At 53.8% G+C, this 56,452-nt stretch carries 55 protein-coding genes and 6 pseudogenes (1 of these 61 cut by a window edge); 27 read left to right on the top strand and 34 right to left on the bottom strand.

Annotated elements, in window-relative coordinates:
* Positions 1-173 carry the end of an integrase core domain-containing protein gene (locus JMJ16_RS49285; protein WP_201393583.1) on the top strand. The gene continues 274 nt to the left of window position 1, outside the view, so only the last 173 of its 447 coding nucleotides appear in the window; the start codon falls outside the window, past its left edge; it ends in the stop codon at positions 171-173.
* Positions 174-426: 253 nt separating this feature from the next.
* Here JMJ16_RS49285 and JMJ16_RS49280 read toward each other — a convergent pair whose 3' ends face one another.
* The 4 genes from JMJ16_RS49280 to JMJ16_RS49270 all read right to left on the bottom strand — a co-directional run bounded on the left by JMJ16_RS49280 (position 427) and on the right by JMJ16_RS49270 (position 3,129).
* A complete protein-coding gene (locus tag JMJ16_RS49280; protein ID WP_201393581.1) occupies positions 427-1,254 on the bottom strand; it encodes an SMP-30/gluconolactonase/LRE family protein in 828 nt (275 codons plus the stop codon).
* Positions 1,255-1,455: 201 nt separating this feature from the next.
* Entirely contained in the window at positions 1,456-1,785 is a 330-nt protein-coding gene (locus JMJ16_RS55445; RefSeq protein WP_236602090.1) for a dihydrofolate reductase family protein, read from the bottom strand.
* A 30-nt stretch (positions 1,786-1,815) separates the two neighbouring features.
* On the bottom strand, positions 1,816-1,995 hold the full coding sequence (locus JMJ16_RS55440; RefSeq protein WP_236602077.1) for a hypothetical protein: 180 nt from the start codon (positions 1,993-1,995) through the stop codon (positions 1,816-1,818).
* Between the two features lie 186 nt (positions 1,996-2,181).
* Positions 2,182-3,129 (bottom strand): LLM class F420-dependent oxidoreductase, encoded by a 948-nt coding sequence (locus tag JMJ16_RS49270; protein ID WP_201393579.1) that lies wholly within the window; start codon positions 3,127-3,129, stop codon positions 2,182-2,184.
* 349 nt (positions 3,130-3,478) lie between these two features.
* Between JMJ16_RS49270 and JMJ16_RS49265 the strand changes: the two genes are divergently transcribed.
* On the top strand, positions 3,479-4,093 hold the full coding sequence (locus tag JMJ16_RS49265; RefSeq protein ID WP_201393576.1) for a TetR/AcrR family transcriptional regulator: 615 nt from the start codon (positions 3,479-3,481) through the stop codon (positions 4,091-4,093).
* Positions 4,094-4,281: 188 nt separating this feature from the next.
* On the opposite strand, the pseudogene JMJ16_RS49260 reads toward JMJ16_RS49265, so the two are convergent.
* Positions 4,282-5,102, bottom strand: a pseudogene (locus tag JMJ16_RS49260) (IS6 family transposase).
* Between the two features lie 495 nt (positions 5,103-5,597).
* On the opposite strand from JMJ16_RS49260, the gene JMJ16_RS49255 reads away from it, so the two are divergent.
* Positions 5,598-5,759, top strand: coding sequence for a hypothetical protein (locus JMJ16_RS49255; protein ID WP_201393574.1), 162 nt, complete (start codon positions 5,598-5,600; stop codon positions 5,757-5,759).
* 232 nt (positions 5,760-5,991) lie between these two features.
* Here JMJ16_RS49255 and JMJ16_RS49250 read toward each other — a convergent pair whose 3' ends face one another.
* Positions 5,992-6,855, bottom strand: coding sequence for a helix-turn-helix transcriptional regulator (locus JMJ16_RS49250; RefSeq protein WP_201393572.1), 864 nt, complete (start codon positions 6,853-6,855; stop codon positions 5,992-5,994).
* A 146-nt stretch (positions 6,856-7,001) separates the two neighbouring features.
* On the opposite strand from JMJ16_RS49250, the gene JMJ16_RS49245 reads away from it, so the two are divergent.
* The 4 genes and pseudogenes from JMJ16_RS49245 to JMJ16_RS55435 all read left to right on the top strand — a co-directional run.
* On the top strand, positions 7,002-8,159 hold the full coding sequence (locus JMJ16_RS49245) for a zinc-binding alcohol dehydrogenase family protein (protein WP_201393570.1): 1,158 nt from the start codon (positions 7,002-7,004) through the stop codon (positions 8,157-8,159).
* A 492-nt stretch (positions 8,160-8,651) separates the two neighbouring features.
* Positions 8,652-9,359 carry an IS6 family transposase gene (locus tag JMJ16_RS49240; RefSeq protein WP_201393568.1) on the top strand — a complete coding sequence of 236 codons (708 nt, stop codon included), beginning with the start codon at positions 8,652-8,654 and terminating at the stop codon, positions 9,357-9,359.
* A gap of 42 nt (positions 9,360-9,401) precedes the next feature.
* Positions 9,402-10,604 (top strand): ISAs1 family transposase, encoded by a 1,203-nt coding sequence (locus JMJ16_RS49235; RefSeq protein WP_236601193.1) that lies wholly within the window; start codon positions 9,402-9,404, stop codon positions 10,602-10,604.
* A 9-nt stretch (positions 10,605-10,613) separates the two neighbouring features.
* A pseudogene (locus tag JMJ16_RS55435) lies at positions 10,614-10,787 on the top strand (IS6 family transposase); the annotation flags it as partial.
* Positions 10,788-11,111: 324 nt separating this feature from the next.
* Here the strand turns inward: JMJ16_RS55435 and JMJ16_RS49230 are convergent.
* From JMJ16_RS49230 to JMJ16_RS49215, 4 genes are all read right to left on the bottom strand, one after another.
* Positions 11,112-11,786 carry a DUF998 domain-containing protein gene (locus JMJ16_RS49230; RefSeq protein ID WP_201393566.1) on the bottom strand — a complete coding sequence of 225 codons (675 nt, stop codon included), beginning with the start codon at positions 11,784-11,786 and terminating at the stop codon, positions 11,112-11,114.
* Positions 11,787-11,854: 68 nt separating this feature from the next.
* Positions 11,855-12,427 carry a dihydrofolate reductase family protein gene (locus JMJ16_RS49225; RefSeq protein WP_201393564.1) on the bottom strand — a complete coding sequence of 191 codons (573 nt, stop codon included), beginning with the start codon at positions 12,425-12,427 and terminating at the stop codon, positions 11,855-11,857.
* Between the two features lie 68 nt (positions 12,428-12,495).
* The gene (locus JMJ16_RS49220) at positions 12,496-13,284 is read right to left on the bottom strand and encodes an alpha/beta fold hydrolase (protein WP_201393562.1); all 789 of its coding nucleotides are present in this window, start codon (positions 13,282-13,284) and stop codon (positions 12,496-12,498) included.
* Between the two features lie 52 nt (positions 13,285-13,336).
* On the bottom strand, positions 13,337-13,552 hold the full coding sequence (locus JMJ16_RS49215) for a hypothetical protein (protein ID WP_201393560.1): 216 nt from the start codon (positions 13,550-13,552) through the stop codon (positions 13,337-13,339).
* A gap of 4 nt (positions 13,553-13,556) precedes the next feature.
* On the opposite strand from JMJ16_RS49215, the gene JMJ16_RS49210 reads away from it, so the two are divergent.
* Positions 13,557-13,757 (top strand): hypothetical protein, encoded by a 201-nt coding sequence (locus tag JMJ16_RS49210; protein ID WP_201393558.1) that lies wholly within the window; start codon positions 13,557-13,559, stop codon positions 13,755-13,757.
* On the opposite strand, the gene JMJ16_RS49205 is transcribed toward JMJ16_RS49210, so the two are convergent.
* Positions 13,743-16,964 carry a LuxR C-terminal-related transcriptional regulator gene (locus JMJ16_RS49205; protein ID WP_201393556.1) on the bottom strand — a complete coding sequence of 1,074 codons (3,222 nt, stop codon included), beginning with the start codon at positions 16,962-16,964 and terminating at the stop codon, positions 13,743-13,745. The genes JMJ16_RS49210 and JMJ16_RS49205 overlap by 15 nt on opposite strands.
* A 350-nt stretch (positions 16,965-17,314) precedes the next feature.
* On the opposite strand from JMJ16_RS49205, the gene JMJ16_RS49200 reads away from it, so the two are divergent.
* Positions 17,315-17,803 carry a DUF4158 domain-containing protein gene (locus JMJ16_RS49200; protein ID WP_201393554.1) on the top strand — a complete coding sequence of 163 codons (489 nt, stop codon included), beginning with the start codon at positions 17,315-17,317 and terminating at the stop codon, positions 17,801-17,803.
* Here JMJ16_RS49200 and JMJ16_RS49195 read toward each other — a convergent pair.
* On the bottom strand, positions 17,788-19,362 hold the full coding sequence (locus JMJ16_RS49195) for an IS1182 family transposase (protein ID WP_201377468.1): 1,575 nt from the start codon (positions 19,360-19,362) through the stop codon (positions 17,788-17,790). The two genes, JMJ16_RS49200 and JMJ16_RS49195, sit on opposite strands and share 16 nt — an antisense overlap.
* 184 nt (positions 19,363-19,546) lie before the next feature.
* Complete coding sequence (locus tag JMJ16_RS49190) at positions 19,547-20,374, bottom strand: nucleotidyltransferase domain-containing protein (RefSeq protein ID WP_201377465.1); 828 nt, start codon at positions 20,372-20,374, stop codon at positions 19,547-19,549.
* 165 nt (positions 20,375-20,539) lie between these two features.
* Here JMJ16_RS49190 and JMJ16_RS49185 point away from each other — a divergent pair, with 165 nt between their 5' ends.
* Positions 20,540-23,182 (top strand): Tn3 family transposase, encoded by a 2,643-nt coding sequence (locus JMJ16_RS49185; RefSeq protein ID WP_201393552.1) that lies wholly within the window; start codon positions 20,540-20,542, stop codon positions 23,180-23,182.
* Positions 23,183-23,654: 472 nt separating this feature from the next.
* On the opposite strand, the gene JMJ16_RS49180 is transcribed toward JMJ16_RS49185, so the two are convergent.
* Positions 23,655-24,491 carry an alpha/beta fold hydrolase gene (locus JMJ16_RS49180; RefSeq protein WP_201393550.1) on the bottom strand — a complete coding sequence of 279 codons (837 nt, stop codon included), beginning with the start codon at positions 24,489-24,491 and terminating at the stop codon, positions 23,655-23,657.
* A 927-nt stretch (positions 24,492-25,418) separates the two neighbouring features.
* Here JMJ16_RS49180 and JMJ16_RS49175 point away from each other — a divergent pair.
* A complete protein-coding gene (locus JMJ16_RS49175) occupies positions 25,419-27,452 on the top strand; it encodes a WD40 repeat domain-containing protein (protein ID WP_201393548.1) in 2,034 nt (677 codons plus the stop codon).
* Between the two features lie 758 nt (positions 27,453-28,210).
* Here JMJ16_RS49175 and JMJ16_RS49170 read toward each other — a convergent pair.
* Entirely contained in the window at positions 28,211-29,062 is an 852-nt protein-coding gene (locus JMJ16_RS49170; protein WP_236602076.1) for a DUF899 family protein, read from the bottom strand.
* A 63-nt stretch (positions 29,063-29,125) separates the two neighbouring features.
* On the opposite strand from JMJ16_RS49170, the gene JMJ16_RS49165 reads away from it, so the two are divergent.
* Together JMJ16_RS49165 and JMJ16_RS49160 are read left to right on the top strand one after the other, a co-directional pair.
* The gene (locus tag JMJ16_RS49165) at positions 29,126-29,452 is read left to right on the top strand and encodes a hypothetical protein (RefSeq protein WP_201393546.1); all 327 of its coding nucleotides are present in this window, start codon (positions 29,126-29,128) and stop codon (positions 29,450-29,452) included.
* 23 nt (positions 29,453-29,475) lie between these two features.
* Complete coding sequence (locus tag JMJ16_RS49160) at positions 29,476-30,048, top strand: recombinase family protein (RefSeq protein WP_201393544.1); 573 nt, start codon at positions 29,476-29,478, stop codon at positions 30,046-30,048.
* A gap of 154 nt (positions 30,049-30,202) precedes the next feature.
* On the opposite strand, the gene JMJ16_RS49155 is transcribed toward JMJ16_RS49160, so the two are convergent.
* The 4 genes and pseudogenes from JMJ16_RS49155 to JMJ16_RS49140 form a co-directional block, all read right to left on the bottom strand.
* The gene (locus tag JMJ16_RS49155; RefSeq protein WP_201393542.1) at positions 30,203-31,222 is read right to left on the bottom strand and encodes a phosphotransferase family protein; all 1,020 of its coding nucleotides are present in this window, start codon (positions 31,220-31,222) and stop codon (positions 30,203-30,205) included.
* Between the two features lie 149 nt (positions 31,223-31,371).
* A complete protein-coding gene (locus JMJ16_RS49150; protein WP_201393540.1) occupies positions 31,372-32,112 on the bottom strand; it encodes a hypothetical protein in 741 nt (246 codons plus the stop codon).
* Positions 32,113-32,260: 148 nt separating this feature from the next.
* Positions 32,261-33,246, bottom strand: a pseudogene (locus tag JMJ16_RS49145) (IS3 family transposase).
* 2 nt (positions 33,247-33,248) lie between these two features.
* Entirely contained in the window at positions 33,249-33,617 is a 369-nt protein-coding gene (locus tag JMJ16_RS49140; protein ID WP_201393538.1) for a hypothetical protein, read from the bottom strand.
* A 50-nt stretch (positions 33,618-33,667) separates the two neighbouring features.
* Between JMJ16_RS49140 and JMJ16_RS49135 the strand changes: the two genes are divergently transcribed.
* Positions 33,668-33,934: a hypothetical protein gene (locus tag JMJ16_RS49135; RefSeq protein ID WP_201393536.1), complete on the top strand. Its 267-nt coding sequence runs from the start codon at positions 33,668-33,670 to the stop codon at positions 33,932-33,934.
* Between the two features lie 101 nt (positions 33,935-34,035).
* Here the strand turns inward: JMJ16_RS49135 and JMJ16_RS49130 are convergent, their stop codons facing one another.
* From JMJ16_RS49130 to JMJ16_RS49115, 4 genes and pseudogenes are all read right to left on the bottom strand, one after another.
* Positions 34,036-34,860 carry an IS6 family transposase gene (locus JMJ16_RS49130; protein WP_201393534.1) on the bottom strand — a complete coding sequence of 275 codons (825 nt, stop codon included), beginning with the start codon at positions 34,858-34,860 and terminating at the stop codon, positions 34,036-34,038.
* A 370-nt stretch (positions 34,861-35,230) separates the two neighbouring features.
* On the bottom strand, positions 35,231-35,611 hold the full coding sequence (locus tag JMJ16_RS49125) for a cupin domain-containing protein (RefSeq protein WP_201393532.1): 381 nt from the start codon (positions 35,609-35,611) through the stop codon (positions 35,231-35,233).
* Between the two features lie 567 nt (positions 35,612-36,178).
* Positions 36,179-36,631: pseudogene (locus tag JMJ16_RS49120) on the bottom strand (transposase); the annotation flags it as partial.
* Between the two features lie 692 nt (positions 36,632-37,323).
* Complete coding sequence (locus JMJ16_RS49115; protein WP_374229180.1) at positions 37,324-37,770, bottom strand: hypothetical protein; 447 nt, start codon at positions 37,768-37,770, stop codon at positions 37,324-37,326.
* Positions 37,771-37,905: 135 nt separating this feature from the next.
* On the opposite strand from JMJ16_RS49115, the gene JMJ16_RS49110 reads away from it, so the two are divergent.
* The 6 genes from JMJ16_RS49110 to JMJ16_RS49080 all read left to right on the top strand — a co-directional run bounded on the left by JMJ16_RS49110 (position 37,906) and on the right by JMJ16_RS49080 (position 42,893).
* Positions 37,906-38,364 carry a hypothetical protein gene (locus JMJ16_RS49110; protein ID WP_201393530.1) on the top strand — a complete coding sequence of 153 codons (459 nt, stop codon included), beginning with the start codon at positions 37,906-37,908 and terminating at the stop codon, positions 38,362-38,364.
* A gap of 1,008 nt (positions 38,365-39,372) precedes the next feature.
* The gene (locus tag JMJ16_RS49100; RefSeq protein ID WP_201393528.1) at positions 39,373-40,767 is read left to right on the top strand and encodes a mercuric reductase; all 1,395 of its coding nucleotides are present in this window, start codon (positions 39,373-39,375) and stop codon (positions 40,765-40,767) included.
* A gap of 53 nt (positions 40,768-40,820) precedes the next feature.
* On the top strand, positions 40,821-41,432 hold the full coding sequence (locus JMJ16_RS49095) for a sulfite oxidase-like oxidoreductase (RefSeq protein ID WP_201393526.1): 612 nt from the start codon (positions 40,821-40,823) through the stop codon (positions 41,430-41,432).
* Positions 41,402-42,160, top strand: a complete 759-nt coding sequence (locus JMJ16_RS49090; RefSeq protein WP_201393524.1) for a ferredoxin reductase — start codon at positions 41,402-41,404, stop codon at positions 42,158-42,160. The genes JMJ16_RS49095 and JMJ16_RS49090 overlap by 31 nt, the downstream gene beginning before the upstream one ends.
* Positions 42,157-42,423, top strand: coding sequence for a DUF6510 family protein (locus JMJ16_RS49085; protein WP_236602075.1), 267 nt, complete (start codon positions 42,157-42,159; stop codon positions 42,421-42,423). The genes JMJ16_RS49090 and JMJ16_RS49085 overlap by 4 nt, the downstream gene beginning before the upstream one ends.
* An 83-nt stretch (positions 42,424-42,506) precedes the next feature.
* Positions 42,507-42,893 (top strand): HAD hydrolase-like protein, encoded by a 387-nt coding sequence (locus tag JMJ16_RS49080; protein ID WP_201393522.1) that lies wholly within the window; start codon positions 42,507-42,509, stop codon positions 42,891-42,893.
* On the opposite strand, the gene JMJ16_RS49075 is transcribed toward JMJ16_RS49080, so the two are convergent.
* The 3 genes and pseudogenes from JMJ16_RS49075 to JMJ16_RS49065 all read right to left on the bottom strand — a co-directional run bounded on the left by JMJ16_RS49075 (position 42,890) and on the right by JMJ16_RS49065 (position 46,430).
* Complete coding sequence (locus JMJ16_RS49075) at positions 42,890-43,117, bottom strand: transposase (protein WP_201393520.1); 228 nt, start codon at positions 43,115-43,117, stop codon at positions 42,890-42,892. The two genes, JMJ16_RS49080 and JMJ16_RS49075, sit on opposite strands and share 4 nt — an antisense overlap.
* A gap of 27 nt (positions 43,118-43,144) precedes the next feature.
* Positions 43,145-43,856, bottom strand: a pseudogene (locus JMJ16_RS49070) (IS6 family transposase).
* A gap of 222 nt (positions 43,857-44,078) precedes the next feature.
* Positions 44,079-46,430, bottom strand: a complete 2,352-nt coding sequence (locus tag JMJ16_RS49065) for a glycoside hydrolase family 65 protein (RefSeq protein WP_201393518.1) — start codon at positions 46,428-46,430, stop codon at positions 44,079-44,081.
* A 236-nt stretch (positions 46,431-46,666) separates the two neighbouring features.
* Here JMJ16_RS49065 and JMJ16_RS49060 point away from each other — a divergent pair, with 236 nt between their 5' ends.
* The 3 genes from JMJ16_RS49060 to JMJ16_RS49055 all read left to right on the top strand — a co-directional run bounded on the left by JMJ16_RS49060 (position 46,667) and on the right by JMJ16_RS49055 (position 49,068).
* Positions 46,667-47,299, top strand: a complete 633-nt coding sequence (locus JMJ16_RS49060) for an MIP/aquaporin family protein (RefSeq protein ID WP_236602074.1) — start codon at positions 46,667-46,669, stop codon at positions 47,297-47,299.
* 12 nt (positions 47,300-47,311) lie between these two features.
* A complete protein-coding gene (locus JMJ16_RS55430; protein WP_236602073.1) occupies positions 47,312-47,500 on the top strand; it encodes a hypothetical protein in 189 nt (62 codons plus the stop codon).
* A 431-nt stretch (positions 47,501-47,931) separates the two neighbouring features.
* The gene (locus tag JMJ16_RS49055) at positions 47,932-49,068 is read left to right on the top strand and encodes an ISAs1 family transposase (protein ID WP_201380589.1); all 1,137 of its coding nucleotides are present in this window, start codon (positions 47,932-47,934) and stop codon (positions 49,066-49,068) included.
* A 115-nt stretch (positions 49,069-49,183) separates the two neighbouring features.
* Here JMJ16_RS49055 and JMJ16_RS55425 read toward each other — a convergent pair whose 3' ends face one another.
* From JMJ16_RS55425 to JMJ16_RS49045, 4 genes and pseudogenes are all read right to left on the bottom strand, one after another.
* On the bottom strand, positions 49,184-49,636 hold the full coding sequence (locus JMJ16_RS55425; RefSeq protein ID WP_236602072.1) for a transposase: 453 nt from the start codon (positions 49,634-49,636) through the stop codon (positions 49,184-49,186).
* A gap of 46 nt (positions 49,637-49,682) precedes the next feature.
* Positions 49,683-50,033, bottom strand: a complete 351-nt coding sequence (locus JMJ16_RS55420; RefSeq protein ID WP_236602071.1) for an IS110 family transposase — start codon at positions 50,031-50,033, stop codon at positions 49,683-49,685.
* A 24-nt stretch (positions 50,034-50,057) separates the two neighbouring features.
* Complete coding sequence (locus JMJ16_RS55415; RefSeq protein WP_236602070.1) at positions 50,058-50,435, bottom strand: IS110 family transposase; 378 nt, start codon at positions 50,433-50,435, stop codon at positions 50,058-50,060.
* Positions 50,436-50,717: 282 nt separating this feature from the next.
* Positions 50,718-51,381: pseudogene (locus JMJ16_RS49045) on the bottom strand (IS6 family transposase); the annotation flags it as partial.
* A gap of 50 nt (positions 51,382-51,431) precedes the next feature.
* Between JMJ16_RS49045 and JMJ16_RS49040 the strand changes: the two are divergent.
* A complete protein-coding gene (locus JMJ16_RS49040; protein ID WP_307813444.1) occupies positions 51,432-52,598 on the top strand; it encodes an IS4 family transposase in 1,167 nt (388 codons plus the stop codon).
* Positions 52,599-52,688: 90 nt separating this feature from the next.
* On the opposite strand, the gene JMJ16_RS49035 is transcribed toward JMJ16_RS49040, so the two are convergent.
* A complete protein-coding gene (locus JMJ16_RS49035; RefSeq protein WP_236602069.1) occupies positions 52,689-52,973 on the bottom strand; it encodes a hypothetical protein in 285 nt (94 codons plus the stop codon).
* Between the two features lie 494 nt (positions 52,974-53,467).
* On the opposite strand from JMJ16_RS49035, the gene JMJ16_RS49030 reads away from it, so the two are divergent.
* A complete protein-coding gene (locus tag JMJ16_RS49030) occupies positions 53,468-54,400 on the top strand; it encodes a manganese catalase family protein (RefSeq protein WP_201393511.1) in 933 nt (310 codons plus the stop codon).
* A 281-nt stretch (positions 54,401-54,681) separates the two neighbouring features.
* Here JMJ16_RS49030 and JMJ16_RS49025 read toward each other — a convergent pair whose 3' ends face one another.
* On the bottom strand, positions 54,682-55,050 hold the full coding sequence (locus JMJ16_RS49025; protein ID WP_201393509.1) for an SRPBCC family protein: 369 nt from the start codon (positions 55,048-55,050) through the stop codon (positions 54,682-54,684).
* A 72-nt stretch (positions 55,051-55,122) separates the two neighbouring features.
* On the bottom strand, positions 55,123-55,428 hold the full coding sequence (locus JMJ16_RS49020; protein WP_236602068.1) for a hypothetical protein: 306 nt from the start codon (positions 55,426-55,428) through the stop codon (positions 55,123-55,125).
* Positions 55,429-55,566: 138 nt separating this feature from the next.
* Here JMJ16_RS49020 and JMJ16_RS55410 point away from each other — a divergent pair, with 138 nt between their 5' ends.
* Positions 55,567-55,710 (top strand): hypothetical protein, encoded by a 144-nt coding sequence (locus tag JMJ16_RS55410; RefSeq protein WP_236600835.1) that lies wholly within the window; start codon positions 55,567-55,569, stop codon positions 55,708-55,710.
* Between the two features lie 2 nt (positions 55,711-55,712).
* On the top strand, positions 55,713-55,904 hold the full coding sequence (locus tag JMJ16_RS55405; RefSeq protein ID WP_236602067.1) for a hypothetical protein: 192 nt from the start codon (positions 55,713-55,715) through the stop codon (positions 55,902-55,904).
* 22 nt (positions 55,905-55,926) lie between these two features.
* Here the strand turns inward: JMJ16_RS55405 and trxA are convergent, their stop codons facing one another.
* Positions 55,927-56,280 carry a thioredoxin gene (trxA, locus tag JMJ16_RS49010; protein WP_201390268.1) on the bottom strand — a complete coding sequence of 118 codons (354 nt, stop codon included), beginning with the start codon at positions 56,278-56,280 and terminating at the stop codon, positions 55,927-55,929.
* Positions 56,281-56,452 lie beyond the last annotated feature (172 nt).

Here is a 56,452-nt window from a genome sequence, read left to right as displayed (position 1 = left end):
CCGTGGCTGAACGCTGCCGCTATCAGACCTTGGGAGAGTTTCTGCGGGCAGCCCAGGAGTGGGTCCAGTTCTACAATACCGTCCGGCCTCATGAGAGCCTGGAGTATCGTTCACCCGATCAATTCGCTCAGGAGCACGGTTTACCCGCTGTTCCTTCTATTACCCTGTTTTGATGTCTAGGATTTCAAGGACTTTACACTCACCATTACTTGTTGCGACAAAGCAACGGTGAGCATGGAGAAGCCACAGGTATGCCATATGCCAGAAAAATTCGTCGAAAGAGCTTCGATTAGGAAGAAAATGGTGTGTCCCCCCATGAGGCGGGCGGCTCTGTCCTCAACCAGCGAGAGGTCCACCCACCCTCTGCTCCCAAGGCCAGGCCGTTCTTTTCTCCAGAACCATCCAGCGTGCGTGCTGCTTCGCGTGCTACGGCCAGCCGACGCCTGGCGCTGGCGTACGGATGGTCAGCACCTGGCCGGTTCGTACTTCGTCTGCCATGTGTTCAAAACCACGCCACTGGGCAGCCAGCAAGAACAGCGTTTGCTTGTTTGCTCCGCCGAGCATACACGCGAAGCAGCCACGATCCAGCTGGATCGTTTGGAGCACCTCACCACCTTCGCGGACGCGCACACAACACTTGTTGGGAACATCGCCGTACCACACGACCCCTTCCGCGTCGAGACAGATCCCATCAGGGGCAGCTCCTTCGATCGCAGCCCAGACGCGCCGATTCGACAGGCTGCCGTCTCCAGCGATGTCGAAGGCCGTGAGACGGTTTCCATGGGACTCGGCGACGATCAGGGTCTTGTTATCTGGTGTCACGGCCATCCCGTTGGGGAAAGCGAGGTGATCAGCCACCTGGCGCACCGACCCATCAGGGGTGAGTAGGGCGATGATCCCCGGAGCATTCCAGTTGCCACCATTGAGGTAGATGTTGCCGCGACCATCCACGACGATCTCGTTCCAGGTGGAAGCCTGGTGGCGCAGGTCGGCATGGGTTACCAGTTCCCCGTCGGACTCCTGGCGCAGGAGCAGTCCCTCGCGCCCTGAGACGATGAGCAGACGCCCATCGGGCAACCAGTCGATGCAAAAGGGAATGGTGGTCGGCACACGGGCCATGACTTCGCTCTTGCCCTCCAGATCGACGGCAATGACCTCCTGTGTGCCCCAGTTGGAAAACCACAGACGGTCCTCGTGCCAACGCGGCGATTCACCGAATCCGAGGCCAGTCAACAAGGTTTGCAGTTCAGGCATGTGAAGGCTCCTTTTCTTCAAAAGATTCACAGGATCTCTATCCTCCTGTTTGTATCGTGCAAGGAGAGACAGTCTACAAGAAGTCGATCAAAAAAACTTCTCCCATCTTGCTCTCATAGGGGTCAGCGCATCCAAACCTGAAAACGGTACGCTCATGGACGCGCTGACTCCATAACGAGAATGCGCAGATCGAAGCGTCTTTCAGTATTGTGGTTCGTAGGTGAGCTTCACAATACCTTTCGGAAAGCTTTTTGCCGTAACAAGCTTCAATGTGGTGGTGTCGCTTTTCGGTAGGATATGCTTCCCTTGCCCGATGATGAGTGGGTGGATGGTAAGACCGAGTATATCCAGCAAATGATGTTTCAGTAACGTTTCTCCGAGAAGGCCGTGACCATAGATAAGAAGATCCTGCCCGTCCTGCTGTTTGAGCCTGGCTACTTCAGCAACGACATCTCCCCGAATAATGGTCGAATTGTTCCATTCGGCTTTTTCTAGAGTCGACGAAAATACATACTTTCGGAGAGCATTGATCCTCTTCGCCCAAGGGTCAGTCCGTGCAAGCTAAATCTTTGCAAAGCCTTCATATGTGTTTCGCCCCATCAACATTGCGTCACACATCAGCGCTTGTTCTAATCCATCTTGCATATAAGCATCATCTCGGTAATTGGAAAATGCTGAGATGCCTGCTCCTGTAAAAACGCCGTCTGCTGAGACAAGGGTGTATTCGATGATTTTCCGCATGAAATAGTATCCTTTCACAAGAATGTGCCTGGAAATGAGATCATTCGGTGTCGTCCTTTTTCCCCTGTTTCCTGCCGCAAATGGGAGCTTTCCAAGCGGAGTAATTCAACAATACGACAGAGAGCAGTACCCAAAGGACAACACCGAATGTTGTCATTTACACGATCACATCCCGGCACGCCTGGTTCATACGATGAACTCTCTGGCGAAACGACGAAGAGTATCCAGTCGGGGCGCATCAAAAAAGCTGATCACGAGTTCCTGGACGCCAGTAGCCTCGTAGGCGGCTAGACGCCGTCGGATGGTCTCGGGACTCCCAATGAGACCATAGGACAGGACATCTCCAGGGAAACCAAGCTTGGCCCCTTCTGGGACCAGAGTCCGGGCCTGCTCATCAGTATCAGCAATGACGCAGAGCGTGAGCGCTGTCCGATGAATGCTCTGGTAATCTCGTCCAACCGTCTCGCAATGCGCTTTGAGCACCGCGAACTTGTGCTCAAGCGTAGCAAGATCGCCCGTCACGTTACAGGCATCAGCGTACTGCGCCACCACCTTCAGCGTGACCTTCTCACCATCTCCGGCGATCAGCAAGGGGATATGTGGTTGCTGCACCCCTTTGGGTTGATTGATCGCGCCGTGAACCTGGTAATAGTTCCCTTCGAAGGTAGCCTCTTCCTGGGTCCACATCGCCAGAAGCACCTGAACCGCTTCACGCAATTGGTGCAAGCGGACATTCGCATCCGGGTACTCGTAGCCATAGGCCCGATACTCTGGCTCGTAGTATCCTGCTCCGATGCCAAAGGTGTATCGCCCATGCGAGAGCACATCAAGGGTCGAAGCCATTTTGGCCTGTAAGGCGGGGTTGCGGTAACTATTCCCCGTCACCATTTGGCCGATGCGCACCCGCTTCGTATCGCGGGCCAGAGCTGCCGCTGTAGTCCAGCACTCAAAAAGCGCTGCCTGCGATGGCGGCATGGTATGAAAGTGATCCGCCACCCAGACCGACTCGTACCCAGACTCATCAACCACCTGCGCCACCTGGGTCAGCGCTTCGTAGGCTTCTACGGGGTCCTTGATACCAGCCAGATCCATTGTCACGCCTGTAGGAAGGAAGACACCATACTTGAGAGACATACTTATTTACCTCTTTCTCAGCTGGCAGAAAGGTTTCTGCCAGCGATGTAGCCCGCAAGGATACCAACATTCATCGTTCTCTCCAAAGGGATGTACAACAGACGACACGTCATCCAGATGAAGGGTAATGTGTAGCTCTATACCACCACGATATACTGTCTTGTCGTGATGAGTTACTTACTATCACCTCTGCCTCTGGTGGACAAATGCGTCAAGCCATGGTATATTACTTAGGCAAGTAAAAACTCGCTCTTGCGAACAATTGTACAAGTAAAAACTCGCGTTGTCAAGAGCTCTGGCGAAGATACGCCATCTGGCTCTCTATGGAATGGAGGATGGAAAGGATCCTATGGATCAGCAGAAAGATGCCCAACCAGTACAGCGACGGGCACGCGGATTACAGCGCATGGTTTCCATTCTTGATGCGGCTGAAACGGTCTTTGCGCACATGGGCTATGAAGAAGCCACGACCAATCATATTGCTGCCCAGGCCGCCATCTCGCCTGGCTCCCTCTATCAATTCTTCTCCAACAAAGAGGAAATTGCTCAGGCCCTGGCGAGCAGATATACGGAGGAACTCCAACAAGCCTATAATTCTGTTTTTTCCGTCGAGGCGGCAGCGCTTCCTTTCTCTCTCTGGCTGGATCAAGTCATTGATACCCTCCTCGCGTTTCATTTTGCCCATCCAGCGTTCCATATCCTCTTAAATACTCCTGTCTCTTCGCGCGTGACAAGTCTCACGCATGCGTTGCCGCAAGAGTTGCAATCCCGCTTTGAGATCGGCTTGCAGAGGCGTGCCCCAACCCTCTCTCTGACACAACGCGGCCTGAGCGCCACGATGAGTGTCCAGTTCTTCAAGGCGACTCTCCTGCTAATCCTGCAGGAAGAGGAGGCGAAACAAAGGCTGCTCGTGCAGGAACTGAAAACCGCGTTGTATCGGTACCTTGAACCTCTCCTCGGTTGAACAACGTCGCCAGATGCTACGAGGCCATTCTCGGCGGCTCGCGTGAAAAGGAGCACAGGGCTGAACTCCTAGGAAGGGCCTCCCTCCTGTTCCATCCTCTGTTATCAATCCAGTGGTTCTGTCAGAACTGAGAACACAAAAGCAGAGAGAAAGAGTTGTAAGGGGTCCTCAATCCATAATCCATTGGGTTATGAGGCCATCCTCATCAGGAGTTGTAGGGCAGCAAGTCTTTCACGGAATAACTGTCGTTGCCCTGGAAGGGATATTGTTTCCCCCACAGTGGAACGCGGACGAAAATAGTTGCGTAATTCGTCAAAGGCACAACAGAAACGAGCTGCGGACGCGAAGTTTCCAAAGCCACGCATCGGATAGTAGCGTTGTTTCATTCCACGATGGTCTTGCTCCAACCGATTGTTGAGGTATTTACTCGTTCGATGCTGTACATCGCTGCCCATTGTCTCGCGAATTGCTCGCGGATAGGAACTATGACCATCGGTCGTCACCTGATCGGGAATATGGCCAACCACAGCAACTGCCTGATTGAAAAAGCGCTTGGCTGCCTCCATATTCCGCTTCTCGCTCAACATGGAATCCACTAAATTGCCCTCATGGTCGATAGCGCGATACAAATAACACCACTTCCCATGCACTTTGATGTACGTCTCATCCACATACCAGGATGCTCCTGCTTGCCCCGCCGCTTGGTTCGTAGCTGCTCCGCTATGAATGATGCAAACCGCGCTTCCCAGTCTCGGATAGCTTCATGCGTGAACGAGAAGCCGCGTTCTAAAAACATCTCAGTCACATCACGCAAACTCAGCTTGTACCGTAGGCGCCATAAGACCGCAAGCAGAACAACATCTGTAGGAAATTCGAGATAGTTAAAAGGAGTGCCCGTTCGTTCATTGAACGCACATCGACATTCTGGGCAAAAGAACGTCATGTAATCGAGTTTGGTTTTCTTTGCTCGTTTCTGGGTTGTCGCTCCTGCACAATAGGGGCAATTCATAAGTCAACGCGCCTCGTTCCATCAGAATGATGAGATCAGCATACCAGAAATAAGACTTCTGTGCCAAATGGAGTTTGAGTTCTGACAGAACCCTCCTCCTACGCGTGGGGAACCCACCCTTTCCCGATCTCCAGCCCAGTCTATGACCGCACTCTCCCCTCTACGCCCTTTCACCCCACTTGGCTCACCCACGCGTCCCGATGGATCACCCTTTCCAGGAAAAAGAGGAGCCTTGCGTCTCCCCTGACACATAGTTTCCGCGATAATCTATGCGATATCGCATGCTTTCTACAGACCAAGCCGCGCAAAAGACATCCCCTCGGCCGGGAACACGCCCAAGCTGATGCGGCAGCGTGGTCAGGTACAAGAGAGAGAGAAAAAAAGAACAAAGGAGGAACACACAGCATGCCCCCCTTGTAGGCTGCTCAGCTCATCTTAGGCGACACATCCTTACTTCCTCTGAAAGAGTGGGAGGGTCTCAAGGGCAAGCTGGGCGTGTATCACTCGCAAGCCTATGGCTACTACTATCTCTTCATGCTCATCCATTCCGAGGAGAAACACTCTCCGCAGTCCTATCCCGCGACGGACCGCGACAAGGTCATCCATCTTGCCGAATGTATTGCCGCCTGCGCCGGCGCACAGGAACGCTTCCCCTGACCACACACCATCTGCCTTTGCTTTCCGACCCATCTCTGGTTTATCTGGCTTCGCAATGCCTTCTTCAGCCTTACTGATGCATAGTTGTCCCAGGAAAGACGGTCTCAAGGGCTTTTTCTGGCTTCTCGAACTCACTGGTGTAGAAATGTGTCCAATCAGACAAGCTATGGGACCAAACCTGAGCAACAGCAACAAACGCGATTACCGTGATGGTTGTGGACCGCCACTGTAATCACCCTAAGTGTGCCACTCCTCCTGCAATTGTTTCCTGTTTATATAGCAGCTCGAGTTTCTTGGCAGTTTCCTCATTTGCTGGAAGATAGATCACCATTTTCAACCCTGGAGAGCCATCGATCTGAAAAGTACTATGGTCGAGTTCAAGCAAACCTGCTTGAGGATGAAGAAGTTTCTTCTGTCCAGCTTGTCTCCCTTGCACCTCATGACGCGGCCACCAGCACGCAAATTCGGGACTGCAATGCTGCAGATCCGTAATCAGTGCACCCAACTGTTCATCATCGCGATAGTGGCTGCTACTCGCGCGGAACTGTGCCAGAATCCGTTGCGCCATTGCTTCCCAATCCACGAAACGATGGCGAGATTCCTCATAGGTGAAGATGAAACGCATGATGTTGCGCTCCTCTACTGGCAGTGCTGCAAAATTTGTGATAACCTGGCACGCCGCACGATTCCAGGCCAGCACATCCCATCTCCGGCCCATAATATAGGCTGGGCTACTTCTCTGGTGCTCAAGCAACTTCTGCAAGAAAGGACTGACCTGTTCCTGCTGAGGTGCAGGATGCTGAAGTGGTACTTGACCTGCCAGAAGAAACAGATGTGCTTTCTCCTCCGCAGAAAGCCGTAAGGTTTGTGCCAGACTATCGAGGACCTGGACGGAGACGTTGATCTCTCTCCCCTGTTCCAGCCAGGTATACCAGGTGACCCCGACACCGGCAAGTTGTGCTACTTCTTCTCGTCTCAATCCCACCGTCTTGCGGCGTGCCGTGCGTGGCAATCCCACGTCTGTTGGTGACAGCCTGGCCCTGCGCGTGCGTAAGAAGGTTGCCAGTTCTCCACGTTGCTCGTTGTTCTTTGTCATCTTGCGCTCCCTTCCCTGGTGGTAGCAATACCAGTATCAGTACGCTCTGGTAGCGCCTCAGGACCTGTGGCATGCTACTACCAGAATTAGCATGCTCGCATAAGGGCAGCAATGTCAAGTTTGCAAATCCAGAAAGGACATGTTCTATGAAAGCCGCAATTCTCAAAACCATCGGTCAACCTCTTACCATTGAAGATATTCCTGAACCGGTGCCGGGTGCAGGCGAAGTCCTTGTTCGCGTACTGGCTGCTCCAGTCCTGGCCTATGCACAGGAAGTCTTTACCGGACAAAGGCACTATCCCTTATTGCTGCCACTCGCTCCCGGCTGTGGCGCTGTCGGTCTCGTAGAAAAAATCGGTCCCGACGCTACTCGACTCAAACCCGGCCAGCTCGTTTTCTGCGATCCCACCGTGCGGTCACGCGATGATGCGCTTTCCCCGGATATTATGTTGCAGGGGTGGGTCGCTTCTGGCGAGGGGCCACAGAAACTCCAGGCACACTTCAGGAATGGTTCGTTTGCCGAAAAAATGCTTTTGCCCCTTGAGAATGCTTTTTCTCTCAACCATGTGCGTTCCATTGATCCCGCTAAGCTTACCTGGCTGAATACACTGCTGGTTCCTTACAGTGGATTCTTAGCTGCAGGCCTCCAGCCTGGACAGGTTGTTATGGTGAATGGCGCCACCGGTCACTTTGGCAGTGCTGCAGTAGCTATCGCTGTGGCTATGGGCGCGGCTCGTGTCGTTGCACTTGGGCGCAATGAGCAAGCTCTTAACACACTCGTACGCCAATTCGGTTCGCGCGTCCGTCCTGTGCTACTTTCTGCAGATGAAACGACTGGTAGTAATCGCTTGAGAGAAGGTACTGAAGGTTCTTCCATCACGTATTCGGCCTATTCTTTATCTGAAGATGAAGCGATGAACCGCAAACGCTTTATGGAAGCGGCTGAAGGTCCTATCGATTGCCTGCTGGATATCCTGGGACCCATCCATGATTCCGCACCAACCCGCCGTGGCATTATGGCTGTGCGCCCTGGAGGAACAGCTGTCTTGATGGGGGGCGTGCAAGCCAATCTGGATATCCCTTATAACTACGTGATGCGCAACAACCTGGTAATTCGCGGCCAATGGATGTGTCCAAGGCATGCGCCCTCGCTGCTCGTTGAGTTGATTCACAGTGGCCTGCTCGCCCTTGAACCATTCTCCGTCTCCACATTTTCGCTTGAACAAGTCAGTCAAGCCGTTCAACATGCCCACGACCACGGAGGCGCTTTCCAACTCACGGTGCTCAAACCATCCAGCCTTTAAAAGGAATCTTCGGAATTTGTTGTGTTCAAACTGTCCTGATCGATTCTTGATCACATATTCGTGTAAATCCGCTCGAAAAACCAATGTATCCAGGGTTGTGATCGAGGATCGATCAGGGTGAGCAGGCCAAAAGCACACTAAATTCGCGCAAAGCCTTTAAAAATCTTTTGCTCTACTAATAGTAACTATAACTTGTTTACACGCTTTTTGGGATCATGTCTTTTCCCATAAGGACTGGGTCAGTGGCAAATCACACTCTTGTTTCTCTCCGACAAACTGCTAGACCGCGCTACCATAACGAGGCCACCCACCACCAGATTCAGGAAGCGCTTCGTTCAGCCACCGCCCGCATGTACGTTTGAGGACCCAGCACGCAAAGCGGTCTTCTGGTCTCATCACGGATGCGTCAGAACTGAGAACAGGACCTCAAGCAGAGTTCCACAAGGCGTGATAGACTGATCAGCACAGGAACGTTTGGATGAGGAGTATCCTATGAACTGCCCATACTGCATGTCAGCGACCTCCACAGAACAGAACAAGAAAACCACACTTGGCTATCGGATGTTCCGTTGTCGAGGATGCCACCATACCTTCAACGAACGCACTAACACGCCTTTCAACTTTCTGGAATATCCGACCGATCTTGTCCTGCTTGTCATCCTCTGGCGGTTGCGCTATACACTGAGTCTGCGGGATCTCGCTGAAATGTTTCTCGAGCGAGGTTGGGTCTTCACCCATGAGGCGGTCCGAGACTGGGAAACCCGGTTTGCGCCGTTGTTAGCAGACCAACTGCGAGCCAAACGACGTGGGCAAGCAGGTCGATCCTGGTTTGTCGATGAAACGTACATCAAGGTGCATGGGAAGTGGTGGTATTTGTATCGTGCTATCGACCGTGATGGCAATCTGGTTGACTGTATGTTGAGCGAGAAACGGAATATGGAGGCCGCCAAGTGCTTTTTCAGGCAGGCAGTCGAGACAGTTGGACACAGACCAGAGCAGGTGACGACCGATGGACATGATTCCTATCCGCGCGCGATTCGTGAGACACTTGGTAGCCAGGTTCACCATCGTTGCAATCCCTATCTCAACAACCGACTGGAACAAGATCATCGTGGGATCAAACAACGCTACTACCCGATGCGAGGTTCAGGGTTTCTCAAAAGTCCGGTGAGAGGTGAAAAGGAAGAGTCAATCCAGTAGAATGCAGGGACTCAAAAACCCAAAGCATTCAAGGAGCGACTCATGATGGACTATACAGCATTGTTGAAAGAAAGCCAAACGGAAGGGGTCTTCTCATCGAGGCAAGTCCCATCCTTGTATCTGGTCTGCCAACAGCTCACAGATGGAAGAAAAGCACGAGGGAAGCGCTATGACCTTGCAGGAATACTGCTGGTGCTGGTCTGGGCAAAACTGGCGGGAATGAGCAGTATCCTGGCGGTCAGTGAATGGGCAAAAGATCAGGAGGCAGCGATCTGCAGCAGTGTGGGGCTGGGGTGGAAGCACATGCCCTGTGCTAACACCTACAGCTATGCCCTGGAACGTTTAGACAGTCAACAGGTCAATGCCCATCTGGCCGCCTGGTTTGTACGCCAGATGGCCCAACGACCGGGAGAAGAACGAGACGACCGGCACGCCCACCTGGCCATTGATGGCAAAACACTGAAAAGTACGGGAGAGCAGGCCTATGGAGGAGAGCATCCGCAACAACACCTCTTGCATATTTATGAAGCAGAAACTGGTGTCGTCCTCCAACAAATTCCGATTGGCACCAAGACCAATGAGGTCGGAGCTCTCAAACCGTTTCTGACCGAAGTGTTGTGCAAAGGGCGAGTGATCACTGCTGATGCAGCGCAAAGCTATCATGAATTTCCACGCCTCATCAAGCGGGCTGGTGGCGAGGTCATTCTTATCATCAAGGACAATACGCCCAATGCTTTCGCCGATCTCGAACTGTTTTTTGAAGATCCATACGCAGATCGACGGACGTGGCAATCGTTTAGCCAACTTGAAAAGGGCCACGGTCGTCTCGAACGTCGCTCAATCCTCACTAGCCCTGATCTCAATGGCTTGTTCTTTCCAGATTGGGGGGAGATTGGGCAAGTGTTTCGTTTGCAACGCGAGCGAACGATCAAGGGAAAGCACTGTTGTGAAGTCTGGTATGGATTGACGACGCTTTCTCCGCGCCACTGTCTGCCAGAACGTCTTCTCCGCTACATTCGGGCACACTGGAGAGTGGAAAATCATCTTCACTGGCGGCGGGATGCGCTCTTAGGAGAAGATCGGTGCCGAGTTCGTTGTGTCCCCGTGATGGAAATGCTAGCTGTGCTTAATACGGTGGTTCTGTCCTTCATGCAGCTCCATCGGGTTTCTACGGTTGCCAAGCAATTGCGTCGTTTCTCTTTTCATCCTGAGGAGGCCCTTTCCTGGTTGTTTCAGGACTTTTGAGAAACCCTGATGCGAGGTTTCGGAAACGTAGCCTCGGCAGCCCGATTTTGTCGCGCTTTTGATGAGTTACGGCAGTTCTTCCGCTTCCGCACGACAATGAACCAATTAGTGCCTCTTGCCCAACAACGCGCTCTGTTTTGTCAACGACTGAACAGCTTGAAGGCTCTCATTCTGAGAGCCTAAGCCCAAGGAGAGAGGACGAGACGTCGTCCCACAATTTTGTTGCTTCTCCTGTTCTCAGTTCTGACGCTTCCGGAGTTTCACCTCTATCATGTCCTGGGTCGGCCTCTGGCAAGGATTGCTTTCCAGGACAGCCATATGAGCTTGTAGAACACTACATGTATTTTTATCTTGAAAGAGAGCGTATCATTTCATTTTAAAGGTCACCAATTGACTCAAAAACGTTCGGTTTTCTGCGATACACGGATGGGCTTCGTGTCGCCTGCCCAGATGAGGCTGTGCATCTCTCTCTGGGCGAGCGACAAGATTCTCGCATTATCAGCTGCTTCAGGCTGAGACATGGGGCTGCTCGGTCAGTAGCTTCGCCGCCATCACCGAGCACCAGACATAGGCGTTGAGCATCGCGAATACAAAGGTGCTCGTCATCCAGAGCTGCCCGGACGCAAGCACGGCAAATGCAACGAAGGCGATCACGCCGGAAACCAGGGTGTAGGTCACCCATCCAGGCTGGCGTTGGGCGAGAAAGCGACGGGCAAAGACGAAACATCCGGCAACCAACGCGAGGAACGACAGCGAGCTGATAATCAGGTGGAGAAGACCATGCCAGCTCATACCGGAGACTGGTGTTCCAGGAGGGAATCCAAGACCTGGATCAGCCGTGAAGCACCCGGCACCGATCAGACCCGCTCCGACAGCCCCTATCAAGATGGGTCCCCATGTCCCACCCCGGCTGCCACGCATGACCTGCCGCATTCCAATCGCGCCTGCGATGAACAGCAGACCGGAGAGCAGGAAGGCGGTGATCTCAATCCAGCCCAGATCTCCGTTTTCGAGCAGGCTGAGAGCGTGGCGGGTGATGTCAAAGCCGGGACGGGTGAATGCCTGGATCAAGCCCACGACGGTGAAGAGAGGGCCTGCGACCACGCCGCAGACCAGAAGCATTTTTGTCAGTTGCGTGGCTGAATTGGCCAGTTTGGCGTTTTGTAAAATGGTTTTTTGCATACCTTTCTCCTTCATGCGTTGAACGTGTAGTCCCGCATGGATGAGAGGGCTGCACGTCGTGCGTGGCTTTATGCGGGCCGGTAACAGAGATGAACGACCCCATTGTCGAAAATCTTTGATTCGACCAGGTTGAGATTCTTCACCTTGTTGATATCCTTGAACAAGGGCACTCCATCGCCCACGACGACGGGATGCAAGAAAAGCTGATATTCATCAATCAGGCCAAGATGCATCAACGAATGGACTAGCCTGGGGCTGCCAAAGGTCATCAAGTTTTGGCCGGGTTGGCGTTTGAGCGCGTTGATCTCCTCGGCAAGCTGATCCTTCACGAGCCTGGAGTTGTTCCAGTCCACGTGTGAGAGGGTGGTGGAAAACACGACTTTGGAGATCTGTTCGACCCAGTGAGCATGTGCGATTTGATCTGGTCTGCTTTCCGGGTTGGCAGGCACGGTGGGCCAGTGCGCATACATTCCCTGATAGGTTTGGCGACCATAGAGAGCCACGTCCACGTCGCTCAGGAGTGCGTGGGCAGCAGTGGCAACATCTTCATTCATTCCCCGAAACGTCCATTCCAAACCTCCGTCTGTTGTGGTGGTAAAACCGTCAAGCGAAACATGCATGAGGACAATAGCTTTGCTCATGACTTCTCCTTTTTGTGACCGTATGATGAGTGGTGAACGTAACCTGGCTTTAGAGCTTGAACGTTGCCTCAAGCCTGAAAGAACTCCACCAGCACGGGAGCAAGAGCTTGCGGGGCCACATCATGCGTCTGACCTTCCAGCGTACAAAGCTTCGCGTTGGGGATGGCGTGTGCCACCGCCTGAGCTGTGTTGTGCATGAAAGCGGGAGAAGCTCCCCCGTCTATGACCAACGTGGGGACCGTGATGGATGCCAACCGTTCTGCGGGGACAGAGCCATCTCCCATGATGGCAGCATCATAGGCAAGCGTGGGTGCCACTGACTCGAAGAGGGACCACATGGGCATTTGGCGCATCCCAGCAACCGCTTCAGCCGGCGCTCCAAACGTGGTCATGGCGAGCGCGACGGCATCCCCTCGACGTCCCTCGGTAAGCAAAGCCGTCAGCTCTCTGGTGTAGTTCTCCGACGCCTGGCGGGCGCGATCATCCCCAGCGTTGAATGGTGGCTCGTAGAAGGCCAATTTCGTCATGGCGAGACCGCGAGCAGCCGCAAGGGTGACCAGGGCCGCGCCTGAGGACATCCCGAAGATGGCAGCAGTCCCACCCGCTTCCTGGATGAGGGCATCGAGATCTTCGACCTCACGCTCAACTGTATAGGGCTGTGTGTCGAGGCTGTCTCCTCGTCCCCGACGATCATAGTGAAACACCGTGAAATGCGGTGCCAAAAGAGCTGCTAATTGTGCTGTCTGAGGATCAATGGCTCGATATTGAAAGGCTCCTCCCACCAGGATGACCGCTGGCCCCTTGCCTGATCTGTCGAATGCAATGACTGTCCCGTCTTTAGAAATGACCTGGTTCATAGAATTTCTCCTTTGTTCTTTGTCAAATACCCCCGAGTGAAGGGGTGGAAGATTAGTCCTTGTTTGGCCTCGTTTCTCTCTGTTCGAGTGAGAGCAAGGTCAAGCTTAAACGACCAATCGTGGCGAGCACTCCATGAAGGGCTGCCTGATCCTGGAGGAAACCAAAAAGTCTGGATGTGCCATCCTCCTCATGCACGATCTGTAATCCCCCTATCCACTCCTGCCAACTCTGGTCCAGATGTCCTTTGATGCGGATCACGACGTGCATTGGTGTGCCTCCTTTCAGGTCCTCATGTTGTGCTCTGCTCTCTCACAAGAAAGAGTATAGCCTGCAAGCAGGGGAGGGGGCATCGCCTGTCTTCCTGATTGGACGGCTGATTGCTGAGTGGTGTTGGGGAATCGTGCGTAGCCAGCCGTATCTCCCCAACATCCGAGTTGCGGCGAGCGCGCAGATCGAGTTAGAGAAGGTCTAAATGGTGGGTCGCCGCGATGGCTTCGGCGCGTCGGCTCACGCCTAGCTTGCGATAGATACTGCTGACCTGGGTCTTAATTGTATGGATGGAGACGATCAGCGTCTGAGCCATCTCAGCGTAGGTGCGCCCGGCGACCAACAAACGCAGCACCTTCAACTCCTGGGGAGAGAGGGGTTCAGCCATTTGCTGCACTTCGGCAGGTTGGGGCTCAGACTGGATCGTTTGCGTCTTTGCGGAGCGTCTGAGAACATGATGCGCAGCACCAGTTTCTTCCTGCTCAAAGGTCGAGAGCCACCGTGAAACAGAGGACCTGGAAATGGAACCTGGCGCAGCACCGGGGGCATCATCTTGCTGTGCCTCCAGGAGCACCTTGAGCACCTGTTTCATTAGGGGCTCACCCGTGTCCAGGTACACACGGGCATAGCCCTCTGGCTCGGCCAGCGCGAGCAGACGAACCGCAACGCACATCGCTTGCTCGGGCTTTCCTGCATGGTGGAGGGCCACGACAGAGAGCGCCATCCACTCGAGAGCTGTGTCGATAGCTCCTGGCTGGTCAAAGTACTGGCTGAAGCGTGAGAGCGTCTCGACCGCCTGGGCGTACTGCTGCTGTGCCAGCAAGACGCGCCCCAGCATCAGCACCTCCCATCGGCGCAGGGGATTCCAGGTCTCTGGGGAGAGCGTGCTCTGTGCGGCCCACTCTGACGCCTCCGCCAGCTTCCCCTCCGCCAACCAGCATTGCACGCGCAGCGTGTTTACCCAGAGGGCATGGTGGGCAAACCTCTCCTGCTCAACCAGGGCTTCGAGCTGGTGCAAGGCCTCTTCCGCGCGAGAGTGATCTCCTCTTGCCAACGCGAGCCGTGCCGCAAAGACCTCCCCCATGGCCAGCAGTTCCACCTGTTGCCAGTCCTGCGCGCTCCGTACCATGCGCTGCAACCAGTCAGAGGCCTCTTCCAGTCGATTACACGCGTAGAAGATGAAAAACAAGGTATAATAGAGATACCCTGCCAGTGCGGTGGGCCGACCGATCCGTTCTACCAGAGCGAGTGCCTCCAGGCATTGCTGCTGAGCCAGGTGTAACTGTGCGGCCTGGGTATAGGTAAGAGCCAGCCAGGACATCACGCGGATCGTCACCGGGGAGTCTCCTGCCTCGATCATCTGCTGCTTCGCGCTCCGCAGCCGATGGATCAGGGAAGCTCCCTCCCCCTCATACACAGCGGTCAACCAGAAGGCGATGGAGAGCGGGATGATGTTCCAACTCACTTCTGCATCTTGGGGTAGCGCCTCTATCTCCTGAGAGAGAAGACGCAGACGCCCTATGTCGCCATGCCTGGCGATCGCTCTGAGCTCGATCCAGGCACGTAGCAGGCGCAGACAGCGCCCGATCAACGTTACCTCGGCCTCGGAGAGCGTCCATTGCAGCGGTCTGCGCAGGAGCGTTTCCATGCGCGTGAAGGTGCGCTCCACCTGGGCGGCCATGCTGGCATGCAACGTTGCGTTGTTCAGATTGACGGAGTCAACGAAGCGCAGAGCGGCGCCCAGAGCCAGGCGAAGATGAGCACGCAGGATGGCATCTGGCAGTGCCAGTATCCAGTTATGGACGGTCCTGACCTGCCCATGCAACCAGAAGTGAGGAGCTGCCTGCTCCATCAAGGAGGCGGCCAAAGCGTAATCGGGCGCGGAAAGCGCGTGAGCAATGGCCTCCTGCCACTCGCCCGCCGCCTCATAAAAGCTGGCTGCCCGGATGTGCAAAAGCGGGACCAATTGGGAGTGAGCAGCGTGCAAACGAGCGAGCAGTGCCTCGCGAAAGAGATCATGAAAACGGTACCACTGCCGCTGCTCATCCAGAGGCACCAGAAAAAGGTTGGCTCGCTCCACCTCCTCTAGCCTCTGCTGGCACACTTCTCGCGTCGGCGCAGCTGTGATAGCCTGGCATAAGGCCGCATTCATCCTCGTCACAATCGATGTCTGGAGCAGAAAGTGCTGGAGTGGGACCGGCAACCGCACGAGAATGTCCTGCTGCACGTAGTCCAGCACAAAGCGGGAACTACCAGAAAAGTCCGCAATCCAGCCGGAGAAATCCTGCTGCTTGCGCAAGGAGAGCACTGCCAGTTGCAGACCTGCGATCCAGCCCTCTGTGCGCTTCGAGAGGATCGCCACGTCCTCTTCTGTGAGAGGTAGACCCATACTTTGTACAAGAAAGCTGGCCGCCTCCGCCTGGGTAAAGCGCAAATCCTGGTTGCGGATCTCGATCAACTGACCACGAACACGCCATCGGGCAAGGGGAAGCGTTGGATCAGTTCGGGTGGTGAGCACCAGATGCAGGTTGGCAGGCAGATGATCGATCAAGAAGAGCAAGGACTCGTGGATCGTCTGGTCCTCGATCACATGGTAGTCATCCAGGATGAGAATGATCTCTCGATCCACTTGTGTCAGCTCATTGAGTAGAGTCGAAAGACAGGTCGAAAGCGGAGGAGATTGGGCCAAACGCAGCAGAGTGAGTGCCTCCTCTCCAATCGTAGGCAAACCAGCACGTAGGGCCACAATGATCGAGGCCCAGAAGCGGATTGGTTCAGTGTCCAACGCGTCGAGGGAAAGCCAGGTAACTGCCTGTTTGGCTTCCTCGCGCTTTGTGCCCCCCGCTTTCCCCCTGCCTGCCTGCTGCAGAGAGGCTACCCATGCCGAGAGCAACGTGGTCTTCCCACTTCCTGCAGGGGCGCAGACGAGCGTCACAGGGTGAGAGCGTGCCACATCCAGTTCTGCGAGCAAGCGAGAGCGCTCTACCAGCGAGCCGGGCAGACGAGGAGGAGAAAGCTTGGTGGAGAGCAGCACGCCCCCTTGTTCGGACGACGGCACTGGAGGCAAAAGGGCAAGAGGGGCGGGCGAGGGCTTGCGGCCCAGGTCCAGTGCCACCTCCTCTAAGCGCGCCAGTGTCACCAACTCGTTTCGTCCCAGATAGCGCTTGCGAGTTTGGCCCTCTTTGGTGTGGTAGGCATACCAGTAGCCCGCTCCTCGCGACCGGGACTCTTTAAGGACACTGAGATGGCCGTATTGTCCTTGGAAGGAAAAGGAGGAATGCGTTGTCAACCAGGCTACCCAGAGTTCTTCGTCTCCCGGGATGATCTCCTGCAGTGGATGGTTAGAGGTCATAAGGGTATAGATGTTGCTCTGAGCAGACCAGAGAAGTGTATGGGTGGATGGTTTTGGCATGGACTCCTTTCCGACCTCAGGCTTTATCCCCAATACCCCAACCTAGGGTGAGTATAGCATACACTGGGATGGGCAGGCAAGCAGCGATTTCAGACCGTGTTTTGTTAATCGCAGAGATGGCCTCACACGATAAACTGGAAGGATGAGTACCAGTTATCCCAGTAATCGGGGTCATAACATTTTTTCGTACACTTTTCCCCGCTAAGCTTTCCCGAGACTCCAATGGCCTAGAATGGTTCCCGTTAAGACAGGAGTATAGCCTTCCAGTCCCGTCGTACAGTGATTTCGTTGACATCACGCTCATGGCATGCTAAAAAGGCAGAAAGATGGATGGGAGGGGAGAGGAGAAGATGCCTTTTACTTCGAGAATGCCGACCTATTTAACTCCAGAGCAGCGCCACGAATTGACCCAGATCCCGGCAGATCTCTCAGATCGCGAGATTGCCCGCTACTATACCTTCACACAAGATGACCTGGACCTCATTAAGCTGCGGAGGCGTCTTCATAATCGCTTGGGTTTTGCGGTTCAGCTCGCTGTTTTGCGCTTTCCCGGACGCCCTTTGAAAGATATAGTAGGGATTCCCAGCAGAGTGCTCTCTGCCATTGCCGATCAGATCCAGGTGCCGGCGTCTGCGTTTGCCCGTTATGGGGATCGCGATAATACCATTTATGAGCATCTGGATGAAATACGACAGAAATGCGGGTTCCGTGAATGTGGATGGCGGGAGTATTTGTGGTTAGCCCGTGAACTGCTTCCTCTGGCGCTAGAGAGCGACCGCCCTGTTCCATTGATTGAGCAGGCTCTAGAGAGCCGGTCAAGAAATCAAGCAGAGTCCTGAAGCTTAGCTGAAAGCTGCTGGGAGCGAGCCAGGACATGCAAATTGTGGACAACAGCACAGCGGCGCAGATCGAAGAGGTTCTTGCGCACACCTCGATAGCGAGCGCGGCGTCCTTGCCACTGACCTACATGAGCCAGGGTATGCTCGACGGCCACTCGTTCGCGTAGTTGAGCACGCCCTTGCACTGTCTGTTGGCGCTCACGTAACTCGATGATCAAGGCTTCATCCGGATGGATGCTGACGCTGCGCCCTTTGGTGCTGGTCGTGCATTGCTCTTTCAATGGGCATTGAGCGCAGATCTCTTTGGGAAAGTGGACGACCCCACCGGGCAGAAAGGGCATCTCCTGCTCAGCCGGACACCGGATGATCTGCCGTTCCCAATCTAAGGTAAAAGTTTGCTTGGAAAAGCGTTTGCTCTCGCGTACCGGCCAGGCTTTGCAATACACCGCCAGATCATCGCTGCGTTCCCGCACGAAATGGCTGCTCAAATAGGCCCGGTCGATATGCAGTTCTTTTAAAGAAACTTCTTGCTGGCAGAGATCTTCACTGATGGCTCTCGTGACACTGGCTTCGGGAACATTGGCTGGCGTGATTCCCACCGCACGGATGAGGCTCGTGTCCAGATCATGCAAGACATGACGTTTGTACCCATCGACCAGCATGCTTCGACTTTTGCGTCCATGGCGCATCTGCTCATCTTCAACGCTAATACGTCGATCTTTTGCCACTCCTTTTATCAGACTCTCTTTTCCCTTCTCATCCACCTGCACATCTTGCGCCTTCACCTGTTGAGCAATTGAGAGAGACGGCTGAGCCAAGAGCACATCTTCCTGTTGCAGAGTCTGCACCCAGGTTTCTACGGCTCGTAACACATTCAAGACCAGACCCAGCGCCTCATCTTTCTGAATTTGTTGATCCCAATCACGATCTAACGCCGCTTTCAAACTGCTCCCACAGACCAACTCTGCTCCGGCCTCCTTCGCTACCTCGACCAGCCCCCGCCCCTGCTGGCCAGCCACCACGCGCATGACCTTTTTGAGCGCGTGTCCCACCAAATTACAGGTGTCTTCCACTCGTCCGGCTCCCCACAACGGACTACTATCTAAGGCGGCGCGTAAGGCCCGTGGACCAAATGCCTGGCTTTGGTTGGCGATCTCAATGGTTCGTTCGATCAGCCGTCGATCCATCTGCCCCTCAATGAGCCGCTGGCGAAAGGCCACCAATGTGCCTTTACTGAAAGGTGTTTGCTCGCAATTCAGACAATCGAGTACCAACTGCCACCGCCGGTCCATAAGCATCGCCTCAATGACCTCATCATCGGATACACCAGTGTATGCTTCCAGGATGAGTGCCAGGGCCAACATTGCTGGGGTCACTGGCGGCTGCCCTCGCTCTGCTTTCTGGTACAAACTCGCCAATTCCTGCTGGAACGCTTCATCAAACAGTTCATGACGGTGTTGACGCAAAAAGACAAATAATTTAGCTTTTCGAATCCGCTTCACAATCTGTTCTTCTTGCTCGCTCAACTCCACGGGAGGCTTCCATATTGGTGGTTGCATGCATTTCCTCCTGAACCTTTTCCGAGGCTTAGTTCTTTTTCTTGAGCTAATCATCTCTCGCTTGCTCTGTCAATCGCATTCTTTTCTTTCCCCCCTCATTTCCTCAAGCAGAGCCGTTTTCCAATACAGATGCGTCCGTCAGTGCCTCCCCACCAACGTTTGAGAGCCCATGGAATGATGAGATTTATGGCAGCGTGTTTTGCTCCTCTGATGGAGGCAATGCGAGTCGCAGCTCCACAATGGCACGAGGTGAGACTGGAACGTATCCCCCAAACTGGACTACCTGGGGCATCAAACTTTCCATTTCATCACAAAGGCGACGTAAAATGGCTACACGTTCCTCATGTGTGAAAGACATTCGTAGATTGGTGTGCTTTGTGTACGTCGTACGTTCACCCCGGAGTGCTGTTTTTACTTCGCGAATCGTCCCTTCCAGTTCGAGCAGGTAGGAGGAGAAAAGAAGAAGCCTGCCCGCAGCGAGAGCCCTCGCACTTCCGCAAGCGATGATCCAGAAGAAACCCACATGTGTCGAAGCTCGCTCGATACGCTGCTCAAGACTTTCAGGTTCTGGTGCCGATGGTTTAGGAAGACCAACTTTATCAAAGAGCAGAAGGGAAGCGTGTTCGCGGTAGGCTTTTGCCTGCGGGATCAGCATCCAATCGACACTTTGAGCGGACTCCTGATAAACCACATTGGTGAGGATACTGTCAATCTGGTTCGCGTGGTTCCTTCTCTCAAAAATGATTCCTGGTGTCCCAAACTGCTTGAACAGGGCGAGGCGTTCTTCCGTCGTTTTCGCTCCGATCTGCCAGGGGGTGGCACACAAAGACGCACTTGAGGCGTCAGAGACGACGACGTACAGATCCAGATCACTGAGCCACGTCTCTTCACCACGACCAAAGCTCCCAGCCAACCAGGCTGCCACAAAGCGCTCATCCTTTTGCAACGTGGAAGCGATCTGCTCCAGTAAGATGGTACGTGCTTGGACATACTTCATTTTTTCCATGGACATAAACGATCTCCTTGATCTCTTTTGCTCTTGTGGAGAAACAGCGCATTGTTATATCGACGGAAAAGAGGAAAAGGAGTAACAACACAACCTTGGAGGATCGGTATTTTCTTCTGGCTATATATGCTGATGAGGAGGCGTTGGTGTGCTCATCCTTGCGGGAAAAACGTGCACTTCATTTACGGAGATTCTCATTTCCATTTCTCGACCGATGCTCTAGATCTGTTGCGCAAAGAAAAGATTATTGCTCCACTCCTCTCCCATCTGGAGCGGCTCATCTGGATCGTGCTCAAGGCAGCGGAGAAGAGGTTGTTTCGCCTCCTTACCGCCGATCTGACACTGGAGCATCGCAGTGGTCTTGATGGATTATTGCATGCTGACGCTGGGCGACGAGGAACGGCCCGTTTAAGTTGGCTGCGGGAACCTCCTGGAGTGACCTCAGCAAAAAGTGTCAAGCAGATTGTCGAACGTTTAGTATTTCTCCGTGAATTGGAACTGCCAGCCATGCCAGCCATATTGCATCAAAACAGAATATTGCAATTGGCCCGGAAGTGTAGTAAATATCAGACGCAGCCACTTTTGAGGTTCAAGGCAGAACGGCGTCACGCCTTGTTGAGAGCCCACCTCTTTGAACTGTCGCAAGATCTCACAGACCAGGCGCTTGATCAATTTGATAAACTGCTGGGGGAACTCTTGCGCAAGGGAGAACGGCGTCAAGAGAAGCATTTCCACACGAATGCCCGCAAGCTCAATAGCCATCTGACGATCTTAGCCAGAGCAGCAGAAGCCTTCTTACTGGCGAGAACAGAGGGAAACGACCCCGTGACGGCAGTGCTCACCGCCGTTTCTGAACCTCAGCTTGCTGCCACTGTGGATTCCGCGAAGCAACTGCTGCGGCCAGAAAATCTGGATTCACTGGATTTGATCGAATCACGATATACCCCCATGCGACAAAGCCTCCTCTCGCTCTATCAGGCGTTGGACTTTCAGCCCGTTCGTAAGAGTGAGCCTGCGCTTGCTGCACTGGAGTATGTTTCGGATCTGGCTGAGCGTCGCAAGCGTGTCACCGCCCGCGAACAGAAAGTAGGGAAAGTGAAGATGATCGCCCCTTTGGGGCATCTTACCGAACGATGGCGCAAGCATGCGCTGCAAGGGGACGATATCGCGCCCAATTACTATGAAGCTGCCGCTTTTGAAGCCCTGAAAGGACGAGTTCGCTCAGGGGATATCGCCGTGGGCGGAAGCCGACGGTATCGAGCCTTCGAGGGCTATCTCTTACCGGCACCACACTTTGAGCACCTCACTCAGAAAAGTCAAACGAGACTCGCTGTGAGTAATGAAGCGGAAGCGTATCTAGCAGACAAACAGCGAGAAATTCTGGAAAGGCTCGTTGCTCTTCAGGAGAGTATCGGGAAGGTCGAAGGGAGTCTCTGCCTGGACGAGAAAGGGCACTTGTATCTGCCACCACTGGAGAAGGAGATTCCTGCTGAGGTGGAGCGCATGCGGCCGCGTGCCTATGGCATGCTTCCGCCGGTCAAGTTGCCCGACCTGCTGCTGGAACTGGATAATTGGACCGGTTTTCTGCGGCCCTTTACTCATCTGACCAGTGGCGATGCGCCAGTAGGCGAAGCGAAACTGATCCTGGTTGCAGCACTGATGGGGATGGGCATGAACCTGGGACTGACCAAGATGGAACAGTCTTGTCCCTATACCTATCGCCAACTCTCCTGGTCAGTAGACTGGCATATTCGTGAGGAGACACTGCTAGCATCTCTGGCCTGTCTAGATAACTTTGTGCTCTCGGCGCCACTCTCGCGCAGTTGGGGGGATGGGACGACCTCGTCTTCTGATGGGATGCGCATGCATGTAGGGGTGAAAGCCGCGAACGCGGAATACAACGCTAAATACTTTGGAGCGGGGCGGGGGACCAACATTTATACCCATGCGGCTGACATCTGGGTTCCTTTTGGCAAGCCGCAGGTGATCGGGACGAATGAGGAGGCTCTCTATGCGATTGATGCGTTGTGCCATCACGAGAGCGACTTGCATATTCGCGAGCATTACACTGATACTGGAGGGAGCACTGAGCATGTGTTTGCCTTGGCATCGTTGCTCGGCTTCCGCTTTGCCCCACGCATCGCTGATGCTCTCTCCAAGAAATTGTATCTGCTGGATGAGGTGGGAGAGCATGGGCCGTTGAATACGCTGCTCTTCGATCAGGTTAATAAGAAGCTCATCATCGAGCAGTGGGATGAAATGCGGCGTGTGGCTTCTTCCATTCGTCATGGGACGGTATCAGCTTCGTTGCTGATGCGCAAACTGGCCGCCTACCCGCGCCAAAACCAGGTAGCGCGTGCCCTGACGGAAATGGGAAAGCTCGAACGGACGGTATTTCTGCTAGAATATTTCCGCGATGCCGCTCTGCGCCGCCGCATTCTGATCGGACTGAACAAAGGGGAAGCATTGCACGCGCTTGCTCGTCAGCTCTTCTTTGGCCGCTTGGGGGAACTGCGTGATCGAGCCCTGGAGGACCAGATCCACCGGGCTTCCTGTCTGCATCTGCTCGTTGCAGCCGTCGCAGCCTGGAACACGATTTATTTGACCGAAGCCTTTGCTACATTGCGCAAAGGTGGTGAGGACATTGCAGAAGCAACACTTGCCCACATTGCCCCATTGGGCTGGGAACATATTAATCTGATTGGGAATTATCATTTTGCGCCGCAGCCGGGACGCTCGTTAGAAAACCTCCGGCCTTTGCGTGTAGTAGAGTCAAAAGAAGAAAAAGAAGCCACCTCCTGGGTGGCTTCTTAAAGCTCCAAAGTGCGTGTCAAATACGTTGGTTTGCTGCGACACAAAGGGAGGGACCAGCTCTGCACCGGCAGCCGTGAGACAATCACGTTCCGACGCTCAGCCTCTGTCACTGTAAGAGCAGCCAGAGCCAGAGCGCCGATGCGTTGCAGGATCTGTGAGCTGGTTCCGCCTTCTTGCGAGGACGCGTGTGCGCATCAGCAATCACCTTCTGGGAGTTGGGCCACGATGCCAACGCCTCTTGTCTGTAGCGTGGGATCAACCTGCGGCTGGAAGCGTTCATCCAGCGTCAGGCCGCGGGTTCTCTATGCTGCCACAGGAGAACCGATGCCATACCCAGTTCTGTGGAAGAGTTTGGCTGAAATACCCTGACAAAACGAGGTATGGCATCACGAAGCACGCTCCTCCCCACTCGCAGGAGGTGGTGAGCCTGAGGCGATGCGCGCTCCTCGCGGATGGCAAAGGAGAGCGAGTCCTATTTGAGACCATCTTTCTGGAGAACCTCTTGCACACGGTCGAGCCAATCTCCCAGAATGGCATTGAACACCTGATGCTGCTCATTGTGTGCGTTATGACCGGCGCGATCCAGGACAGCGAAGGTTGCACGAGGATAGTTCTCCAGGAGGTGCCAAGCATCTCGGTAGCCAACCAAGGAATCTTGTCTTCCTGTGAGGATCACCACTGGCTTAGAGAAAGGCTGTGGTAAGTGGTCAACATCAAACGAGTACCCGTAGCGTTGACTGATCGTGTGGAGAAACGTGGTATCGGCAACTCGTATCCCGGGGAGCACTTCATCTCGAAAATGCTCCCAATTGTCCCTATCTTGAACAACGGCGATGGAACGAAAGAGCTCTGCGTCGGTTGAGTCGAGAGAGGCTAACAGGTGCGGATTGTTGACCAGAACAGTCCGTGGTGGGCGATCACGTTTTTGAACGTCTGAGACCATGAGCGGGCAAATGAGCGCCATGCCTTCGACCTGCTCAAACTTGCGTAAGAGGACTCCTCGACTGAGGTAGCCGCCATAGGACTCCCCTGCGAGCAGAAAATGCTGTCCAGGAAGAATCGTCTCGATAAAATCGAGCACGAGATCGAGGATGTCATCAGTGCTCTTAATCTGCTTGCTTCCCGGTGTTCGTCCCATGCCAGGAAGGTCGAAATAGATGCGCTGCCATCCTGGCCGATTGGCAAACACGGGTTCCATGCAGCCTTTCATGGCCCGATGATCAGTAGGATTGCCGTGAATCGCGACGATAGGCACTCCAATTCCAGAGGTTTCATAATAGATCGGGACACCACCAACGAGACATTCCATGTGCGAAGAACTCCTTCTATCCTTCTTGAATTGACACCATGATCGGGATGGTGTCGTAGACCTCCCGCGCGTTCCCAGAAACAGGTCAGCATGGCTTCGATCTCTCTGGGGTCAGAGCATCTAAAAGTGAAAAGTGTACGATAAGGATTCTCCGACAAGTTTTCGACCAGAACTGGACAGGCTGCTGCTCGTTTTCTGATTAGCAACTCGGCGTAGTATCAACATTCTCCGGCGAGTGTTCTGCGACGAGTTAGCTCGTCAGCGTACAGTTTTGGTAAATTGGCTGGATGTTCGACGATTTTTGAGGTGAAACGTAGGAAATCGGCGTCAATCATAGGAATCGACCATTCAGAACCTGGAGAAACCGCATAAAATCTCGTTTCTTCCATCATCTTTCTGTAAATTGAGGCATCGTTGGTACTTTTGCCTCCATGTTTGTCCATCTTTCGAGCTTGCACGATGCTCACTGAGTGTAAATGTGATTACTGAATGGCGTAGTTTTTTGATAATTCTCTGATGCTTATCGCAGATAGCCTTCTCAAAGAGAAAGCTCTTGAACCCGCTTACAAAGCCCTTTCCCTCGTTAAGGGAGGGAAAAGGCAACACCGAAATTACGTCAAACCATTCTCAAATTTTGCCGCCATTTAGTAATCATATTTACAGATCGGCTTTCCCAGGCAACGCAGGTCCCAAATATGCATTATGGGGAATCTCATGAAGAAATTTTGTGTATGCCAGACGTTTTCTTAGTGAAGAAAGACGCTTGCCAGCAAAGCCCTTTTCTCCGCTTTTCTCGCGCTCCTGGCAGGCCAGTTGCTTACCCCGGCGTTTTGCCTGGTGGCTTTTCTCAGCCTGCCAGGAAACCGGTGTGATTATTCAAGGACATGACGAGTGAAAATGCTCCATTTTTTCCGAAGGAAATGGACCTTGCCCGGTCTGCTCTTTCTCCTGGTGGGAGTTGTGGCCTGTACCACACAACCTTTGCTCACGAACTCCTCGCCGCTCATGAACTCCTCGCTGCCGATACAGCCCTCAAGCGAAGGCAGAGCATTGTATACATTTCATGCGAAAAACTGGGTTGATAGAATTGCCTGGTCGCCTGATAGTACCCGCGTGGCGGAAGCGGATAGCAAAGGGCTGAACATCTGGGATGCTCTGACGGGCGCGCACGTGGTCACGCTGGCGTTTCCCGGCGCGAGATCTGTGCCCGCTCTGGCCTGGTCGCCAGATGGCAAGGAGATCGCGCTCACGAACTTGAAGACGGTCGAAATCTGGAATGTGACGACAGGCAAACTGGTCCGGACCTATACCGGGCACACGGCGAATGTAGAGGCCGTTGCCTGGTCGCCCAATGATCGTTTCATTGCCAGCGGGGGAGACGATAGACAGGTCCAGATCTGGGATGCCGGAAGCGGCAAACTGAGCGCGGCCTATCACGGCCATACCCAGAGCGTGCTGTCCATTGCGTGGTCGCCTGATAGCCAGCGCGTGGCCTCCAGCGATGGCAGCAAAGCCTTTGCCAGTTGGGATGCGGCACACGCGACCAGTGTGCGTCTGTATACGGTTGCCAGCGTTTCGACCTTCACGAAAATCGCCTGGTCACCGGATGGGACAAAGATCGCTGCCCTGCCTGCCAGCGCACCAGGCGGCGCTTACCTGGTCAATGCAGTGACGGGGCAAATCCTGCGGACCTATTACGGCTACGGTCCGAGTAGCTATAGCCACAATAAGGGCGAGCGTTTCGCCGGGATTTCCTGGTCCCCCGATAATCAGCGCCTGGCTATGTGGGGAGAACAGACAGGAGGCCTTGAGGTCTGGGATGTTGCAACCGGTAGTTACCTGTATCATTTTGTGACGGCCAGCCCGCCTGGCTCCTACGATAATACAGCCAGCGACGTGGCCTGGTCGCCCAACGGCAAGTATATTGCGGCAGGCGCGAATTCCACCGTCCAGATCTGGGATGCCTCGCCGGGTAGTCAGGCCTTTGTCGTGCCTGTTTCGCAGCCCTCGGCGCTCTCGCTGGCTTGGTCACCCAATGGCAAGTACATCGCGTCCACCAGTGATAACTATCCAACGCATACGCTTCTGGTCTGGGAAGCGCGGACTGGCAGGGTCATCTCGACCTATCAGAGTAAGATTCTCCTGGGGACGATTAGCTGGGCACCCGATAGCCAGCGCCTGGCCGTCGGTGAACTCAACAATGAAAAGAGTAACGTGGACATCTTTGATGCACTCGGCGGCAAACTCCTCGCACAATATAGCAGAGTAGATGATAATCTTCACGGCTCAATCCATGGGCTGAGCTGGTCACATAATGGCAAGCGTCTCGCGGCTGGCGACCAGTTTGGCACCATCCAGGTCTGGAATGTCCAGAGCAAACAGTTCGAGGGAAAGTATGATCTGCCGGCTGGATCTGACGGGGCGGCGGTTCAAGCCAGCAGCGTCTCCTGGTCGCCCGATGATCACCTGATCGCGGTCTCATCCACCGGCGTAAACAGCAACTTGCCGGGCAGCGTGGTGATCCTGGCTGTCAATGCCAGCTCTCTCACGCTGCAGTATGTCTACCAGGGCCATCGCGCAGGAGTGTTTACCGCGGCCTGGTCGCCCGATGGCAAGAATATTGCCTCGGCTGGCGTGGACCAGGTGGTGCAGGTCTGGGTAGCCCTGACAGGCAAATTGCTCTATACCTATCGCGGGCACGTCGAGCAGAAGCAGACTGGCGCGATTCAGCAGGTGGCCTGGTCGCCGGATGGCAAACGCATTGCCTCGGTCAGCGATAACGAAACAACTGTGGGAGATGTGCAGATCTGGGACGCCCTGACCGGGAACCATGTCTACGTCTTTACCGGCCATCTCAGCAAGGTCTCAGTTGTGGCCTGGTCGCCCGATAGCCACTATATTGTGACTGCTGGATCAGACAACCAGGACAACACCGTGCAGATTTGCTTCGATCAACAATAGACGAAGCTGGATCATTTTGCCTGAAACAGAGAATCGGCGTCAAATAGCAGAGGGGTTTGGCCGCGCTCGGCAATCGAGCGCGGCCAAACCCCTCTGCTATTTGACGCCAGACACGGGAGGAGTTGCACATCCCGCTTTTGCACCTGGAGCTAATGGCTCCCTACATCTTCGGGCCTCTTGACTGTAAATGTGATTACTGAATGGCGTAGTTTTTTGATAATTCTCTGATGCTTATCGCAGATAGCCTTCTCAAAGAGAAAGCTCTTGAACCCGCTTACAAAGCCTTTTCCCTCGTTAAGGGAGGGAAAAGGCAACACCGAAATTACGTCAAACCATTCTCAAATTTTGCCGCCATTTAGTAATCATATTTACAGAGTATACCAGATGGGGAGAGGTTTCTCCTGGCTCTGAATAGTCGATTCCTATGATTGACGCCAATTTCCTACGTTTCACCTCAAAAAGCGTCGAACATTCACGCTATTTACCAAGTTTTCCTGCCTGCCAGAACGATCTGATCGCTTAACGTACAGAAAGCACAAAATGATGCGATGACCCCTCTCTCGGCTTCAGCCAGTCCCGACGTTCAGCCCAGTCTCCCAGGCAATTCCCGCTACATCCCTCCACCGAGTACTCACGCGCGTGTTGTCATCGTTCTCTTCCTTTTTCTACCCCCCCGGCCAGCAGCGCTCCCGCGGTATCGACTACTGTGAGCTGACCGCTGCGCTGCACGTCCGGCCGCGTCAGTGCTGATTGAGAGGTCACGGCTGGTTTTGCCCGCCGTTTGTGTCACTGGCAGTAGCCCTGGTGCCGAGGTCGTCGGAGCATCCAGATGCCAGCCGAGACCATTGGGCAATGGGACGTCCGCCCATGCGGTAGGGATTGGGTTCGCCGGTGTTTTCCCCCCACCGTTGCGGCCAGCCGACGGGCGAGTCCTCCCAGGCCTCCTGCCTGCCGTAGACAGTCATGTCCAGCAACCCATAGCTAGGGGACATGACCTCGACGCCGCGCCCGCTGGTCCAGTAGGTTTCGAATACACGGTCTTCGTGTCGCAGGTAGCACACCAGGTAGAACATGCCGACCTGGCGCCCAGCCAACAGAACCTCGGCGGAGTCTTGCACCGAATACCAGGGCATGTCCCAGCCCATAAAGTCGCGATATCGGACGCTCTCCTGGTAGGGACCCTGGCAGAACGTCGCGTAGGTGACGTCACGGGAATGCAGGTAGGATAGCTCGCGGACCTGCCCGTTGTATTTGGTGCAGCCCTCGCACTGAGCTTCAGCGGGTTGACCAGCGTCCCACATGTGATAGTAGGCGATCAGAAGCCTTCGGCCCTCAAAGACCGAGAGCAGCGTGATCGATCCGTGCGGGCCGAGAAGCTGGATGGTGGGGTCCACCTCCACCATCGGCAGCCGCCGTCGAGCCGCCGCGATGGCATCTCCTTCGCGGGTGTGCGCCTTTTCCTGAACCCGCAGCTTGTCCAGTTCCGCCTGCCAAGTGACCCGATCAACCACCGCAGGCAGCGCAGAGGTGTCGAGACCTGCGGCCTCCGGCAACCCTCCGTTCTTCGACTCATCCTTCATAGTGAAATGGTGCTGATCAAATGTGTTCATAGATGTTTCCTTCTTTCCTCTCCTTCTTGCATGCGGGATGACTCATGGGGAGCAGAGATTTGCTTGCAAGTTGCAACAAGATCTATTCTACTGGCAGAGAAAGGACAAAACTTCTTGAATCTTGCTCACATCCTCGGCCCGGCTCCAGCCTTGGAAAGATCAGCCGGACCGCCTGATAGGGCCTTGCCCGAAGCCGCGCATGTGTGCTGCCTGCTCACCTGGACAAAGGGAGTGAAGAAGATTCTCACAATCGACCGTTTTTCGGCACAAACTGTTCAGTTTTTCCAGAGGAGCTGCGCATCACCTCCGCAAGCGCGAAATGGACGCTTGACGAATCTCAAAACTTATATCAAAATCAAAATGTCAAAACTATCGATCTTAGATGAGTAAGTGACACTTACAGCAGAGGTTCTATGAAGATTGGCTATATCCGGGTTTCTAAGCAAGAACAAAACGAGGCATTACAAAGGGATGCGTTGAAAGAAGCGGGATGTGAGAAGTATTTCAGCGATAAGATGACCGGATCGACCTTTGAACGCAAAGGCTTGGAGGACACCCTGGCGTTCATCAGGCCAGGAGACACCCTGGTGGTCTGGAAACTTGACCGTTTAGGCCGCTCCCTCCAAGACCTCATCGCAACCCTCAACGGCCTTCAGGGACATGGGGTAGACTTTATCAGCCTCACCGAGAATATTGATACGACAACCCCAGGAGGAAAGCTGATTTTTCACCTGATGGGAGCGCTGGCTGAGTTTGAGCGCGATCTGATTCGAGAGCGAACGAATGCAGGATTAGCCGTAGCCCGTGCGAGGGGACGCGTAGGAGGGAGACCCAGAAAACTGACCTCCAATGGAAAAATTGCCCTGGCCTTGCGTCTGTTTGCAGATCCAAACCATTCCATTGATGATATTTGTTCGACGCTTGGGATCTCCCGTTCGACGTTATATCGCTATGTCAGAGAGCAGAAGGCACAAACACCAGAATGAAGGCGAGTAGATGGCCGATAGCCTTTCCTGCTTGCGCGTGCGTTAGCGGGGAGATTGAAGGCTCCTATCAGGCTTGCAAACCCTTAGCGGGGAAAAGTGTACGAAAAAATGTTATGACCCCATTTTGGCGAAGATTCGAACATTTTGGAAAGAGTTATCTCAGAGGCATGTCATCAGTCGGAAGGCTCTTCAGTGCCTTAATGACTGTCTGCATATCTTGATAGGAACGTTTGACAGCCTCATGATGATGAAGACAGTAATGCTCTAGGCGTGCTCCCCCTATGTATCTGCCTTGATAGATGAGCCTTCTGAATTGTACCTCCAGGCTTTTTTCTCGTTGACCATAGGTTTCCCAAAAAGCATCGACTTCTGTGCCAGCATTGCGGTGCATAAGGAACATGGTCCAGTCAGCCATGGGATCTCCCCAAGAGGTCCGATCAGAGTCGAGTACTGCGACAATCCGAGGCCCTTCTTCGCCACGCTTGACTAAAATATTCACGGTCCACAAATCGCCGTGAAGCAACTGTGGTCGTGTAATTTCATCGAGGAGCCTCTGGTTCGTTTGAGCGATATCGAGAAGGCTTCTGACATCGGTCGTATCCAGTTGGGCCTCTTCGAGATCATTGATGATGCTGGTTAACCAGTCCATGACGGTCAAGCTCCAGGAAGAGAAATGGGAATCAAGAGCAGAGTTGCCAAAGTGATGTCCCTGGACAGCATGGATCTTCTTAGTAATACTGCCAAGTTGCCTCCAGAGCCCCTTTTTCTCTTCTGACGTGAACGTGCCCATGACCTGAGCCCATTGTTCTCCTTCCATGTATGTCTGAAACAGATAATCTCGCTCAAGGATCTGGTGGGTAAAATCCGCCATGAGAATTCTGGGCAGAAGCGGTGAAATGGGAGCGAGAAATGGGAGACTGGCATGCTCATTACGCATCAGATTGCTTTCGATACGGAACTGGCGAGTAGGATGAGGTCCAACGCGTAAAATGACCGGTTGCATATCACTCATATGAATAAGGTAGGTATTGTTGTAGAGTCCACTGCCAAGTTCTTTTGCCGACTCGACCTGTCTCTCCTCTCCAAACGCACGCTGACACATAGCAACGATCTGTGGTTGTCCAACGGGCTGCTGAAAAGCGTCAGCGGATCGCTCAATGGGGATGTATTCCATAGGAATATTTCCTCTCTTCTCTTTGTCTGTGAGCATAGGAGTGTCACGAGAAATCGTCAATGCCACGCGCAATCCGTGTTCGAAACTTGAGTAAAATGACTCACTCTTCGGCTCAAACATGCACGAATCTCGGGCCTAACTACAGCTTCTCATGGCTTTGTTCCTGAAATAACTTCCCATCCTGTTTCGCCTTGAACCCATCGTGGTTCTGTCTGTGCAGTGCGCGTTTTCCGTTTGTCATGGGATGGAAAGCGGAGCACGCCATTACGCGGCGTGATCTGACGAAGCGCGTGGCAGGCAGGACATTCTACTCGTTCAATCCCACGTTCCTGAAAACGTTGTGAAAGAATCTCCAGGACGCCAGAAAAGGAACATTTACTCACATTTGTCGTTGGGATCTGATCTCCTACCGGATCGCGCTGAGCGGCTCGCCCAATGCGGCCTCCCCTACGCGCCCGATCCTTGCCATCCGTCGAAAACACATCAGGATTGGCCGGGATTAGCTTCCCATCAGGTGCAGGAGTCTCAAGAAACTGTTGGAGTTGCCGTTCACTTTGGGCTTTAGCTCGTGCTACTCTATGTTCTCCAGTTCGGGCCTCCATCTCCAGACGAGCTCGTTGATCAGGCTGTAATGCATAATCGGTCAGCGCTTCAACGGTCAGGACCATTTTGTCCTCACTCCAAAGAGCATCAACGGTCTCGACGATCCAATCGCCTAACACCCCCACACATCCCATGCTCCATTCCCCAAACCAACGCCAGTGAGAGAGGAGCGCCGGAACATCGACCGTCAGAGGAACGCTTTCGAGCAAGCTTTGGAGAGCGCCGACAAATTCTTCACACTCTTTCTGGTTGTCTAGGTGGTAGCGAGGAAAATGATGATCGCGCATTCTCCGCGTGGTTTGACCATTGAGCTTGCCCCGTTTTCGTAGAGTCTCTCCAGGTTGGAGCCGAGGAGAATGTCTGCCGTTTCTACGTAACGTTACGTAACGTAATGTAACGTTACTATTCTTAGTATAGAGAAATAAACGTTCTACGTCAAACGTTTTTCTTTGCCTGTTGCAGAGCCCTCTGTTCATAGACAAGTGGACTCACGTATCCAAGCGTCGAATGGCGGCGAATGCGATTGTAATACACCTCCAGATACGTGAAGATCGCCAGACGCGCTTTCTCATGAGATGTATAGATGGTGCTGCCTACACATTCCTCTTTCAATGAACCGAAAAAACTCTCCATTGCTGCATTATCCCAGCAATTGCCTTTTCGTGACATACTTACCATAATCCCAGATTGTTCTAAAATGAGACGATACGCTCGCGAAGTATATTGGCTCCCTCGATCACTATGATGCAGGAGTCCACTCTTGGGGCGGCGGCGAGTGAGAGCCATATCGAGTGCATGCTCCACCAGATCTTCATCACAGCTCGCCGACATCGACCATCCTACCACGATTCGTGAATAGAGATCCAAGATGACCGCAAGGTAGAGCCATCCTTGTGCGGTAGGGATAGACGTGATGTCGCTTACCCATTTTTTATTGGGTTCTGGTGCCGTAAAATCCCGGTTTAAGGTATGTCGAATCTCTTCTGTGAGTTGGCCATCTTCCCGTTTGCGTTGACAGGTGGGACGCTTTCGCCAAGCGTAAAAGCTACTTTCCGAGACACCAAGCACTCGGCACATGACGACAATGGGAAATTCCTGCTTGTGTTGCTCGAGAAACTGATATTTCACTTGGATTCCCGTGAAAAGATGCCCACAACTTTTTTTAAGATATCGCGCTCCTGCTGGACTCTTTCGAGTTCGCGTTTGAGGCGGCGATTTTCCTCCTCTAATGACGTTTGGTGTCCGCTGCCTGGAAAGGCTTCTTTGCCATGCTGAGCCAGTTCCTTGCGCCATTGGTGAATGGACGTGTCTGAGATGCCCAGCTCTCTGGCTACCTGTGCAATCGGCTTGCCGCTGGTCTGGGCCAGCTGCACCGCCTGCTCTTTGAATTCTCGCGTGTAAACTTTTTGGACCTTTGCCATGCTCATCCCTTTCCCGATTTGCTAGAGTATATCTCAGCTTTGGGGACTCTATCAAATCGGGGAAGGCTCAGTGAACTCTTGCGTCCGGAGCGTGCATGATAGTGGAGCTGAATACGCGTCGGTTGGTCGTAGTACTCCAGCACATCGTCATCCACCTCCATCGCGTAAATGGCCCACAACTCGACACGGTGGCTTTCAAACTGGATGGAAAATCCCATTTTGGTGCTGGGGAATCGCCCGCTCACGTTTGAGGCCCCACCTTGTACTTTTCGCGCAGGTTGAGAGGAACGAACGCGAGCAATGGCCGTTTCCGTTGCTGACGAAATGTGGTTGCGCTGGCACCAGATGCGAAACTCATCGTCTGTGAGCATGACATCATTTCCTTCTCTTTGTTGAGAACCAGCCGATGAAGAGCCTCCTCATGAGCTCTTTTCAAGCTGAGTATACCCAAGATTCAGAAAAGAAACAAGCTTCTGCTCCATATCTTTTCGTCTTTGCTGGATATCTTTTCGTGCATTTGCAGAAAAGAGTGTTATCGGGAAGATTACTTTTGAGAGAAGAAGAGGGCAAAGGGAAATTGGCGTTTAGACTAAATTCCTGTGAAGCCAGACGGGAAGCGGTTTCATACTATTTAGAGAAAAATGGCTTCAGCCCGCTCCCTAGGCCGCTTCATACAAAATTAGTCTAAACTCCAAGGGAAAGAAAAGATATGGTGCAGAGTGTAAGCGTTTTCTCTCGTTCTCTACTGAAATGCCAATGCCAATTTATGGTTCAGACAGGAAAAGATATTCAACAATTAACAACCAGCAACATGGTTTTCAAGGCATCCAAGCGTTGGCAGAAGAGATGGCGTTGGTCCGCGAGGGAAACATGTTGCTTACTCGCGGTCCGAAACCGAAAGAACTGGCGTCCCTCGTCATATGCCCTGCAAAAGCGAGAGGCTGATGTGAAGTTCCCAAATCCACGCATCGGGTAATAGCGCTGTTTGATCCCACGATGATCTTGTTCCAGGTGGTTATTCAGGTAGGCATTCCAACGATGCATGACCTCGCTGCCGAGAATCTCACGAATCGCACGTGGATAGGAGTCATGTCCATCGGTCGTTACCCGCTCCGGGGCGTGACCAGCCGTTGCGATAGCCTGGCGGAAGAACTGCTTTGCTGCCTCCATATCGCGTTTCTCACTCAGGCGTGAATCGACCAGATTCCCATCACGATCGAGAGCGCGATAGAGATACCACCACTTTTCTCGCACTTTGATGTACGTTTCCTCTACGTACCATGATGTCCCTATGTGTCCCCGCCGCCTGGTACGCAAGTGTTCTGCAAGTAAGGGAGCAAAACGAGCTTCCCAGCCTCGGATCGCCTCATGAGTGAAGACCCAACCGCGCTCGAGAAACATCTCAGTGAGATCCCGCAGGCTCAGTGTATAGCGCAGCCGCCAGAGAACGACAAGCAGAACGAGATCGGTTGGATATTCCAGCAAGTTGAAAGGCGTGTTGGTGCGCTCATTGAAGATATGGTGGCACCCTCGGCAACGGAATATCCGGTAGCCAAGTGTGGTTTTCCTGTCTTGTTCTCTCGTCGTTACAGCCAGGCAGTACGGGCAATTCATCGGACACGCCTCCCCAAAATGTCTCTGTGCTGATCAGTCTCTCACACGCTAGCGGAACTTCGCTTAGAGTCCTGTTCTCAGTTCTGACGCATCCCGAAGACCCGCAAGACGACGCAGCCGTTACAGATTGCGCTTCATGCGGTATTCACCTATGTTCGCTCCTTCGCATTTCAACCTGACGCTTCTTAAGATGCTATCTGCCGGCGTCACTGTCCGGACCTGTAAACTATCCGGTCTCTCCCGCACTTTTGATGAGAAAGTGCGGGAGAGTCAGCTCACCCCCAATTGACTCCTTCCCTGGTGAGGGCATCCATCTCTTGCTCGGAAAGATGCCGTTTTCACCAGAGTTCTCTGTCATGTCCTGTTTGGATCAGTTTTCGTCCTCAAGCGGCTGGGCCAGTTTGAAATCATCGAGAACAGACGGATAGCTGAACATGACCAGGACGGAGCAGCCATTCTTCGTCGTATGTGGACCGTGAGCAATCAACGGCTTGACATTGAGTTCCGTGCCCGCCGGATAGGAGATGCCCTCGTTTATGAAATCACCCTCAAGGACGTACAGCGTTTCCGTTGTTCGCTCCTGCAGGTGTCTTGCAATCTCGCTCTCCGGCTCCATTCTCAGGAGGGCCAGCGCTGGACCCAAGGGCTGATCAGCGTTTAAAATCTTGAGCGTGACAGTCCCTTTGGTGTTGGGAAATGGTGCCGGTATCGCCTGGATCTCCGAGGTTTGGAGCGTTTGGTTAAAACTCATAGAACTGTGCCTTCTTTCTGTCTCTTTTTTCTTTCTTCGTCTCAGCCAAGACAGGTGTGCTTGACCTGCTTCTCGTGTAGAGCGAAATGCACGAGAAGTCATGGACCAAAAGACCCATTTTGGAGAGCACCAAACACCGTCACTTGCGTCGTAGTATCTGTCTCTTCAGACAAGAACAGACCACCCATTTCATTATGCAGTTTCCCCCAATCTCAGGGTCTGGTACAGATATGGTGGCCGAAACGTTTTCACCACACCTGCACCAGACCCTGCCATCAAAAGAGCGGTTGACCCACTATCCGCAGCGAGGTTTCGCCCCTACATACAAAATCGAAAGGTTTCGTAAAGGTCTCCATACCGTTTTTTACATTCTTGAACGAGTCAGCTTGTCGCAAGCAACCAACCAGCCTGTTGAAAAAGTCCTTGCTGAGTTTATGAGAATACCTGAGCTTGCTTGCCCATCGCTTTGTTGAAGGAATAAACCAGCGACAAGAGCGATAAAGGGATGTGTCAGAACAGAGAACACAGAAGATCACAAGGCGTGCTCAATCCTCCAGCCTTCTTCTGTTAGGCTACCAGCAACATGACTTTTAAGGCATCTAAGCGTTGGCAGAACAAACGACGTTGGTCGGCAAGAGAAATGTATTGCTTAGTGGTAGTACGAAACCGGAAGAACTGGGGTCCCTCGTTGAACGCCCGGCAAAAGCGTGATGCTGACGTGAAGCTTCCAAACCCGTGCATCGGAGAGTAACGTTGTTTGATCCCACGATGATCTTGTTCCAATCGATTGTTCAGGTAGGCATTCGTCCGGTGCACGACAGTATCGCCGAGGGTCTCGCGGATTGCGCGGGGGGAGGAATCATGCCCATCGGTTGTCACCCGCTTAGGTGCGTGATCAACCATGGTCACCGCTTGGTTGAAGAATCGCTTTGCTGCCTCCATATCGCGTTTCTCACTGAGACGTGAATCGATCAGATTGCCATCTCGATCAATCGCCCGATACAGATAACACCAGGTGCCATGGAATTGGATAGGGACACGGCGCAGTACGCTTCTTACGAAGCACCTGTTTCCGCATCCCCTCCACCAAACCCGCCGTGCAACTCATCGCTGCAACGGGCTCTCCACGGTCTTTTGTTCTTTCTTAGGGTAATCAAACGGTCCTACGTATCCAGACCTCTCACCCCTCCTTGAACGAGAACCGCCGCCACCCTTCCCCGCAGTCCAGTCATTAGCTGGCTTTCAAAGGGTACTATGATGGCTCTGACTGATGATCTCTCCATCGGATGCAGCTATCTTTGCCTGTCTCACAAGCGTTCCAGGCGAAGAGATCACCTCTCACAAGTTTGGACCCTGACATTCTACGATGACCTTTGGGTGGCTCCTTTAGGCCGAATACAGACGCGTCTCGTCTGCCACAGAAGGGGGGCGCGTTTCTCCCCCTATAACATTGTCTCTTGCTGGGGGGATCCCCAACGTTTTGGTGTAGTAAAAGAGTACACCATACCTCCCACTCACGGTTGTCCCTTAGAGGGCGACTCTCCCTCATCGTGTGAACCTTAACGACCCGTCAAACAGAGCTTTCTTACGTCACCCAGTTTCATCTTTGGCTAGCAAACCGGGTGAGGAGAGAGCGTTTTCTCCTCTCGTCTACATTGTCCAGGCAGCTCTTTCACCTCCGATTGCTCAACCGGAAGCTACGCCTGTAGCCATCAGGCTTTTGGGGGAAGCCCAAATCCTACCAAAGAAGAAATCTCCTTTGCTTCGGAGAGTGTCAGTAGCAAAGTTCTTGTCGCACCTTTCACGTACGTTTCATCTACGTCCCACGATGTTCCTGCTTGTCCGCGTCGTTTGGCCCGTAGGTGATCGGCGACAAGTGGAGCAAAACGGGCTTCCCAGTCTCTGATCGCTTCATGCGTGAACACAAAGCCACGCTCTAAGAACATCTCAGCGAGATCACGCAGACGCAACTTGTACCGGAGCCGCCACACAACGACGAGCAGGACGATATCGGTAGGATATTCGAGGGAATTGAAGGGAGTCCTAGTCCGCTCGTTGAAGATGCGCTGACAAGCGAAACAACGAAAAGTTCGATAGCCAAGTATGGTGCTTTTCTGCCGTTCTTTCGTGGTTAGGGATGTGCAGTGTGGGCAGTTCATGGTTCCTTCCTCATAAGGATGTGCTCAATGATCGTCAGTCTACCACAAGCACTTTTTTCACACCGTCCTTGTTCTCAGTTCTGACGCTTCCGTGCTGCGCACCTATTTTCCTGCATAAGAGGCTGGTGATCTTTCATGCCAATGCGATCAGATGACCCATTACAGACAATAGCACATACCTTCGATCGTATTCGAAAAGGCCAGGATCCGTGGGTGGCCATCGGGAATTTTTCCAACGAGTGGTTCCTCTATGCTGCCGATCGGCGACCGACTCTTATCGCTGAGGCGCCTTCTTTGCCATTTTCCCCAACCCGAGAGGAATGCCGTTGGGCCAGTTTTCTCGCTGCCTCGGTAGAGTATCTGTGCGAGGAGTACGTTTTGCCTTGTCCAGAATGGGTACACGAGCTGGACGAGCTGGTCCATCTGGACGTCCCCTGGTATCACGTGCTCTATGTCGACGAAGAAATCAAAAAGTGGCTGGAAGTTGCATCCCCTTTAGCATTTAAACAGAGAAATATCTTCTGCGGAAGCCAGGTCTTTCCTGACAAACGATCTATTCTCTCCCAGGTGCCAGAGGGAGAGCGTATGCGGTAGCTGTGCCAACTGCCGGTCGACACACCACACAAACACAAACAACGCGTAACAGAAAATACCAGGCCATCAACCATGCTGGTCCCGCACTACGAGATCGATATTTATTGATGAGTAGAGGCCCAAAGAGTCTCTTTCCTCTCAAGGTCGTGGGGACAATTTATCAGTCCGAGCGTAAGATCCCTGCCTTTATGTGCTTACACGTACACACAAGTTTGAACGTTTGTAGAAGATCCGCATGAGCATGCGAGAGAAAGACGCCAGGAAAAACGCGTCATGATGCGCAATGATGTGCTTTCAGCTTGGCGAGACACGCGGCCTCTTCTGAGAGAAGCGGGCCACTTCTCGTGTGGGAAAAACGAGGCTTGTGCAGCGCATCACCTCCACGTTTTTTCTCCAGATCCAATAGTTGTGTGTAAGTGTAAGGGATAAACGGTCTGGAGCTCGCAGATTGGCTGGAAAGCCAGGAGGAATATGAGCATATCCCCATCCTGCTGATAAGCGCGGATATGCCGCAGGAAGTCAGTGGCAACAAGCATCTCAGAACGCTGCAGAAACCCTTTGAACTGGAAACCCTGCTGCTTCTGGTCGCGGAACTGCTGGCCTGAGCAGCAAATGATGTCTCTGGCGTGGGAAAAGCGTTCTCCAACAGCTATGATGCTCAAGCCCTACTTCCATGATCGGGAAGATCGGCGCGCATAGGGACAGACCAGCATGGATACCTGGCTGCCCCCGCAGCGATTTCAAGAGAGCAAGGGAAAGCCTTCTGTTGCAAATATCGGTTGACGGAACATGACAAGGCCGTTCCCATTTTGGGAACTTAGCTGGAAAAACATGCACGTACCATGAAATGACATCCCTGTAATCTTTTGCATAAAGAGATGGAGATATGTTTATCCTTCTCTTGCACTCAACCTCTATCTTGAAGATGGAACACCATTATTGAGGGAGGTAGGTTGCTCGTGGGAAGCACCTATTACGTCTACGGAGAAGCAGAAGGAGAACAGTGAGATGCCCCAAGCCACCACCTATGACGCGATTGTGATCGGGACCAGCCGGGGTGGCAGACTCCTCCCCATCACCCTGGCGAAGGCAGGCCAAAACGTGGCGCTGATTGAGCGAGACCATATCGGCGGGGTCTGTGTCAATGTGGGCTGTACCCCCACCAAAACCATGGTTGCCAGCGCGCGCGTTGCGTATCTGGCACGGCGTGGCGCTGAGTACGGCGTCCACACGGGCCCCATCTCGGTCGATCTGCAGGATGTCCTCCAACGCAAACAAGGGATCGTTGAGGGTGCGCGCAAGGGCCACGAGAACCTTCTGACTGCGGCACAAGGGCTGGATCTGCTCAGGGGCGAGGCTCACTTTACCGCCCCAAAAACGCTTGAGGTCTCTCTCCAGGACGGCGAGACGCGAGAAATCACCGCGCCCCTGATTGTGATCGATACCGGCGTCCGACCAGCGCCACTCGCGATCAAGGGCGCCGAGCGTATTCCCGTGCTCAACTCAACCACGCTCATGGAGCTGGATACACTTCCCGAACATCTGCTCATTCTCGGTGGCGGCTACATCGGGCTGGAGTTCGGACAGATGTTTCGCCGCTTTGGCAGCCAGGTCACGATTATTCAGCGCCGTCCACGCTTGCTGATGAGTGAGGATGAGGACGTGTCCGATGAGATCACCAAGATGTTTCGCGAGGAGGGGATCACGGTCCTGGCCGGCACCACACCGCAACAGGTGGAGCAGCTCAGTGATGGGCGTCTCCAGTTGACCGTGCGCACGCCTCAAGGCGAACAGCAGCTGACCGGCTCGCATCTGCTAGCAGCCGCCGGTCGCATTCCCAATACCGAAGCGCTCACCCCCGAAGTGGCGGGCATCCACCTGAACCAGGAGGGCTACATTCAGGTCAATGAGCGACTGGAAACGAACGTTCCTGGCGTCTATGCCATGGGGGATGTGAGAGGGGGGCCAGCGTTTACCCACGCCTCGTACGATGACTTCCGCATTTTGCGCACCAATCTGCTGGAGCATGGCAGTGCCAGCACGCAGGATCGCCTTGTCCCCCATACCATCTTCATCGACCCCCAGCTTGGACGGGTTGGCATGACTGAAAACGAGGCCAGGAAACAGGGGCGAAATATCCGTGTGGCGAAAGTGCCCATGACTGCTGTGCCCCGTGCCCTGGAAACTGGCGAGACGCGTGGGTTTATGAAGGCTATCGTCGATGCCGAGACCCAGCACATCCTGGGCTGCGCCATCCTGAGCATAGAAGGGGGCGAGATCATGACCATCATCCAGGTGGCGATGATGGGGAAGCTGCCCTACACCGCTTTAAAGGAAGGCATCTTCACCCATCCGCTCCTGGCGGAAGGGCTCAATCTGCTGTTTATGACACTCGATTCGTAGGACAAGCTCTCATTCATCAAAAATACCATGAGAAAGAGATCAGGAGTGAAGAAATGAGCAACGGTTTCGTCTCACGGGGATTCCGAGGTCGCCGAAAGCCTGGCGACGAGCGTGGGCGAATCCCACCAGGACAATATCTGGAGCGCGGCTTCCCCGTCCTTTCGGCAGGGCCAACGCCACACACGCCTCTTGCAACCTGGGATTTCTCCCTGCTCGGGGAGGTCGATCAACCAAAACGGTGGACCTGGGATGCCTTTCGCGCCCTGCCACATGAGATGGTGACCAAAGACATCCACTGCGTGACCAAGTGGTCGAAACTGGATACCCACTGGGAAGGCGTCTCTGTCGAGACGCTGCTTGAGCAGGTTGCGTACGATGCCGAGTACGTGATCGCCTTTAGCGATGGCGGCTATACCACCAACCTTCTGCTGGAAGACGTGTTGGGTGGGAAGGCATGGGTGGTGGATGCGTATGAGGGGCAGCCGCTCCCCCCTGAACATGGTGGACCGGCCCGCCTGCTGGTTCCCCATCTCTACTTCTGGAAGAGCGCCAAGTGGGTTCGGGGTCTGCGATTGGTCGATCGGGATGAACCGGGCTTCTGGGAGTCGCTTGGCTACCACAATCACGGTGATCCATGGAAAGAAGAACGATACCGGGGCGACTAAGCTGGCAACTTGGCGAGGTCGTGGCGACGCAGGAAGAAACAGCGCGGGCGAAGAGCATCACGCTCGCCGTTCCGCACTGGAACGGGCATCGACCAGGACAGCATGTGGATGTGCGCCTCACGGCTGAAGACGGCTACCAGGCAGAGCGTAGCTATTCGATCGCGTCTGCTCCCCAGCAGGAACCACGTGTAACGCTCACCGTCGAACGGCTCGATGAGGGAGAAGTGTCGCCCTACCTCACGGGTGAACTCCGTGTCGGTGACCAGCTGGAACTGCGCGGCCCAATCGGGGGATACTTCGTCTGGGAGGCACAGATGGGTGGCCCTCTCTTGCTGGTAGCTGGGGGATCGGGGATCGTGCCGTTGATGGCGATGATCCGCTCTTGGGTTGCTCTAGGGAGCACAATTCCGATCCGTTTGCTGTATTCGTCGCGATCATACACAGAGGTCATCTACCGTGACGAACTCGCTCGCCTGGTCAAGGGCAACACGAAGCTTGAGGTGGTGCAGACGCTAACCCGGGAGCAACCGCCTGGGTGGACAGAGTATCATCGTCGGATCGATACCGAGATGCTGCGTGAGGTGGCATGGCCAGTTGATCAACGCCCGCTGCTGTTCATCTGTGGCCCAACCCCATTCGTCGAAACAACCGCCACGAGTCTCGTCACATTGGGATACGAACCTGGACGAATCAAAACCGAACGCTTCGGACCAACAGGAGAAACATGATGGAGAACAAGCTTGATGGCAACGCTGCCGGGGGCATTCTGCAAGAGATCTTCCCCTTTGACATGACGCAGGTCCAGGCAACCTGCACAGGCTGCGGCGCAACCGCTGCCATCGGTGCATTGGCTGTCTACATGCATGGGATGGGGACGGTCATCCGCTGCCCCTCCTGCGATACCGTGCTCATTCGCGTGGCGCAAGGAAGGGGCCGCTACTGGCTGGATATGCGGGGAGTGCGCGTTCTTCAGATCAACACAGAGATCTAGTACTGGAAAGCAACATTATTGCAGAGGAAAAGGAGAAAGCCAGTATACAGGCGAAGAGGCTTGCGTATGCGGAAAGGTGAACAATGCAGCAGCCACAGGCAATCATCTTTGATCTGGACGGGGTTGTAACCGATACCTCGGAATATCATTACCGAGCATGGAAGCATCTGGCCGATGACGAGAAGATTCCATTTACTCGGGAGGAGAATGATGCCCACTTACGAGGCGTAGGGCGACGCGAGTCGCTGGAGTATCTTATTCGTGGCCGGCAGTATTCGGAGCAACAAATTCAGGAGATGATGGAGCGTAAGAATCGCTATTATCAGCAATTTATTCGCTCTATGACGCCTGCCGACGTCGTCCCTGGCGGACGCGAACTTTTACAGGAGATTCGTCAGCGTGGGATCAAGACGGCTATCTCATCCACCACTGAAAGCTCCCGTGCTATTGATCACAGCATAAAAACCTAAAGAGAGTAGCCGGAGTGAGCAAAACAGTGACGTAGAGCCTGCTTGCGATGCCTGAGCCTTGCACGTGCAAGCAGCAGTTCATGCTCAAGCTCAGACAGATCCTTGCAACAGCGATTCTTGAGCTCACGGCGTTTGAGCGGATTCCAGACCCCTTCCTGGGGATTGAACTCGGGTGCATAGGCAGGCAAACGGGCTGTGTTGCAAAAAGTCAGGAGGAGAAGCAACGACAGGATTGATCCTTCCTGTTCAGCTTAGGCAGCCACTCCAAACAAACTGGAAATAAGGGCTACCTGACTGAGGATATCCCCTTTCCCCACGTCTTTCATTTGTCTTTTTCTGATCATATGCATCACTTCATATCCCTGTAAGGTTCGCCATGCGGTCTTGAACGAAAAGAAGCCCAACCCAGGTTTGATGCGTCGTTTGATGAAGCGGTGATCCTGTTCGACCAAATTGTTGAGATACTTGCGTTGCCGCAGTTCACATGCAATGGCAAGCGTTCCCACCGCTTTCAATTCGGTCACGGCCTTGGGATAGGCTGCGTTTTTATCGACTGTAATCACGCGAGGAATCACTGTGTGGGAGGCACCAAGGGCTTTCGCAAAAAAAGCGCTTGGCGGCTTCAGCATCACGAGAAGAGCTCAGATGAAACTCCAGGGTCTTTCCTTGAGAATCCACTGCACGATAGAGATACATCCAGCTTCCCTTGACTTTGACATACGTCTCATCCACCCGCCACGAGTCAGTTGTTCTCTTGAGATGAGGCCGACACCGCTTTTCCAACTCAGGAGCATATCTTTGGACCCAGCGGTACATCGTCGTGTGGTCAACATGCAAACCCCGTTCCAGCATCAACTCCTCCAGATCTCGGTAGCTCAATGAATAACGGAGGTACCAGCGTATGCAGAGGAGTATAATCTCTGCTTCAAAATGACGCCATTTGAAAGGGGGCTGCTCTGGCATGATTGGTTCTCTTGTTCTTCTTTTCTCTCTATTTTGACAGATCAGCTTTCTTTTTGCAACACAGCTATGTCGCGACATCACGCTTTCGGGGCATTTCCCATCAGGAAAAAGCATTAACGTCACAACAATGGTTGCTCATGTCGGAATGCCAGAAATGACCCTCTATGGGGCAGCGTCAGCAGCTCTGACGCTGCTGACGTTGTTTTGCAGGAAAGGCGGAAGTCATGATGTGCTTCTCGCCACTGGAGCGCGTCCTGGGGGCTGAGTGGGCCGCGGACCTGCCTGGATGGGTGGGATGGGCCGGGTAACTGCGGAAGACCTGGTCAGGGAAATGTCGTTGTCGTAGTAGCGGACAGTGAGCGGCGAACCACTGAGCAGGCGATAGCTGGCTTCTTGCGCGGTGACTTCGATGCGCAGACAACGGCTACGAAACACCATTTGGAAGGCGAGCCGTTTGATCTGTTCTGGCAACCGTGGTGCGAAGGAGAGCATGCCGCCTTGGATGCGCACGCCGCCGAATCCCATGATCAACGCGGTCCAGGCTCCGGCGAGGGAGGCAATGTGGATACCGTCGCGCACATTGTGTTCCAGGTCATAGAGATCCATGAACGCTGCCTCACCGAGGTAGTCGTAGGCGAGTTGGAGCTGACCTACCTCAGCGGCAATGACTGCTTGCGTGGCTGCTGAGAGTGAGGAATCGCGCACGGTGAGCGGTTCGTAGTAGGCGAAGTTGCGCGCCTTCTGCTCTGGAGTGAAGGCATCTCCGCGCAGATGCATAGCGAGAATGAGATCTGCCTGCTTGATGACCTGTTTGCGATAGAGCTCATAGTACGGGAAGTTCCTGAACAGCGGGTACTGCTCGGGCGTAATCGCCGCGAAATCCCACACCTCATGCTCGGTGAAGGCTTCGTCCTGTGGGGTGACACCGAGGCGCTGGTCGTAGGGGATGAACATCTTCTCGGCGGCTTGTTGCCAGCTGTCTATCTCAGCGGCATCCACTCCAAGGGCGCGTGCTGCTTCTGGATAGCGCTTCGCTGTTTCGGCTGCGGCGGAAAGGTTGTGCTGTGCCATAAGGTTGGTGTAGACGTTATTGTCGACGAGGGCGCTATATTCGTCGGGTCCCGTGACGCCATTGATGCGGAATTGTCCCTCAGCGTTCTGGCATCCGAGTGAACGCCACAGCCTTGCCGTCTCGACGAGCAGCTTAAGGCCCACTTCCTGCTCGAACGCTCTATCTTCGGTTGCCTCAATATACTGCGTGACAGCATAGGCGATGTCCGCGTTAATGTGGAATGCGGCAGTGCTCGCGGGCCAGTACCCTGAACTTTCTTCGCCGTGGATCGTCCTCCACGGGAAGGCGACACCGCGTCGCCCGAGCAGGCGCGCACGTTCCCTGGCTTGATCGAGAATCGAGGCGCGCCAGCGAAGCGCATCGGCGGCGGCATGAGGGAAGGTCAACGTCACCACTGGGAGGACGAAGGTTTCTGTATCCCAGAAGGTGTGGCCATCGTAGCCGGGACCCGTCAGGCCTTTCGCCGGGATGGGGCGCTGCTCCCCACGGCATCCTGCCTGCAACACATGGAAGAGGGCGAAGCGCACCGCCTGCTGGATTTGCGGATCGCCCTCGATCTCAACATCTGCATGTCCCCAGAACGTATCCAGGTAGGTACGCTGCTCAGCAAGGAGACCCTCCCAACCCGTCAGGCGGGCCACCGAGAGGGCAGCAATGACCTGGTCGTGAATTGCGGGCCGTGAGCGTTGCCCTGACCAGCCATAGGCAAGGAATTTGACGATCCGAAGCCGTTGGCCTGGCTTCAAAGGGGCCGTGATGAATATGCGGGCAACATCGGGAGTGCTTTGAGACTCAACAACGGTCTCAGGTGGCCCCTCAATGTGATGATCCATCGCTGCGCCTATTCGCAGACCGCTGACGCGGGTATGATGAAGCATGAGCCCACTCGTCCCCTGTGCCATGTGCTCTTCGCATTCGAGCGAAGAAGGGAGAACGGCCCCTCCTCGCGGATCTTTGCCCATAGTCGGCAGTGTCTCGTTCGCGACCAGCTCCGATTGCACCGTCACACGCACTGGAGCATCGAGTGGCTCGACCTCGTAGCTGATCGCTGCAATGGCGCGCTGACTGAAAGACACCAGACGCATTGACGATACATTCACCGCGCGCCCAACAGGTGAGGTCCAGCAAACGTTGCGGCGGAGCACGCCGTTGCGAATATCGAGCACGCGCTCGTGACGCTGGACCCGGCCATAGCGGACGTCCAAGGGCTCATCGTCGATGAGAAGGCGAAGGATTTTGCCATTGGTGACATTGATCACGGTCTGCCCTGACTCGGGATCGCCGTATCCGATCTCTGCATAGGGGAGAGGGCGCTGTTCATAGAAGGAGTTCAAATAGGTGCCGGGCAGCCCGAACGGTTCCCCCTCATCGAGGTTGCCTCGTAGTCCGAGATGTCCGTTGGCGAGGGCAAAAATAGACTCTGTCTGCGCCAGGATGTCAAGGTGAAGATCCGTTTCACGAATATTCCAATCTTCGATTGTGAAGCAGGGATGCTGCATCATGACGAGCCCATCCATTGTGTTGCATTGGAATGTCGGAACACTACCTCCGGATAGTGTACTCTTATGAGAAAAACTCAGGGGCTTTCCCGCCTGCAGAGATTTCTCTAGAAGGTATCCTCTATAGAGGTGGTAGACAGACATGTTCATTTAAGAAGTCCGGAGAAAGGAAGACAGGAGAGATCCTGGACCACGTCTGCTCATGCATCCGCGAGAGAGACGGAGGGAAGGACAGAGGTATGCAGAAGCATTCCTGGTGGCAGCGACTCCACTGGCCCGAATATGGTTCAGAATTGCTGGGAACCACGTTTCTCGTCTTCATCGTGCTTAGCGTGGTCACCCTCATGTTCGGCTCAGGTTCACCACTGGCGACCGTGCTTCCCAATCGCAGCGCGCGTCGGCTGATGACGGGATTGATACTCGCGGCAAGCGGACCGCTCGTGGCTATCTCACCTCTGGGCAAGCTGAGTGGCGCCCATCTCAACCCGGCTCTCTCGCTCGCGTTCTGGCTGCAAGGAAAAATGCATCCGCATGACCTTGTCGGTTATCTTGCGAGCCAATTGCTCGGGGCCGTGCTCGGCGCGGGAGTGGCCGTGCTGATCTGGAAGGAGCGCGTGGCAAGTGTCCACAATGGCATTACCGCTCCAGGGATGGGATATCCTATCTGGAGCGTGTTTCTCATCGAGATGGGACTCACCTGCCTGTTGGTTCTGGCCATTTTTCTCTTTCTCAGCAGCCATCGCCTGATGCACTGGACCCCTTTCATGACCTGGCTTCTGGTGGCATTCTTCTACTGGCTGGTGGCGCCCATCTCTGGCTCCAGCCTGAATCCCGCCCGCAGCTTTGGTCCCGCTCTGGTCTCCTGGTTCTGACGCGATCAATGGGTGTATGTTCTTGCTTCTCCCATCGGGGCACTGCTGGCCGTGGGGCTCTTTCGATCGCTGAGCCTGGTGGGCATCTACGATGTGCTGACGGCCAAGCTGTTCCACGCCCCACGCTACCGGTGCATCTTTAAACATATCAAAGCGCCACAAATCAATACTGATCAGGAGGGAAAATTGATCACGCCGTGACGGAGGAACTGAGCATCAGGCAGGAGAAACTTTTTCCTCACGGGAAACGTTTCGGCACTTAGAGAGGGTTCTGTCAGAACTGAGAACACAGAAGCTCATCGTGGAAATCGAATGCTAAGGATATTGCGGTCTCTTGCTAGGAGGCTGCTTGTACCGATGTCTTCAAGGCTGTCAGCCGATCAAGGAAAGCTCGTCGCTGTTCTGAGCGTGAGGATGATTCTCCCTTGGTAGAGCGAGGGCAGAGATAGTTCCTTCATTCGTCAAAGGCAGAACAGAAACGAGCAGCCAAGTCAACATTTCCGAAGAAGCCATAAAATTTGTCAACCCCAAGCCGGTTTCCTGCAGGGCAATCGCATCTAAATAAGCTCAGCAACAATAAAGGAAAGGAAGAGGAGGTGATAAAATAAGCCAAAAAAGCGGGAGGCTATGAGATGGAGGAGAATGGCCGACGAGATCTTGAACGTCTGTTTGCGCAAGTAGAAGACCCTCGGGTGGAGCGAACCAAACTGCATCGATTACGGGATATCATCATCCTGGCGATCTGTGGAGTCTTATGTGGAGCAGAAGGCTGGGTTGAGATCGAGGAATTTGGGAACGCCAAAAAGGCCTTTTTTACGGATTTGCTCGACTTGCCCAATGGGATCCCGTCTCACGATACGTTCGGGCGTGTGTTTGCGCTCATTGATCCCAAACAGTTTGAAGCCAGCTTCATCCGATGGGTGCAAGGGATCAGCCAAACAGTCAACGGAGTGATCGCGATTGATGGCAAAACGCTGCGCCGCTCGCATGATCAGGCAGGAGGCAAAAAAGCGCTGCATCTGGTCAGTGCCTGGGCGGTCGAAAATCGTCTGGTGTTGGCTCAACTCGCGACGGAAGGGAAGTCCAACGAGATTACCGCCATCCCGCTGCTCTTAGAGCAACTGGCGCTCAAAGGCTGCATTGTGACCATTGATGCGATGGGGACGCAAACGAAGATTGCCGAGCGGATTATTGAGCAAGACGGCGACTACGCCCTGGCTCTCAAAGACAATCACGGGAACCTCTTTGACGAGGTGAAAGCGACGTTTGCTCTCGCGGAAAAAGACGGCTTTGCCAGCCCGTACTGGGAGTTGGATCGACAGGTGGAGAAAGGTCACGGTCGATTGGAAATTCGCGAACAGTGGACCCTGAGTGATCCGGAAATCCTGGCGTATCTCGACCCGCAACACCAGTGGAAAGGCTTGCGAGGCATTGGGGTCGTTCGGGCGCAACGGCGCATGGAACAGAAGACCACAAAAGAAACGCGCTACTTCTTGCTCAGTTTTTCGTCAGTCAACACCTTTGCCACTGCGGTCAGAAGCCACTGGGGCATTGAAAACAGCCTGCATTGGGTCCTCGATATCGCCTTTCGGGAAGATGAATCGCGCGTCAGGCTCGGTCATGCCGACGAAAATCTCGCGGTACTCCGCCATATCAGCTTGAATTTGTTGCGTCAGGAACGCTCTTCCCGTGTTGGCATCCATGCCAAACGTCTCAAATCCGGATGGGACAATCAGTATCTTTTGCGCGTTCTGGATGGGGTTAACTAGATGCGATTGCCCTGCGGTTTCCTGAGAGTCAAGTTGGGCTCAGAAAACAACAAGTCCCCTCTCAGCTGCCCTGGACAGGCAGCTCGCTTGAGTATGCTCCCGATCTGGGTGGGGGCTAAGGGCCCTTAGCCCCCACCCAGACTTTGCTGGGATCGTAGTCCTCCCCAGTCTGCATCAAGGATGTTGCTACTGAAACCATCTTGCGCATGACTGCCATGAGTGCTGACATCTTGGCGAGGCCACGCTTGACTAAATGCCGATAGTACGCCCCAAAGGCAGAGCCTTCCAGGTGGATACTGCGCAGGGCAGCGAGGGAGAGCATCTGACGTAAGAGCCCACTTCCCTGTTTGGACAATTTGGCCTGGCCTTTCCACTGCCCGCTCTCTTTGATTTTAATATCCATACCCGCGTAAGCGATGGCCTGATCCGTACAGGCAAAGCGATCCACCTCTCCCAGTTCTGCCTGTAACACTGCGATGGTTGTGGGACCCAATTCTGGCATCTGTTGCAGTCCTTTGGTTCCTGGATCAATCGTGATGAGCTGTTCGAGTTCCTTCTCCAACTGCAAAAGATTGGCCTGCGTATGCTCCAACTAATCGCAGAGGATGCGTAAACTACTGGCACGACCACGGAAGAGCGCGGCCACTGCTCACCGAAGCTTTCGCCAGGGCCACCAATTTCTGCGCGGTGGGAGGCCCAAAATGAGAGGTGGGCACCATTCGCAACACCTGGTACACCGCTTCTGGGCCTGCCTCAGCCACTGCCTGAGCATGTGGATAGGCTTTGAGCACCCCCAGAGCTGTCTGTCCGCAGGGGTCAGCAAACACCTGCGTGAACTCGGGGAACAGCACCACCACCACTGCCTGGATTTGATTTTCATAGCGAGCTGCCTCTTCGCTGAGCTGCGCATGCAAGCGCACGAGTTCCCGGTAGGCAGCGACTTGCTCGCCAGGGATATAGCCCACTCGCGCTTCTCCGCTGAGCAGAGCTCAGGCAATGGTCATGGCATCCAACCGGTCAGTCTTGGCGCGCAATCCCCGTTGCTGATGAAAATGATGGATTTGCCCAGGATGCAACAAGCGCATCTGGTAGCCTTGCTGCACCAGTTCATGGTAAAGATTCTCATGATAGCGGGAGGTGGCCTCCATCCCAATCACAATCTGGCTGGGAGCGGCGTCCAACCGGCTCAGCTTCTCCTCCCACCACTTCCAGCCCTCCCTCGCATGAGCAAACGTGGTCGGCTTGACCACGACGCTTTTATCAGGACGGGTGATGCACCCCGAACAGGACTGGCTTCCGATGTCAATGCCACAGACGTATTTAATCTCAGTCCCCTCGACTGAGGAGGCTGCTGAAGTGGTCTCCATAACCCTCCTCGATTTCTTTGTTCTTCCTCTTCCTTGACCTCCTCTCCGGTGCTATCTTTCACCGGAGGCAGTGCGCGGGAAGCCCGACCAGCCAGAGCAAACATCTGCTCATCTTGGATGGGCAATCTGACCCCGGTGAGTGCCTTTCGGGTCACCTGGGTCTGGTGCAACAAGCCTCATAGACCCTTGAGACTCTGGCGGATAGGGAGCCGTCTTCGGAAGGAGGTCACTGCTTTTCACAGGCCACAAGCCACGACCAAGGCTCTCCCGCTGCCACTAAATATTATATGAGCCATGCATGGGAGAATACCGTTGCTTGACTCCTCGATGGTCTTGCTCCAGGCGAGTATTGAGATGTTTGTTGGTTCGATGGAGCACATGAGCGCCTAGCGTTTCACGCACTGCTCGTGGGTAGGAGGCGTGCCCATCCGTTGTCACCCGTTCAGGGGTATGGCCAATAACGGCGAGTGCCTGCTTGAAAAACGGTTGGGAGGCCTCCATATCCCGTTTCTCGCTGAGGCGTGAATCAACCAGGTTGCCATGTGCGTCAATGGCGCGATAGAGGGAACACCATTTTCCTCTCACTTTGACGTAGGTGCGCATCCACGTACCACGACTGTCCTGCTTGTCCGTGCCGTTTGGCCCGCAATTGCTCTGTAATCAGCGGGGCAAATCGCCTCTCCCACTCCCGAACGGTCTCATAGGTGAACGTTAAGCCTCGATCAAGAAACATTTCAGCGAGATCTCGCAGGCTCAACTTCTACCGGAGCCGCCACAGGACAACCAGAAGGACCACATCGGTGGGATATTCCAGGAAGTTGAACGGAGTTCCTGTCCGCTCGTTGAAGAGGTGCTTACAAGGAGAGCAACGAAACATCCGATAGCCGAGCCTGGTCTTCTGGGTTTGTTCTTTGGTCGTGACTGAGGCGCAGTGTGGGCAAGGCATGAAGCACTCCTTCTCCGGTCGGTAAAGGTTTTTAGCATACCTCGCAGACGATCTCCAGGACAAGCCTCTCTCTGCGTTCTGACAGAACCTTGCTCATTGGGGACGCGACCGAAATTAACCTGACCAAGCATCTCAGCACGAGGGGAGTGGGTCCGGTTGGGCAGGGAGAACGCGGACGCGGCTTCTACGTCCACATGATTACGGCCGTCGATGCCGACGCCAAGCAGATTCTAGGCTGCGCGTACCAGTATCCCTGGGTTCGGCAAGCGGCCCCAGAGCACGAAACACGGACACACCGGCACTACCGGCCGCGTGAATCGCAGGTCTGGGAACAGAGTGCCCAGCTGATTGGCTTGCCTCCTGCTTCCCACCACTGGGTGCATGTGGGAGGCAGCGGAGCCGACCTCTTCACTTTTTGGGAAGTCTGCCGCCATCTGGAATGCGACTTCGTGATCCGCATCTGCCAGGATCGGTTGGTGCGGTTGCCAGCCGATCAGCAGGAAGCCGGAAAGATCTTGCAGCATCTGCAAACCCTGGCCCAAAGCCCGCCCGCCCAAGATGCTCAGGTGATGCATGTGCAAGCTGAGCACCGGCGCCCAGCTCGCGATGCCTTGTTGCAGGTGAGTTGGGCGCTGGTCCTCGTCCAACCGCCACTGCACGGTGCCTCGTGGGACAAGCAAGAACTGCCCCTGTGGGTAGTGCGCGTTTGGGAGCCGAAGCCGCCTGTCGGAGCCGAGCCTTTGGAATGGATGCTGCTCACCACGATTCCCGTGGATGGCCCGCAGCAGGCGTGGCAACGAACCCATTGGTATGCGTGGCGCTGGCTGGCGGAAGACTTCCATCACGCGCTCAAAACGGGCTGCCAGATCGAAGCTCGACAGATGCGCAGTGTCGAGGCTCTGATGCGACTGCTGGGCATGGTGACGCCCATGGCCTTGCGGTTGTTGGCGTTGCGCGAAATCGCGCAGACGGCTCCCCAAACAGATGCCACTCAGGTCCTCAGCAACGAAGTCGTGCAGGTGGTTGCTCATTTGGTGAAACGCCCAACCGCGAAGATGACTGCCAATGAGCTATGGCACACCATCGCCAGCTTGGGAGGCTACTTTAACCGTAAGAGCGATGGACCACCTGGCTGGAAGACCTTGTGGCGAGGATGGATCTATGTTCAGACGGTGTTGCAAGGCGTTCATCTGGCGGCTTCTCTTTCTCCTTCGTAATTTGTGTACACTTGTCAGGCTAAAGCTAGGGGGTTTACGGCGCGTTTCGATAATCTGATAACCAGGCCTCGATGAGTTCTCGTACAAACCTTACCAGTATTGATTCAGCCGCGAGAGGCGCTTTGAGCCTGAAGTACTTTGCCACTCATGTTCAAGTGTGGGCCAATCACCCATACCAACAGGACCACGTGATTGTACTATTCCCTTCGCATCAAGCAAACAGTAGTAAGGTGTGAGTCCTCGTGGATTATATGTCATGACCAGGCTGGTTGAAAGGCGTGGGGCGACAAGAATGGGCATAGTGATGGCGATCTTATCTTCCTGCTGAAGCAGAGTAATCCAGGCATAGGTTTCATTGGCTCCTGTGTCACTCACCAGCACAAATGCCACTCCCGCTTTTTCTTGAGCTGACTGACTTAATATGGTATTGTCAACTTAAAAAATTTCGTTGATGAGTTTTCATCATATCGACGCGACATTCGCCGAGATTCTTTAGAAAACATGGTTAGAAATAGGGCGTCATCCCCACTTTGAGGTCTGTTTCTCCTGTATAATCTCTACAATTTTGCTTAAGTTGACAATACCGTGGATTCTCCATCATTTCCGCGAAGGTCTGTTGGAGAATGGGCAGATTCTCCACAAAATTGAACTCCTAAGAACGGCTATGGAACATTCTTGCTGATGTTTCATCAGCCCCTCGCCTCTAGATACCCCTGCCTTATTTGGGGATCGAGTCTTCAACGGCATCCTGGCACAGGTCTGGTGATAGGTACTGATAAATTTTGATGGAGCATATGATAGAAGAGTAATATCAAACACCCAAGAAGAGAAGTGTTTGATATTGTTTACGAGATAACAAGGAGAAAAAGATGTTCTTTCATGTACAGAAGCTGATCAATGAGATTTTGCCTGACGAGCCAGATCCGGCAGCGGCAAATGCGCTTCAGGAGGGATTGGGGGGCCAATTCGGTGAAATGCGCACCATGATGCAGTACCTCTTTCAGAGCTTTAATTTTCGCGGCAAAGCCAAACCATATCTTGACCTGATTCAGGGCGTAGGTATTGAAGAGATTAGCCATGTTGAGTTGATTGCCACCACCATTAACCGACTGGTTGATGGATCACCGCGTTACCAGGGCAAGGAGATGGGCGATTCGGGTAATGGCACTCCGCTCAAGATTGCTATGGATCGTAATGGTCAGGGACATGGCAACATCCATCATTTCCTGGTCGCTGCTCAGGGGGCGATGCCGGTGGATGCCGCAGGCAATCCCTGGTCTGGCTCATACGTTTATAATAGCGGCAACTTGTCATTAGACCTGCTCTATAACCTGATGTTAGAAAGCACCGGCCGCCTCCAGAAGTGTCGTATGTATGAAATGACTGAGAATAAGACGGCGCGTTCTACCATCTCATATCTGATTGTACGTGATCACGCGCATGAGAATGTCTTTGCCAAAGCGCTGGAGACGCTTGGCGTGAACTGGAATAAATTGCTTCCTATTCCAAACTTCGACGCAACCAAGTTCCCTGAAGTGAAGCACTTGATGGAGAAGGGTCTTCACAACCAGCAATACCACTGGCGCCTGGACAATTCAGAAATGGCGAAGATCGTCACTGGCAAGGCGCCTTCAACTACAAGTGAGCATAATGGAGGCACATTGCAGGTGCCGGCACAGGCTCCTGAGGGAGTACCGTTCACTCCAGGTGAAGCAAGGCCGGAAGAGTTTGCCCCAGGTCTCTCACGCGACATCGAGGCAATGGCTGAGCAGGTATTGCAGGTAGCCAGGCAAAGCCGTTGACATCTCCCCACGCTTTATCGGGGAAGTGTCAAGCACGCAATGCTAACCAGAAAGGGGAGTGAGACATGGGAACTCCATGTCTCAAGCCAGGGGATCCCGCATCACACGATTTTAACGAATGGAGAGGAGGCGGCGCATCCATTCATTGAGCTCGTTGTTGGGAACCGAAATTCAAGCGCCTCTTATCAATCAACGAGCATACGAGTGAAATAGTACCAATGAGGGAGGGCGGTATTGTCAACTTAAGCAAAATTGCAGAGATTATATAGGAGAAACAGACCTCAAAGTGGGGGTGACGCCCTATTTCTAACCGTGTTTTCTAAAGAATCTCGGCGAATGTCGCATCGATATGGTGAAAACTCATCAACGAAATTTTTTAAGTTGACAATACCATTGAGATAGCTCACCTGAGCTTGTTCGTTAGCATACGCAATGATGGTCCAAATCTGAGTTGGTTTGTTGGCATGTTGGGTCGTGAAGACAGTGCCGACCTGAGCTCCTCCAGAGGAAGGATAGAGCATTTCAGGATCCCAATCATGTGCCCAGTGCTTCTCACCAAGCGGAGAAAATAAGGGAAACACCTTATGAGGAGCGGCAGGCAGATAAATAGTATGAGATCGTGTGACCCGTTGAGCGATAAAAGCCGACATAGCAATCGTTTCCTTTCGAAATCACCTTCACATGAAGAGGAAGAGTTGATAGCAGGGAATGAACATATGGTATCAGGATGGTTCATTGTGTGCAGTCTGCTCGATAAATCGATGGCTGGCGCTAGCATCATAGTCCATCCCATAAACTTCCTTGAGCTGCGCAATGCGTTTGAGGGTTTCCTCTCCAAAAGGATGTTTTTGCTCGAAAGCATGTAAAACTATCCCTTCAAGCAAATCTCCAAGAGAGACGTCAAAATATTCTGCCAGAGCTTTAAGGACTTTGACCAAGTTCTTTTCCATGCGTGCGCCAATTTGCACCCGCTCAACGGGAATAGTCCGTCCATGCTGACTGGCATTTTCTTCAATCTGACCCATCATATTTCTCCCTTTCAGGTGTCGTTATCATGTTATATTTATAACAATATAACATGATAACGACAAAGAGTCAATCAGCCGAAAGAGCTCTCGCGGTGTGCCGCCTCGCGCAACTCCACCAATTACATCGAATTGCTGAAAATGATCGAAACGGACAACCCCGCTGGCGACATTTTTCTCATTACCGATAATCTGAGCAGTCATAATAGCCTGCAGACGCACACCTGGCTGGCAGAGCATCCGCGTCTCCAGCATGTCTTCATCCGAAAGGCGCGTGTTGGCTGAACTTGCAAGAAGGCTGGTGGCGTTTGTTCCGCCGTGATGCGCTCGCCGGCCAGAGCTTCGCCAACGCCGATGAGATCGAACAAGCCATGCAGGCGGGCACGACCCAACTCAACAACCGAGCGAAGCCTTGGATTTGGGGATGGCCCCCCAAGAGGCGCCGCCACTTGCGTCGCCTCTTTTGTTATCGCCTTTGAGGAATGGAGCACTATAAGCCAATCAGGAAACCGAGCCTGATATCTTCGCCAGAATGCGATCAATCACAGACTGCAATTGAGCAGGATTTGGACCAACGATGCGCTCAACCACGTTCCCTTTGTAAAAAACGATCAGTGTAGGAATGGCTTGAATGCCGAGAGTCTGAGCAGCATTGGGATTCTCGTCAATATTCATTCTGGCAAAGCGCAGTTTCCCCTGATACTGATCGCTCAAGCGCTCAAAGACAGGAGCGATAGCACGACAGGGCCCACACCAGGGCGCCCAGAAATCTATAATGACGGGCTGATCAGGCTGGTTAATAAACTTTTGGAATGCCTGGTCATTCACAGTAAAAAGATTGGAGTGTATGCTCATGAGGTACCCTCCTGTCTGGATATATTATCTCTGCAACCGTTATTTGCTCTGCTTTTATCTGTTCGGGAACCTAGCACAACCAGTGGTAGCTACTTTTATATATTTTCGCTGATGAGAGCAATAGTCAGGGATATACTAAGATTGATAGCAAGGGTATTGTCAACTTGGGAAC

Source organism: Ktedonobacter sp. SOSP1-52 (assembly GCF_016587395.1).
The sequence above is the reverse complement of the archived record's forward strand: the minus strand, read 5'-3'. Positions and strand labels throughout refer to the sequence as shown.

Excerpts from the sequence above, each read along its gene's own strand:
- trxA (WP_201390268.1), bottom strand. The coding sequence starts at position 56,280 with ATGAGCATACACTCCAATCTTTTTACTGTGAATGACCAGGCATTCCAA.
- JMJ16_RS49095 (WP_201393526.1), top strand. The coding sequence starts at position 40,821 with ATGAGCAACGGTTTCGTCTCACGGGGATTCCGAGGTCGCCGAAAGCCT.
- JMJ16_RS49130 (WP_201393534.1), bottom strand. The coding sequence starts at position 34,860 with ATGAATTGCCCGTACTGCCTGGCTGTAACGACGAGAGAACAAGACAGG.
- JMJ16_RS49265 (WP_201393576.1), top strand. The coding sequence starts at position 3,479 with ATGGATCAGCAGAAAGATGCCCAACCAGTACAGCGACGGGCACGCGGA.
- JMJ16_RS49180 (WP_201393550.1), bottom strand. The coding sequence starts at position 24,491 with ATGGAATGTCTCGTTGGTGGTGTCCCGATCTATTATGAAACCTCTGGA.
- JMJ16_RS49245 (WP_201393570.1), top strand. The coding sequence starts at position 7,002 with ATGAAAGCCGCAATTCTCAAAACCATCGGTCAACCTCTTACCATTGAA.
- JMJ16_RS49100 (WP_201393528.1), top strand. The coding sequence starts at position 39,373 with ATGCCCCAAGCCACCACCTATGACGCGATTGTGATCGGGACCAGCCGG.
- JMJ16_RS49225 (WP_201393564.1), bottom strand. The coding sequence starts at position 12,427 with ATGAGCAAAGCTATTGTCCTCATGCATGTTTCGCTTGACGGTTTTACC.
- JMJ16_RS49205 (WP_201393556.1), bottom strand. The coding sequence starts at position 16,964 with ATGCCAAAACCATCCACCCATACACTTCTCTGGTCTGCTCAGAGCAAC.
- JMJ16_RS49170 (WP_236602076.1), bottom strand. The coding sequence starts at position 29,062 with ATGAACACATTTGATCAGCACCATTTCACTATGAAGGATGAGTCGAAG.
- JMJ16_RS55410 (WP_236600835.1), top strand. The coding sequence starts at position 55,567 with ATGATCGAAACGGACAACCCCGCTGGCGACATTTTTCTCATTACCGAT.
- JMJ16_RS55415 (WP_236602070.1), bottom strand. The coding sequence starts at position 50,435 with ATGGAGACCACTTCAGCAGCCTCCTCAGTCGAGGGGACTGAGATTAAA.
- JMJ16_RS49150 (WP_201393540.1), bottom strand. The coding sequence starts at position 32,112 with ATGCGCGATCATCATTTTCCTCGCTACCACCTAGACAACCAGAAAGAG.
- JMJ16_RS49080 (WP_201393522.1), top strand. The coding sequence starts at position 42,507 with ATGCAGCAGCCACAGGCAATCATCTTTGATCTGGACGGGGTTGTAACC.
- JMJ16_RS49065 (WP_201393518.1), bottom strand. The coding sequence starts at position 46,430 with ATGATGCAGCATCCCTGCTTCACAATCGAAGATTGGAATATTCGTGAA.
- JMJ16_RS49090 (WP_201393524.1), top strand. The coding sequence starts at position 41,402 with ATGGAAAGAAGAACGATACCGGGGCGACTAAGCTGGCAACTTGGCGAG.
- JMJ16_RS49110 (WP_201393530.1), top strand. The coding sequence starts at position 37,906 with ATGCCAATGCGATCAGATGACCCATTACAGACAATAGCACATACCTTC.
- JMJ16_RS49085 (WP_236602075.1), top strand. The coding sequence starts at position 42,157 with ATGATGGAGAACAAGCTTGATGGCAACGCTGCCGGGGGCATTCTGCAA.
- JMJ16_RS49190 (WP_201377465.1), bottom strand. The coding sequence starts at position 20,374 with ATGTCCATGGAAAAAATGAAGTATGTCCAAGCACGTACCATCTTACTG.
- JMJ16_RS49140 (WP_201393538.1), bottom strand. The coding sequence starts at position 33,617 with ATGCTCACAGACGATGAGTTTCGCATCTGGTGCCAGCGCAACCACATT.
- JMJ16_RS49055 (WP_201380589.1), top strand. The coding sequence starts at position 47,932 with ATGGAGGAGAATGGCCGACGAGATCTTGAACGTCTGTTTGCGCAAGTA.
- JMJ16_RS49280 (WP_201393581.1), bottom strand. The coding sequence starts at position 1,254 with ATGCCTGAACTGCAAACCTTGTTGACTGGCCTCGGATTCGGTGAATCG.
- JMJ16_RS49195 (WP_201377468.1), bottom strand. The coding sequence starts at position 19,362 with ATGCAACCACCAATATGGAAGCCTCCCGTGGAGTTGAGCGAGCAAGAA.
- JMJ16_RS49025 (WP_201393509.1), bottom strand. The coding sequence starts at position 55,050 with ATGTCGGCTTTTATCGCTCAACGGGTCACACGATCTCATACTATTTAT.
- JMJ16_RS49030 (WP_201393511.1), top strand. The coding sequence starts at position 53,468 with ATGTTCTTTCATGTACAGAAGCTGATCAATGAGATTTTGCCTGACGAG.
- JMJ16_RS49115 (WP_374229180.1), bottom strand. The coding sequence starts at position 37,770 with ATGAACTGCCCACACTGCACATCCCTAACCACGAAAGAACGGCAGAAA.
- JMJ16_RS49240 (WP_201393568.1), top strand. The coding sequence starts at position 8,652 with ATGAACTGCCCATACTGCATGTCAGCGACCTCCACAGAACAGAACAAG.
- JMJ16_RS49125 (WP_201393532.1), bottom strand. The coding sequence starts at position 35,611 with ATGAGTTTTAACCAAACGCTCCAAACCTCGGAGATCCAGGCGATACCG.
- JMJ16_RS49215 (WP_201393560.1), bottom strand. The coding sequence starts at position 13,552 with ATGCACGTCGTGATCCGCATCAAAGGACATCTGGACCAGAGTTGGCAG.
- JMJ16_RS49155 (WP_201393542.1), bottom strand. The coding sequence starts at position 31,222 with ATGGAATACATCCCCATTGAGCGATCCGCTGACGCTTTTCAGCAGCCC.
- JMJ16_RS49135 (WP_201393536.1), top strand. The coding sequence starts at position 33,668 with ATGAGCTCTTTTCAAGCTGAGTATACCCAAGATTCAGAAAAGAAACAA.
- JMJ16_RS49020 (WP_236602068.1), bottom strand. The coding sequence starts at position 55,428 with ATGATGGGTCAGATTGAAGAAAATGCCAGTCAGCATGGACGGACTATT.
- JMJ16_RS49160 (WP_201393544.1), top strand. The coding sequence starts at position 29,476 with ATGAAGATTGGCTATATCCGGGTTTCTAAGCAAGAACAAAACGAGGCA.
- JMJ16_RS55440 (WP_236602077.1), bottom strand. The coding sequence starts at position 1,995 with ATGCGGAAAATCATCGAATACACCCTTGTCTCAGCAGACGGCGTTTTT.
- JMJ16_RS49235 (WP_236601193.1), top strand. The coding sequence starts at position 9,402 with ATGATGGACTATACAGCATTGTTGAAAGAAAGCCAAACGGAAGGGGTC.
- JMJ16_RS49200 (WP_201393554.1), top strand. The coding sequence starts at position 17,315 with ATGCCTTTTACTTCGAGAATGCCGACCTATTTAACTCCAGAGCAGCGC.
- JMJ16_RS49230 (WP_201393566.1), bottom strand. The coding sequence starts at position 11,786 with ATGCAAAAAACCATTTTACAAAACGCCAAACTGGCCAATTCAGCCACG.
- JMJ16_RS49220 (WP_201393562.1), bottom strand. The coding sequence starts at position 13,284 with ATGAACCAGGTCATTTCTAAAGACGGGACAGTCATTGCATTCGACAGA.
- JMJ16_RS49250 (WP_201393572.1), bottom strand. The coding sequence starts at position 6,855 with ATGACAAAGAACAACGAGCAACGTGGAGAACTGGCAACCTTCTTACGC.
- JMJ16_RS49270 (WP_201393579.1), bottom strand. The coding sequence starts at position 3,129 with ATGTCTCTCAAGTATGGTGTCTTCCTTCCTACAGGCGTGACAATGGAT.
- JMJ16_RS49060 (WP_236602074.1), top strand. The coding sequence starts at position 46,667 with ATGCAGAAGCATTCCTGGTGGCAGCGACTCCACTGGCCCGAATATGGT.